Source organism: Thiomicrorhabdus heinhorstiae, from assembly GCF_013391765.2.
Taxonomy (GTDB): Bacteria; Pseudomonadota; Gammaproteobacteria; order Thiomicrospirales; family Thiomicrospiraceae; genus Thiomicrorhabdus; species Thiomicrorhabdus heinhorstiae.
The window spans coordinates 1-57,671 of the sequence record NZ_JACBGI020000003.1; the positions used below are offsets into that span (position 1 = coordinate 1).

Below are 57,671 nucleotides of genomic sequence, written 5' to 3' on the forward strand. Positions count from 1 at the left end.
GCGTTTTTTATTACTACTGACTTTTATGTCAAAGCCTTTTTACAGCTTTATCGCTTACAGATAATGCCGTCGAACGTGTTCCAATAACCCTTTGGAAGCGGATTCGACCAAATCAAACACATGATCGAAACCTTGCGGCCCGCCGTAATAAGGGTCCGGCACTTCCTTCTCATCAAATTCCCGACTATAGTCCAAAAACAGCTGCACCTTTTCTCTATACTCGTCCGGTGCCATTTCCAACAGATTATGATAATTAGAAACATCCATCGCCAAAATGTAGTCGTATTGATAGAAATCGCCAAAATCCACCTGGCGAGCCCGTAAATCGCTCATATGAATCCCACGGGTAAAAGCAACCTGGGTCGAGCGTTTATCCGGTGGGTTACCGACATGATATGCTGCCGTACCGGCTGAATCGATTTCAATCAATTTATCCAGCCCTTCGTCTTTGACCATTTTACGGAACACGCCGTGCGCTGTCGGTGAGCGGCAAATATTGCCTAAACAGACAAACAAGACCGAGACTTTTTTTGCCATGGGAGTCGCTTCCTTCGTTTAAAATAAGCTCCATAGTTTACCTGCCCCGACAATAGAATGCATCCTCAAAACCAACCGATTCAACTACGCCATTTTGACTTCGACCCGCAATGGGTTCTCTACGCCGACGAACATTTACTGGTGGTCAATAAACCGAGCGGTCTGCTATCGGTGCCGGGCCGCGGTGCGGATAAACAGCTTTGCCTGCAATCTCTGCTCGATGAACACTATCCGCAAGTGCGAATCGTCCACCGTCTTGATATGGATACTTCCGGCCTGATGGTGCTGGCCATGAATGCAGAAGCTCACCGTCAGCTTAGTCGCCAATTTCAGGATAGACAGATCTCAAAAACTTATCTGGCTGTATGCAGCGGCAAACCGTCGCAATTACAAGGCCGGATAGGCTTGCCTATGCGCTGCGACTGGGAAAGACGCCCTCTGCAAATGATCGACTTCCGGTTCGGAAAATCCGCCCTAACCTACTGGCAAGTATTACACATGCATAGAGACCGCTTTTTGATTCTGCTGACTCCGATTACCGGACGCTCTCATCAGTTGCGTCTGCATATGAAAATGCTCGGCCACCCGATTCTCGGAGACAACCTCTATGCCGACCGGCACAGTTTGCAACAAACCGAACGTTTGATGCTGCATGCCCACAGTCTGAGCTTTCGCCACCCCGTCAGCGGAAGTTTAATGCACTTCCAATGTCCACCCGACTGGGAACATTAACTGGCACAAAGAATGCTAAGCATAATGCTGAAAGCGCGTTGATAAAGATCTCTACTGACTTAAAGATATCTTTACAGGAACCGATATAAATTAAGTGACCGCTGACAGAATCGAAGGAGCCTCTTGTGAATAGTGTTGACGAACAAGCTACCGAAGCCATGCTAAAAATGATGGACGCTGAAGCCATGGAACCAAACGACGAACTACTGTCGGATATGGCAGAGGCGGAAAACCCCGAAAATTCTGAAGCAGACATTATTGACGAATTACTTGACGATGCCTCGATAGACGATCTTATTGAAAACCCTGAGCCAACCTCGACGGACGCAATTGCCCGGATCGAAGAGACAGCGCCGGAAAGTGACGTTCCGGTAAACGAAAATATCACTAACTCCCCATCCTCCTCCGCACAGAAGGCGATTGAGCAGATGGAAGAAGCGCTGCAAATCGAACAGGAAGTCAAAGAAATCTCCGAACAGGTCAACCAGGCAACTCAGGAAGCGACGCAAATCGCCCTTGCGGCTTCCGAACGCGCACAGAGTGCCGCGGAAGCTTTGCAAAAAACACTGGAAGCGACCCTGGACGCTGCGGAAAAAACCATTCAGGCGGCACAAAATGCCGGTATTCAACTGGATGAACTGCAAGCGACCCCGTTGGATGAAACCGCCATGAGTGCTCGCCTACAGGAAATTCAGAACAAAAACAACGAACTGAAAGCGGTCAACCTGGCTTTAATCGCCAAAATCAGCAGTTTTAAAACTCAGTAATCGAGAGATTCGGCAATGAGCACGCAAAACGACGATCTGCTGGAACAGTTGCAACAACTCGAACCGGTTGAAACCGAAAAAAGTATCGAATCTTCGCCTCAGGAGAAACTCGAAGAACTTGGGGAAAACCTGCAACAACAGCAATCAAACATTCAAAACCTGCACGAAATTCAACAAGGTGCACTTTTGGAAGCCGCCTTGCAGAGTGCACAAATCGCTCAGGAAACTGCCCGACATGGTCAAGATGCCGCTGAAAGTGTCATAAAATTGGCGGAAAAGCTTAATAGCGAAATCTACGAGCTGCAGGAAGCCAACCGCTTCTGGAAACAGTCAACGCACAAAACTCAGGACGAACTCAAAGCGGTGCACAAGCGCAGTGCATGGATGCTGACTTCCGGCATTCTTTTCAGCCTGATGAGTTTAGGTGTTATGGGTTACCTTCTTTATGACAGCCATCACAGTAATGCGCAGCTCAAGGGTGAGGTGCTGGATATAGTGCAAACCGAGCAACGACTGTTGCAAAATAAAGTCACTATGAAGATGGATGAACTGGCATCGACCATCGAATTGTTGAGTTATCAAATTCAGCAGAAACCGCTGCCGATTAAGAATGAAGTTACCGCCAGCGAAGCCGAGAATACGGCAGCCCACACACCGGAGCCGATAGCAGAACCTGAAAGCGCATCGCCGGTAGCCGCAGCGGCAGGGACACTTCCTCAAGATCAAGCATCCCAAGAACAGATAATGCTTGCCTGGCAAACCCGATTGCAAGCCGAACTGAAGCCTTTGCAGCAGAAAATCGACACCGTCATCGGTGATTTGAAAACGCTTGCCAAGCGTCAGGGAGAAAGCAAAGCAGTCCTAACAGCGCAAAGCATTAAAATAGATGACAAACAATGGCGGGAAATCGATGCTATCGAAAAACGCCTGCGTTTGCAGAGCAGTGCAATTCAAAGCCTGCGCAACCGCATCGATTCAATTTCGTTCAAACCGCTGGAAAACCAGCAGCAACGTCTGCAAGCACAACAAAAAACACTCCAGCAACAGCTTGAAGTGATCGCATTGCAACAACGAGCTTTAAAGCGTCAGATCGAAAAAGTCGATCAAAATCTGGAAGAAATCCTGCGCAAAAACGCTGCGGTAGCACCGTATAGCTATAAAGCCCCTCAATAAAAAGCGCAGTTAAAATCATAACTGCGCCAGCATTTGTTGCTTAAGGTCAAAAATCGATCGGTCAGGAATGAATAGGCGTGAACTCTACGATTCGCGATTGACCGCAACTAAAATCGTCGCACAACCACTGCCAAACCTCATCCAGGCTTAAACGACCGTCTTCCAGATAACGCGGCGTACTGATACAGGTACCAATCTTCAAATCGCCACTGCGATTAAGATGATGGTAGCGCATATCAAGGCGCTGATCCGGCAAGACTTTGGCAATCAAATGCCCGCTAAGAATTTCTCCTCCCTTGTAAGTCGCGGTCACCAAATTGTCTTGCTGGTGATAATCGAACAGAGTCTCTTCACCGACTTCACCGTTTCCACTGTTAGACCAGGTATGAAAACGCCGCTTATCGTAATCGATTTTAGCCACACGCAATCCTTCGCCTGCTTGATCGATCAACGGCGAGACCCCGTTTTTCAAAGCATGCAGCCGCTTCCTCATTTCAAGTTGATCATCCGATAGACGAAAACGGTTATGCTCACCCTTAAGCAAAAAACTCTCAACAAGCGTTTTTGCTTCCAACTGATAGGCCGAATCATCACTCAAGCCTTCAACCGCTTCGATGGTTTCAACCATCTTGCCGATTGAAGGCAATAACTTGGGCCATTGCAAATGCAAACGCCCCTGTTCACCTACTTCAAACGCCAGATCACGCTTTAACCATTCATACAGGAAGCAGCCGGTTGCCGCATCGAAATTGCGTTCCGCATCCGCTTGAAACGGATAACGAAACAGGCGTTCGAACAGAATCATCTCCATGACCAAAGTCGCATAAGGCAAAACCTCTCTCTGCTGGTCACAAAGCAATAATGTCTGAGCATCGACCTTAATCTCTTCCAGAACCCCGCAATGCCAATTGAGCTTTAAATACAGATTATCCTGCAATGGGCGAACCCCCTGATGATGGAAATAATCGTGCAAATAGCCCCACAAGCTGCGAGCGGTGTAAAAGTCTTCACTATCGTAATTGACCGCCGAATCATAATCACTCAAGATTCGCGTATTCGGCACCGTCAGTGCCCGATAGAAGGTTTCAAACTTATCGAAGAAGAACAAAGCACACCCCTGCGATTCAACTTTTTGTTGTGCCTGAATATTTTCCGGAAAAAAGACCAGGCAATTTCCTTTGGCAACCCCTTCCGATGCCTGTAACAGCCGGCTTGGCTGACACGGCTGAGCACTGTAATTCCGCCAAGGTCGCAACACTTCCATATCCGTCAAAGGATCGTCTCTTAACGACACGAAATACTGCCATTCAAAACGGTTCCCCAAATCGGAGTTCGGGCAACGCATCGGGCCGATAAAAAAGTCGACCTTACCTTCACCGGAGGAACTGAAGCAGCGGGCATAATTCGAGAAGTCTGCATCCTGTCCCAAACCTTCCTCGATCCAACGATCGAAATCGGCGCGGAAAACTCGATACAAATCTTCGCGTTCGATGGTTTTGTACAGCTTCTCAACATGAAACAACAAGCGTTCGACAAAACGATGATCGACTCCCCAGGTCATACCCTGAGTGGCTGATCGATAAGCCATCCATTGGTTGAATACCTCGTCAAAGCGCTGTAACTGAGATTTAAGAGACTGAATTGTCTGCTGCATCACTTGTCCTCCTGAAGCGTTTTTTTATGTACGCTGAAGCCCATCCGCACCGCACCGAACCTCTGAACGACGGTAAGACCGTTTTCCAGCGCCGAAGGCAGAGTGGTAATGCAGAAATCCGCCTGATGGAGCGCACAGAGTTTGGCTGCTTCGGCATTACTGGTCGCAAGCTCAATGTGCTTGGCGCCCTTCGGTAACAGACTTTTCGGTGCCGGATGGCAGATAAAACGATCTTCTATCGACACTTTGGTCTTATGCCCGGCCAGCACCATTTCCAATGTCGGAACCACAAAACACTCCATCAACTCGAACTCTTGAAGATGCTGAAAAACGATATTGTGCAGATCCGGATAGACTACGCATCCCAATAACACGGCATTCTCCTGATCTTCCAAAGTAGCGGCTTGCGCTTCTTCCAGAGTCTTGTGCAGCACAACACGTCCACTGGAATGGTTCTCCTTCATCCAGTGTTGCGCTGCCATTTCACAATTGGTCCCACTTGGCCCCAGCGTGTGAATCACCCATTCTTTACCTGATTTCATAAGGTTTCTCCTTGTTCATATTTTCATTCGATACGACAAAGACGAACCCTTAGGGATCCCCACCCCCGGCCAAACCGTGCGGCTTCATGAGTCAGATTCGTTTGTTGCAGTTTTAGTTTAGAAAACTCCTATATGGGAAAAAACACCAAAAGGCTTAACTCTTCATTACCGAAAAACAACAAAAGAATATCCGTTACAAAACCAGTAACAATTTGAAAAATAAATTATTTTTATCAACCTCTGCGGGTTGAAGTTATAAAGAGACGTCGAGTAATCGGTAAAAAAGCCGAAACTTTTCCAGGCTGTAAAATTTACTCGATAAAAACAGACAAATAAAAACCAAAAAGCCCGGAAATCCTTGTTACGGGAAGACCAGGCTTGAATAAGTAAAAAAGAAGTAAAATAAGTATTTTACATAACTTTAAAAATCAATCGCAAGATTTTTAGACGGAAAACTCCTCTAACTGATGTGACCCTTGTTGCACGCGATAACGAGCAGCCAGTGTCTGCTGATTATTGTCAAAATCGAGTACATCCTCCAAGTGATACCACTCTGCAGTCGTCTCGGATTCCGTTAAAGTCAGCAACAGATAACCGTGTTTAGACAAGTCGGTATATTTAATATGCGGATTATAAAGCTTCAACGTTTCTTCAAGTACACCTTGCGTATCAGCCAGTCCAGGAGAGGTAATGGATGTGGTAACGAATTCTACGCCATAGGTTTCAGTGGTAAGAATCGGATCGTCAACCATTTCCATCGCCCATGAAGTATGGATATCCCCGGTCAAAACCACCACATTATCAATTTGATGCTGGCTGATATGATCCCAAATTCTTTGGCGATTTGCATTATAACCATCCCATTGATCTGTGTTGGCGACATTCAACCATTGGGAATTCTCGGAAACCGTCAATAATTGCTGGTAATCCTGCAAATCGTTACTGATAAAATCACTGTTCTGAAAGTCTTGCAGATAATCCTGAAACGCTTCAGGAAGCGCCTGTAGATCAGCCCCTCCCATAGCAATAGACCCCATCGGAATTCTCAGCTGCCCCATCATTACCTGCTGACCAATCAACTTCCAGATGCGACCGGCCTGATTACTTTTACTCAGGCGTTCTTTTAACCAAGCTTCCTGAGCTTCGGAAATCAAACGTCGTTCGGCATCGTTATAATCATCAGTCAAAACATTCGCTTGCTGATGACGACCTTGAATCCGCGTATCCAGTAACATCAGTTCGGCAAGCGATCCGAAGGAAAAAGAGCGATAGATTTGCGGATCGGCAAAATCCTGAATGGTCATTATCGGCATCCACTCGTTATATGCCTGCACGGCAGCGAACTTGCGACTCTCCCAATCACCTTCAGTACTTGGAGAATGATTGACAGCACCACCCAGCTCGCCGGCTCCATCCGGGTCCCAACTATTGTCTGCGGTTTCATGGTCGTCCCAAGTAGTAATAAATGCATAGCGGCTGTGCAACAGCTGTAGATCGACATCCTCTTTATAATGCTGATGGCGGCGGCGGTAGTCTTGCAGACTCACAATTTCCTTGCGATTGTCTTCATCATAAGTACGACCGTCTTCAATTGCCCGAGCATCGGCATAATCATTATCCGCACTTGCATCGGCTCCCGGATACTCGTAGATGTAATCCCCTAGATGCAGCACGTAATCCAGATCATTGTGCTTGGCAACCTGGCGATAACCGTTAAAGTAGCCATGCGGATAACTGGCACAGGAAACGACTGCCAAACGCAGCTGTTGAAGAGAGAAATCTGCAGATGGTAGAGTTTGGCATCGGCCAGTCAAAGAATACAGAACGCGATTATGTTCATCAGTCATTTCTGCAGTTTCAAAACGATAATAGTAACGTTTACCGGACTGAAGACCGTTTACCAGTACTTTCGTGCAAAAATCATTTTCAGCTAAAGCCGTCACAGTTCCACTCTGAACCAGCCCCTCGAAAAAAGGGTCATCGGCAACGGTCCAATTAATTTGCACCTCTTCCCGCTGAGAAAAACGACTCCATAACACCACACTGTCACTTTGCGGATCACCGCTAGCTACACCCTGCAGAAAAGGCATTTTTGCTAATCTATTGAGCCCGCAAAAACCGTCACCTTCCGTTGATTCACCACTATATTGCAGAATCGCCTTGCCGCTCTCTTCGAGCGTTAAAAGATAGCCGTACGAGTTCCGCCATACACCAGTCATCGCTGCACTTTGCGCTTCATCTGATCTAATCCATTGCAATAAATAATAGTTATTATCTGCATTCTCCAACCAATACATCATATCCGTATACAGAGCAGTAACAGGCAAGACATAATATTCCCTCGGCATAGATTCTTGACTGAAATTGGACTGCTCAAAACTCAATTCCAAATTAGTTGAATCTGGATCGTAAACCCAGGCTCCGACCGCTTCAAAAGGCCCTAAGGTATCTTCTGTCGTCTGATCTTGCTGGTCATTATCCTGATTCCCGTCATTGTTTTGCTGATCGTTATCGGTTTCATCAGTTTGATCTGCGGTTTCCGACTGTAAGCTACCGGAAAAACTCTCACTGGAACCGCCGCAAGCGCTCAATAACGGCAAGCCGGCACTTCCGAAAAAGACGCTTTTACCCAAAAAAGCCCTGCGTCCATACTCTCTTCTTTGCACAAGTTCAAACTCTTTAAAATCTTTTTTATCAGTCATACATTCCCCCTAAATTGCCACGACCGTTGACGTCACAATAGAAATTCTTCTAAGAGCCAAAAATAGGCAAGCCGTCATCACGGTAAATCTCGTAGGTGATGCCGCCACCATTTCCCGGCATTTGGCTTAATAGGTATTCATCCATCTGGTCTTGAACATCCTGAGGAATATATTCCACTAAAGCACCCAACACAGGACCACTACTCCCCCCGCGTTGCGAATTAAAGTAGAAGCGTGTTCTTTGAGGGTTGAAAGCTAAACCAGTAATCTCTGATCCGGCATGTCCCAAAGGATCCAAACGTACCAACGGCATCAATTCGTTTTCCGGTGTAATAACCACAGCTTCCAAGTTACCGCCATCTTCAGCTACCACGATATGATCGTGATGCGATTCGACAATCAAATTATCTACTCCGGTCAACACCGGATCTAAATAGAAGTCGTCGTCATATAGTACACTTAGCCCCTGAGTATCGACGTCATACTCCCAAACCCTGTTATCGCCTTTGGTCGTAAAATACACTTTACCCTGGTGATACCAACAACCCTCGCCACCATGAAAAATAGTCGCATCAGCAACTTGATAGCGAGTTGGGTTATTTGGTTCGTAATCATAATCATCGCCGGCAAACACGCCCAAGCTTCCAATACCACCGATTAAATCGGCAATCGCACTTGGCGCATAACCGGCCAAATAGTCAGGGATATTTACCCATTCAATCGATAGAGTCGGAGGATTATTAATGGATAGCAGATCGGTATCTGCCAGTAAATTTCCATTCGCACTGACAACCGCAACCTGTAACTTCCCTTTACTCAAATCGCCCTTGACCGAGCCATCCCAAGGCTGGAAATCCTCCGCTACAAAACGATAAAAACAGCCATCCGGCTGATCTTCGGTCAAATAAATGGTTTTATTCAATGAATCAACTACTGCGGCTTCATGTTTAAAAATACCGAATTGATCATGGCGAATCGGATACTTCACTCCATCAAACGTCCCTTCTCCTAAAGGATGGGTTTCCCAACTGGTGCCCGAACCGACTTCTTCACAAGATAACCAAGTACCCCATGGGGTAAAACCGCCAGCGCAGTTAGTGTTGGTGTTGTGTAAAATTTGATAGGCGTCGATGATATTGGCATCCTTGTCAAAACGAATCGCAATTGCGCCACCAACGACCGGAACCTCCTTGTTCACCACATGAATCCAGCCATCTTCATTTTCAGGATCGACAAAGCTATAAGAACCATCGGGAAACATCGGCAAAGGAGCTAAGAAGCCGGTATCACCGATCGGCAAACCTGACTCGGCAATGACTCGTGACGAAAACCCTTGCGGTAAATAAAGCCCGTTTTCATCCGGAGTATCTCGGAGGGTTAAATCTAATTGCGGTGTATCTTGAGAAACATCATTGGTACTGTCCTGGCTGTCCGTCATTTTATCTGTATCTTCGTTCGATACGCTTTCAGATAAAGTACTGCTTTGACTACTATTACAAGCGCTTAGCACCACAATAGGCATTGCCGTACCGGCAACCTGAAGACTGCGGCCCAAGAAAGCACGGCGGCTGAATTCTTCTTTCGAAAAAGGTTTTTTAGACATAGATATTTCCGGTTTTTTAACTAAAAATTAAAAAAAGTCTATAAAACTAAAATGACAGGTAGATGAAGGCTGAGTGACAGCGAAATGAAATAAAAAAAGCGCCGATTGGCGCCTTTAAAAAGATGATCGATTAACTTTCCCCCTTAGCTCTTTTTCAGGAAAGCCGTGAGGTTATAACGATAAATGAACCCCGGGAATGCGAAGATCACGAACATGAAGAAAGTCACGGTATAAAATTCCCAATCCTGCGGAGAAACATGTCCCATGCTTTTCTTTTCCAGCATGTACGCTAATAAACCCGTTAGAGCAAAATAGGTCAGCCATTCGATCAAATTGATCACAATCGACTTAGTCTCCACTTTGATTACCAGGAACAGGCGGTTGGCTAAAATGAAAGGAACATTTGCCAACACGATCGCTGTTACCAATAACAACCAAACAGCCTGATTCAAATCCATAATTTGCTTTCCTTTGAATATTTATTATGTAGTGAGAGGATTTTAACCGATCTTAAGCAACAAAAAAGCCCGTCGATTTCTCAACGGGCTTCATCTTCAAACTAACTCAATTATATGCTTAGGTAAGCCAGATCGATGATTGTGCTTGGAAGCAAACCTAGCAACAACAAAACAATTGCCGTCAAACTCACCCCCCAATTCAGTGCCGGAGTGATCGCTTCAATCGGAGCCGAATCTTCCGGCTTATCGAAATACATCGACTTCACCACTCTCAAATAGTAGAAAGCACTGATAACCGCGGTGATAACCGCATATACAGCCAACCAGGTAAAGCCGGCTTTAACAACTTCCTCGATTACTAGAATCTTCGCCCAGAAGCCGATAAACGGAGGGATACCCGCCATCGAAAATAGCGTAATCAACATCATCAGGGCCAACCAAGGATTACGTGCATTCAATCCTTTGAAATCGACAATACGATCAAATTCGTTTCCTGCCTTTGACAGAGCGACGATCATACCAAATCCGGCAACACCGGTAATGGCGTAGATGATCACATAGAACATGGCAGCAGAGAAACCGTCGGCAGTTGCTGCAAGAACCCCCATCAGCATGAAACCGACATGTCCGATACCGGAGTAGGCCAACATGCGCTTCAAGTTATCTTGAGCGATAGCGGCGATCGCACCAACACCCATTGACAAGATCGAAATCGCAATAAGTAATGATTGCCAATCCTCAACCAGACCAGGCATCGCTTCGTACAGCAAACGGTAAACCATTGCAAAACCGGCCAGCTTCGGAGCCGTACCCAGGTATAGGGTGACTGCCGTTGGAGAGCCGTGATAAACGTCCGGCATCCACATGTGGAAAGGTACTGCACCCAATTTGAATGCCAGACCGATTACCACAAATACCACACCGAAAGCCAAGACAATTCCATCGGCTTTACCGGAATTAATCACTTGCGCCATTTCAGGGAAGGTAATGGTTCCGGTCGCGCCGTAAATCATCGAGAAACCGTACAACAGCATACCGGTAGCCAAAGCGCCCAGCACAAAGTACTTCATCCCTGCTTCGACAGCAGTACCGCTATTACGGCGCAGGGCGATCATCGCATACATTGCCAGAGACATAATCTCCAGGCCCATGTACAGGACAATGAAGTTGTTCGCGGAAATCATCACGAACATACCGAGAATACCGAACAGTCCCAGGACAAAGAATTCACCGCTGTAGAACTTGTGCTGCAACAGATATTCGCGCGAGAACAAGAAGATCCCTAAAGAAACAATCAAAGTAAACAGTTTCAAAATATCCGCGAAACTGTCGCGTACGAAACTATCGTTGAAGGTGAATACCTGTTCGGTAGTGAAACTGGCTAAAATCAGGAAACCAACCACAACCAAGCTGATTTGAGTCGCATAATAGGTAGCAAATTGATAGCGTTTTGACCAAAAAGTATCCGCAACCAAAATAAACGACGCCAGTGCCAATAGCACCATTTCTGGCATTGCCGGTGCGAAAGATGGAATGACAAAATTCATATTGTTAACTCACCTATATCCGAATTAAAGTTTCGATGTGGTCGCTTGGACCAATAAGTTTTCAACAGAAGTATGCATCACTTCCATTAACGGATTCGGGTAAATACCCAGCGCTACCACTGCTACCGCAAGGGTAGCCATAATCGCAAACTCGCGCTTGTTCAAATCCTGCAGACCTTCGACATTTTCGTTGGTTACCGGACCGAAGAAGACGCGCTTAACCATCCACAAGGTATAGGCTGCACCGATAATCAACGTCAGAGCTGCCAGAGTACCGAACCAGATATTCGCTTTAAACGAGCTCATAATAACCATGAATTCCCCGACGAAACCGGAAGTACCAGGCAAACCGACGTTTGCCATCGCAAACAGCACCGCAAACATTACGAACCACGGCATTTTATTGACCACACCACTATAGGCGGAAATTTCACGTGTATGCATACGATCGTACAGAACACCGATTGCCAAGAACATTGCGCCGGAAATGAAACCATGCGAAATCATCTGCACCATGGCCCCTTCCATACCCAACTGCGCACCTTGGATCGAACCGGTCTTCTCAAGGATGTCATACAAGACGAACATACCCAGAGTCACGAACCCCATGTGCGAGATAGACGAATAAGCCACCAGTTTTTTCATATCGCTTTGTACCAGAGCAACCACACCGATATAAACGATCGCGATCAGAGACAGAAGAATCACCAGCCAATCCAAGCTCATGGAAGCATCCGGCGTAATCGGCAGGCTGAAACGAACGAAACCGTATCCACCCATCTTCAGCATGATCGCCGCCAGTACCACCGAACCGGCCGTCGGCGCTTCAACGTGCGCATCTGGAAGCCATGTGTGTACCGGGAACATCGGAATCTTAACCGCAAAGGCGATCAGGAATGCCAAGAAGATCAGAATCTGAGCGATCATACCCAACGGCATGGTTTGGAAATCCAGAATCGAGAAGCTACCTGATTGATAGAACATATACAGGAAAGCAACCAGCATGAATACCGAACCGAAGAAGGTATATAGGAAGAACTTGATGGTTGCGTAAACGCGACGAGGCCCCCCCCATTTACCGATAACGATATACATCGGAATCAGTAGTGTTTCCCAGAACACATAGAACAAGATCGAATCCAAAGCGGCGAAAACACCGACCATGATCCCGCCCATAATCAAGAAAGCACCCATGTATTGTTCGACGCGGTCTTTAATGACTTCCCACGCAGACGCGACCACCAGAACCTGAGTAAAGGTTGTCAACAAAACCAGCGGCATGGACAAACCGTCGACCCCCAGGTAGTACTGAACACCAAAAGTAGGAATCCAAGGCACCTGCTCGACAAACTGCATTGACGCCGTGGTGGTGTCAAATCCGGTCCAAAGTGGAATCGAAAGAATAAAAGTCGCAAGAGCAGTGCCCAGCGATAACCACTTGGCAACCGTGTCGTTATTACGACCGGCAAAGAGTACCAGCAAACCACCGATAATCGGCAGCCAGATCAAGGTACTTAAAATAGGAAAGCTTGTAAGCATGAATTCTATTTCCTTCTAATTTTTATTCTTTTAATTTACCAAAGGACCCATACCAGCATTGCTAGCAAACCGAAGATCATTACGAAGGCATAATGATAGAGGTAACCGGTTTGCGCCTGACGCAATGCCTGTGCCGAGTGAGCAACGGCCATAAAGGTATTCGTAACCATACCCGTATCGATCATCTTGATGTCGATGACGCGGGTAAAGAATTCACCTAGACGACGTGTACCGTTTACGAAAACAATCTCGTTCAGACGGTCGAAACCGTAAGCGTTATCCAACACATAGTAGCCGCGTGGGCACATCGACTTGATTTTCGCTGGGATATTCGGCTGCTTAATGTACATCAACCACGCCAGGAAAACACCTGACAGCGCCAACAACACCGGCAATGTCATAAACGAGTGCAGAATCATATCCAGCACACCGTGGTAATAGTTGTTGTAAACCGCCATCATTGTATCGTTCTGTTCCAGAACCTGAATCGCATCACCGAAGTATTGACCGGTCAACATCGGTTCGATCATCGGCAAGCCCATCAATACTGCTGGAATCGACAATAGAATCAACGGTACGGTAACCACAGCAGGCGACTCTTTAATCTTATGCGTCTTCACATACTCGGACTCTTCCCCGTGGAAAACGAGGAAGAACATACGGAAGTTATAGAAAGCGGTAACGAATACGCCCATGATTAACAAGACATACGCGAAGGTAGCACCGAAGCGCTCTGATTCGCCCAAAGCCAACAGGATACTGTCTTTCGAGAAGAAACCTGAGAAACCAGGGAAACCGATCAACGCCAGAGAACCGATCAGCATCGTCCAATAGGTAATCGGCATGTATTTCTTCAAACCACCCATCTGGCGAATGTCTTGAATGTGGTGCATGGCGATAATCACGGAACCTGCCGCCAGGAACAACAAGGCTTTAAAGAAGGCGTGAGTCAGTACGTGGAACATACCGGCCGCATATGCCGATGCACCCAAGGCTGCGGTCATATAACCCAGCTGCGAAAGCGTCGAATAGGCAACCACACGCTTGATATCGTTCTGGATCAAGCCCAGCATCCCCATCAGGAACGCAGTCAATGCACCCGTGATTAATACCACTGTCAAGGCAACTTCCGACAGCTCATAGGCTGGAGACAGACGCGCTACCATAAAGATACCGGCGGTAACCATGGTTGCCGCGTGGATCAAGGCCGAAATCGGTGTCGGACCTTCCATCGATTCCGGAAGCCAGACGTGCAATGGCATCTGAGCCGATTTACCCATCGCACCGACGAACAGCAAAATCAGCATCAAAGTCATCATCGACCACTCAACACCCGGCATGATTTCAATCATCACGTCACGCTGCGAGGTCAATTGCGCGAAGAATTCGTTGTAATCCATGGTGTTGAAATAGACAAACACCATCGCAATACCCAGAATGAAACCGAAGTCACCGACACGGTTTACCAGAAACGCTTTCAGGTTCGCTTGAATTGCCGATTCACGCTTCATATAGAAACCGATCAACAAATAAGAAACCAGACCGACCGCTTCCCAACCGAAGAACAGTTGCAGGAAGTTATTGGCCATAACCAGCGACAACATCGAGAAGGTAAACAGCGAAATATACGAGAAGAAACGCTGATAGTAAGGATTGTGATGATCGTAGTCGTCATCGTGGTCCATGTAACCGATGGTATAAATGTGTACCATCAGGGAAACAAACGTCACCACCAGCATCATCGTAGCGGACAACTTGTCGATCATGAAACCGATTTCGAAGCGGATTCCGTCCGAGACCATCCAGGTGTACAAGGAAGCATTGTATTCCGCAGCCCCGTTAAAGACGTACAACCAGAAAACATAAAACGACAGTACAGTCGAAATTGCCACACCGGCAATCGTCGCATAATGCGCGCCGGCACGTCCGACCTGACGTCCGAATAGACCGGCAATCATCGAGCCGATCAGAGGCGCAACCAAAATAATCGTTAAAATCGTATGCAACATTTAACCAACTACCCCTTCAGTGATCCAAGATCATCAACATTGATGCTCTTACGATTACGGAACACAAGCACAATAATCGCCAAACCGATTGCCGCTTCAGCCGCAGCGACCGTCATAATAAAGAACACGAAAATCTGTCCTGTCACATCATTCAAATAGTGTGAAAACGCTACCAAGTTAGTATTGACCGCCAACAACAACAATTCGATTGCCATCAACAATACGATCACGTTCTTACGGTTCAGGAAAATACCGGCCATACTGATCATGAACAATACGGCACCGAAAATTAGATAATCCGATAGTGCAATCATTTCTTATCCTCCTCTCCGGCTTCAACAATTGGCTGTTCTTTCACCGCATCCATTTTCACCATGCGGAAACGATCCGCAGCCAGGGTTTTCACTTGCTTATCAATATTCTGGTATAGAACTTCTGTTGTCGGACGACGACGCAATGTCAAGGCAATCGCAGCGACGATACCAACTAAAAGTAGTACCGCAGCCAGAACAAATGCATAGACGTGAACCGTATACAGAGGAACAGCGATCGCTTCGGTGTTGCTGAAGTCAGCCGCTTTCACATCTGGGGTACCGGTCACATCCAGCCCGAAATGCTCAGGCCCCAAAACCATATACATCAAAGCAAAGATAGCCAACGCAGCCATGGCCCCTAGCGGGAGATATTTAGTAAAACCTTCCTTCAGAACGGCCATATTGATGTCCAGCATCATAACCACAAACAGGAACAGCACCATAACGGCACCGACATAGACCAGAATCAGAACCAGTCCAAGGAATTCCGCCTGAGCGGTAATCCAAACACCGGCGGTAGAGATAAATGCCAAAACCAGCCAAAGCGCAGCTTTAACCGGGTTTTTGACGGTAATCATCATTAATCCGGACACAGCCGCGATCGCAGCCAGCAGATAAAAAATGAATTGTTCGAATGTCATAAAACTGTCTCTTCTCGATTATCGATACTTCGCATCGGCAGCACGATCGGCAGCAATCTGCTCTTCATACTTGTCGCCGAAAGCCAATAGATCTTCTTTCGTGCGGATATGTGGTCCACGCTCTTGAAACTCATATTCAAAGACGCGAGTCTCAACGATTGCGTCTACAGGACACGCTTCTTCACAGAAACCACAATAAATACACTTGAACATATCGATATCGTATTGGGTGGTACGACGGGTTCCGTCTTCACGCTCTTCCGATTCAATAGTAATCGCATTTGCCGGACAGACCGCTTCACACAATTTACAAGCGATACAACGCTCTTCACCATTTTCATAACGACGCAAGGCATGATGCCCGCGGAAACGTGGTGAAAGAGGTGTTTTTTCTTCCGGATAACGAACCGTAATCTTCTTTTTAAAGAGGTATTTTCCGGTAACGGACAAGCCTTTAAACAGCTCCGTTAACCCCCAAGTTTTAATTTGGTGTTTGATGGATCGAATCATGAAAACCTCTCATTAATTAAACCAGGGACCGAAGCTGAAATATTTCATGGCTCCAACCACGAAAACCCAGACAATCGTTAGTGGAATCAATACTTTCCATCCCAAACGCATCAGTTGGTCATAACGGTAACGTGGGAAGGTCGCACGTAACCATAAGAACACAAACAGTAGGAACGCAACCTTAATAGACAACCATGCTAATTGCGGAACCCAGGCAAACAGGCTTTCCAAAACAGGAATGCCTTCGAACGGCGATAACCATCCACCCAGGAACATAATCGACGTCATAAATGAAATCAGAATCATCATGGCGTATTCCGCCAGCATGAAGACCCCGAATGTCATCCCTGAATAGTCAACGTGGAAACCGGCAACAATTTCCGCTTCACCTTCAATAACGTCGAAAGGTGTACGGTTAGTTTCCGCCAGACCCGAAATGAAGTAGACGAAGAACATCGGCAGCAACGGCAGCAAGTACCAATTCCAGACACCACCCTGTTGGCCGTTAACGATTTCGGTCAAGTTCATCGAACCGGCAATCATCAGTACGGTTACCAAAGCAAAGCCCATAGCAATCTCATAAGAGATCTTTTGCGCCGAACCACGCAATGCACCGAGGAAGGCGTATTTGGAGTTGGAAGCCCAACCGGCAACTACCGTTCCGTAAACCAAAATCGATGATACCGCTAGGACGTACAAGATACCGGCATTCAGATCGGTCACCACGACACCTTCGGAAAACGGAATCACCGCCCACACCGCAACCGCCGGAGCAATTGCCAGAATCGGCGCTAAAATAAACAGGTAACGGTTTGATTGCGCAGGGAAAATAACTTCTTTGGTCATCAATTTCAATGCATCGGCAATCGGCTGCAACAGACCAATCGGACCAACACGGTTCGGTCCCATACGAACCTGCATGTAACCGATAACCTTACGCTCGGCATAAGTTAACCAGGCGACGACCAGCATAATCGGCAGAATGACCGCCACGGCTTGCAAAACCAGGGTAATGAGAATCGCTAACCAATCATAAAGAAAGCTTGATAAAAAAGCTTGCAAGGAATCAAACATCAATCTTATCCTCTACCCATAGTTTCAACGTTAGCATCAGGTGTCGCCTGAAGAGATGGTGCACGGCGCACCACTGCATCCATTTGATATGGTGAAACCAGTTTCACTTTCGCGTCGTTATTCGTGGTCGGCAAAGCGATCGCAATTTCAGAGAATTTCACAGCAGAAGTATCCGCATCGAAAACTTCCTGCAACACTTCGTTACTGTGAACATAATCGAAACCATTCAGATTAAACAAGTTGCCCAGTACGCGCAAAATCTTCCATGCCGCCTTCGCTTCACCCTTAGGTTCAACCGCCATTTTGAAAGATTGTTTCAAACCGTTAGCATTAACGAAAGTACCGGCGGTTTCTGCAAAGGTTGCAACCGGTAATAAAACATCAGCATACTCACGCTGAATTTCGCTGTCGAAAGCGGTCATATTGACAACAAACTTGGCTGCTTTCATCGCCGCCAAGGCATTGTCACCATCGGCAAAATCCGCTTCAGGTTCGATATTCAAGTTAATGAAGGCGTCCATTCCCTGTGCCATCTGCGCAGAATTTTTACCGTTTTTAGGCAGAAAACCGGCCAAATGAGCGCCAACTTCGTTAGCAGCGATTGGCAAAATGCTCAATTTCGCATCGCTTAGCTCGGCAATCAAATCAGCAAGGCGCTTGATAACCGCATAATCAGGGTGAAGCTGACTGATTTGACCTACAAACACGCTGGCCGCCTTGGCATCAATCAAAGCCTGAGCAATCACTTTCTGCGCATCGTTAGCGGTGATATCCGCCACTAATTCATGCTTAGCGCCTTTAATGTCTGCAACTGCTTTGGCGACTCCCGCTAACTCAAATACCATACCGGCATCGGATTGCGCATTGGAAACTTTGTAGTTGAAGTCGAAAGATTCCGTATTAACGGTAAAGACTTTCGCGCCGGCCATCGCCGCTTTGCGTACACGCAAATTCAAAATAGGTAACTCTTTACGCAGGTAACTACCTACTAATAAAACAGCGTTTAATTTTTCAACCACTTCAATCGAGTCCTGAAGCAGCGGTGTATGGAAACCGTGCTGATCCATTCCGAAATCGATCTGACGATGACGGTAGTCGATGTTTTCCACACCCAGACCACGCGCCATTTTTTGCAATAGATACAACTCTTCTACCGTCGAGTTAGCCGAAGCCAATACTCCGACATCAGTAGAATCAGCCAAAACGTTTTTGAGACCTTCAACCGAAAATTGCAATGCCGTTTCCCAATCAACCGTTTTCCATTGGCCGTTTTTCTTGATCATTGGTTGAGTCAAACGCTCTTCGGAATTGATTCCTTCGTAAGAGAAACGATCACGGTCGGACAACCACACTTCGTTGATCGCTTCGTTTTCATTGGGAACGACGCGTTTAACTTCATTGTTTTTGCTGTGCAGGATGATATTGGAACCAATACTGTCGTGTGCAGCGATACCCTTGTGAGACTTCAATTCCCAAGCACGTACGCTGTAACGGAAAGGTTTAGAGGTCAAAGCCCCAACCGGACACAAATCGATCATATTTCCGGACATTTCCGAATCGATCGATTTCTCAATATAGGTACCGATTTCCATCCATTCGCTACGGCCGGTCGCACCCAATTCCATCATTCCGGCAATTTCCTGACCGAAACGCACACAACGGGTACAGTGAATGCAACGCGTCATATCCGTTTGAATCAACGGACCGGCGTACTTATCCCCAACCACACGCTTGGACTCGGAGTAGCGTGATACATCATCACCGTAATCCATCGCAACGTCTTGCAATTCACACTCACCACCCTGATCGCAGATCGGACAATCCAACGGGTGGTTAATCAACAGAAATTCCATAACGGATTTCTGGGCAGCAATCGCTTTCGGTGAATTGGTATGAACTTTCATACCGTCAGTGACCGGAGTGGCACAAGCCGGTAACGGCTTCCACGCGCCTTCGACGTCAACCAGACACATACGGCAATTAGCGGCAATCGATAGTTTTTTGTGGTAACAAAAACGGGGAATGGATATTTGAGCGCTGTCGGCGACGTCGATCAACATGTCGCCTTCTTTCGCTTCAATAACTTGTCCGTTTATTTCAACTTTTACCATAGTTCTTTAACCTAAATTTAATTTGGCATTTATTTCACAGGTCAGTGCAGATCGTTCTTAAGTGCGATCGTAAATGCTGCAACCGTGTTCAATATAATGGACGAACTCATGCTCGAAGTGTTCGACGGCACTGGTTAAAGCGATTGTTGCCGCATCACCCAGACCGCAAATAACATTACCCATAATCTTGCCCGATACGTCTTTTAGAGCTGCAATGTCTTCCGGACGGCCTTTACCGTCGACGATACGAGTCAACATACGGTACAGCCAGCCGGTTCCTTCACGACACGGCGTACATTGACCGCAAGACTCATCCCAGTAGAAATGGCTCAAGTTCTTCATTGCCTTAACCATATCGGTCTGATCATCCATAATGATGACCGATCCGGCGCCCAAGAAAGAACCGGCCTTAGCGATGGAATCGTAATCCATATTCATTTCCAACGCTTTTTCTGCAGGAAGTACCGCAGTAGAAGCACCACCTGGGATAACCGCTTTCAATTGACGACCTTTCCAGATCCCGCCGGCAAGTTCAAGCAGATCTTTAAAAGGCGTACCCATACGTACTTCAAAGTTACCCGGGTTATTAACATGACCCGATACGGAGTAAAGCTTTGTCCCACCGGCGTTTTTGACGCCCAGGTCATTGAACCATTTGCCGCCTTTTGCCAAGATCATTGGAATAGACGCAAGTGTTTCGGTATTGTTAATAGTTGTCGGTTTGCCATACAAACCGTAACTAGCAGGGAAAGGCGGTTTAAAACGCGGCTGACCTTTTTTACCTTCGATCGATTCGATCAAAGCGGTCTCTTCACCACAGATATAAGCCCCTGCTCCCAAATGAACATGCAGATCAAAATCCCAACCGCTACCCAGAATATCCTTTCCAAGGAAGCCGGCTTCACGGGCCTGATTGATCGCATTTTTAAAAACTTGATAAGGTTCCCAGAACTCACCGCGGATATAGTTATAACCTTGAGAAGCGCCAATGACATAACCGGCAATCGCCATTCCCTCAACCAGAGCATGCGGGTTATAACGGTGAATATCACGATCTTTGAAAGTACCCGGTTCACCTTCGTCGGAGTTACAGACGATGTATTTCTGTCCCGGCGCTTCACGGTTCATAAAGCTCCATTTCAAACCGGTCGGGAAACCGGCACCACCGCGTCCACGAATATTCGATTCTTTGACTTCTTCGATAATATCCGCCGGTTCCAATTCTCCGGAAACCACTTTTTTCCAAACTTCGTAGCCACCGTTGGCAACGTAAGTCTCGATATCCCAAGAGTTCTCTAAATGGTTGAGACGAAAACAGTTTTCATTTTGATAAACCATGTACTTACTCCAACTCATCCAGTAATTTAAACAACGACTCTTCGGTCAAATTCTCGTGGTAATCCTTACCGATCTTGCAAATCGGCGCTCCGCCGCAAGCGCCAAGACACTCAACCTTCTTGATCGAGAACTTACCATCAGCACTCACTTCACCAGTCTTAACGCCCAATTTTTCTTCGAGTTTTTCACGCAACTCTTCACCGCCGCGCAAATAGCAAGAAATCGAGTTACACCAGTTAATCTGGTATTTACCGACTGGCTGATGATTATAGTTTCCGTAGAAAGTTGCCACTTCATATACTGCAATCGGCGCCATTCCCAAATATTCAGCAACCTGATCCATCAAATCAGTGGTCAGGTAACCATCGTGGCATTCCTGCACGATTCGCAATGCAGGCATACAGGCAGATTGACGCTGATCTTCAGGATATTCCGCAATCCAACGGTCAATGCGTTCTTTGACTTCACCTTGGATAAAGTTTTCTGTTGATGAACTCATCGGTCAATCTCTCCAAATACAATGTCTTGTGTACCGATAATAGATACTACGTCAGCAATCATGTGTCCTTTCACCATTTCGTCCAAAGAGGCCAAATGTGGGAAACCTGGCGCACGAACTCTCATTCGGTAAGGCTTATTGGCACCATCGGAAACCATATAGATCCCGAACTCGCCTTTTGGATGTTCAACCGCAGCGTAAGCTTCGCTTTCGGGAACCGTATAACCTTCGGTAAACAGTTTAAAGTGGTGAATCAGGGCTTCCATATTGGATTTGGCGTCTTCACGCGAAGGTGGAGCAACCTTGTTATCCGAAGACATAACCGGTCCATCATTTTCTTTTAACCACTTCACACATTGCTTGATGATTTTGTTGGATTCGCGCATTTCGGCAACCCGTACCAAATAACGGTCGTAACAATCACCTGTTACGCCAACCGGAATATCAAAATCCATCTTATCGTAGACTTCATACGGCTGTTTTTTACGCAAATCCCAAGCGATACCGGAGCCACGCAGCATCGGCCCGGTAAAACCAAGCTGCAATGCACGTTCAGGGGGAACGATACCGATATCGACGGTACGCTGCTTCCAGATACGGTTATCGGTCAACAGAGTCTCATATTCATCAACATAGCCAGGAAAACGCTCGGTGAAAGCTTCGATGAAGTCCAGAAGCGTGCCTTCACGGGTTTCGTTCAACTTATCCAGTTTCTTACCTGAGTTCCATTTTGATTCTTCATATTTCGCCATGCTTTCAGGCAGATCACGATAAACCCCGCCCGGACGGTAGTAAGTCGCATGCATACGCGCACCGGAAACCGCTTCATAGCAGTCCATCAAATCTTCACGCTCACGGAATGCATATAGGAAAACCGTCATAGCACCGATATCCAGTGCGTGTGCGCCCAACCACATCAAGTGATTCAAAATACGCGTGATTTCGTCAAACATGACACGGATATACTGGGCACGCTCAGGAACCTCGACACCCAGCATCTTTTCGATCGCCATAACATAGGCGTGTTCGTTGGACATCATAGAAACATAGTCCAGACGATCCATATAACCGATTGACTGGTTATAAGGTTTGAATTCGGCTAATTTTTCCGTCCCGCGGTGTAAAAGACCGATATGCGGATCAGAGCGCACAACCGTCTCACCGTCCAATTCCAGGACTAGACGCAATACACCGTGAGCAGATGGATGTTGCGGACCGAAATTAAGAGTATAGTTTCGAATTTCAGGCATTTCAGCTTCCTAATTACACGGTTTGCGGAGAGGACTTCTTACGAATCACTCTCGGAACATTTACACGGTTTTCAATCGAAACCGGTTCGTAAACGACGCGACCTTTTTCGGCGTCGTAACGCATTTCAACGTGACCGGTCAACGGGAAGTCCTTACGCAACGGATGACCGACAAAACCGTAATCGGTCAAAATACGGCGCAAATCCGGATGTCCCTTGAAAATAATACCGAACATATCAAAGGCTTCGCGTTCGAACCAGTTAGCGCAATTCCAGATCGAGATAACGCTATCAACGATCGGCATGGCCGCTTCGCTTGGGAATACTTTCACACGGACACGGCGGTTATGTTCGATCGATAACAGGTGGTATACCACCGCAAAACGGCGCTCCATCTGTTGCTCGTCATCGGATTCATCTTCCGCAAAATCAAATACACCGCGACTGAAACCGCTGTTAACGGCTTTCATGGTCTCCCAGTTGGCTTGGCCGTAATCCAGATAATCGACACCACAAAGGTCAATCAGCTGTTCGAAACCCAGCTCGTCACGCAATTTTGTAAAAGCCTCAAGCGCTTTTTCTACTGAGACTTCGATTGTTAACTCATCCAGGGCGATTTCTGAACTTAGCAGATCCGCTCCAAGTGTTTGGTTAACTTCCTGTTGTAAATCTAATACCGACTGTTTCATAGTTTTGACTACTTTCCCATCTCGATCTTAACGAGCGATCGTATTGGTTCGCTTGATCTTATTCTGTAATTGAACGATGCCGTACAACAAAGCTTCTGCGGTTGGGGGACAACCAGGTACATAAACATCAACCGGAACAATACGGTCACAACCGCGCACAACCGAATAGGAATAGTGGTAATAACCGCCGCCGTTAGCACAAGATCCCATGGAAATTACCCAACGAGGCTCTGCCATCTGGTCGTAAACCTTACGCAACGCAGGCGCCATTTTGTTTACCAGAGTTCCGGCAACAACCATCACGTCGGATTGGCGAGGACTTGGACGGAAAATAATCCCGAAACGGTCCAAATCATAACGTGAAGCTCCTGCGTGCATCATTTCTACCGCACAGCATGCCAAACCAAATGTCATCGGCCACAAAGAACCGGTACGAGCCCAGTTAATTAGCTTATCTGCAGAAGTGGTAATCACCCCTTCCTTCAAAACGCCTTCTACTCCCACTCCAGCGCTCCTTTTTTCCATTCATAAATAAAGCCGATTACCAGAAGCGACAAGAACACACCCATTGCCAAAAGACCGAAAGTCCCGACTTCCTCAAGTACGATTGCCCATGGGAATAAGAAAGCGATCTCCAAATCGAAGATAATGAATAGAATCGCTACCAGATAGAAACGCACGTCGAATTTCATACGCGCATCCTCGAACGCTTCAAATCCACACTCGTAAGGAGAGTTTTTTTCCGCGTCGGGCTTTTGCGGCCCAAGAAGATAACCGATCAGAATCGGCCCTGCACCAAACAGTACACCCAGCACAATAAACACTAGGACAGGAAGGTAATTTTCTAGCATTGGTTTTTGACCTCGTCTAGCACAAAAATAACCATTGCAACCTGAGTTGCAACAGCCTTATAAAATTGGTGCCGATGGCCGGACTCGAACCGGCATGACTTACGTCACCACCCCCTCAAGATGGCGTGTCTACCAATTTCACCACATCGGCTTATATTTTAATTAATTCGGAACCACCGGTTCGTCATTATTTTCTTTCACCTGTTCGCTCTGCGCAGGTTGTTTGGTTACACTTTGATAACCTTTTGCCTGCTGACTGGCGATATACGCCAACGCCAAACTGGTAATAAAGAATACGGTTGCCAAAATTGCGGTCATACGCGACAAAAACGTCGCTGAACCACGGCTCCCGAAAACCGATTGTGACGAACCGCCACCGCCGAAGTTAGCTCCGGCATCCGCGCCTTTACCGTGTTGTAAAAGGACCAACACAATCAATAAAAACGCAACAACCAGATGGATACTTAGTACGATCCCAAACATTACTTACTCGCTGCTTTGCAAATTGCCATAAAATCATCAGCGTTTAGAGATGCGCCACCGATCAGACCACCATCGATATCAGGCTGTCCGAACAGTTCGACTGCATTATCAGGCTTAACGCTGCCACCATATTGAATAATTACTTTTTCTGCGACTGCCGCATCCGCTTGCGCCAATTTACCGCGAATAAAAGCGTGCACTTCCTGGGCTTGTTCAGGTGTAGCTGTCACACCGGTACCGATCGCCCATACAGGTTCGTAAGCAATAACGATTCGCTCAAACGCCGCAATACCGGATTTTTCCAGAACAGCGTCCAGTTGAGTTGCAATAACCGATTCCATTACACCCGACTCGCGCTCCGCAAGAGTTTCACCTACACATAAAATAGGTGTAACACCAGCATCCAACGCAACCTGAACTTTCGTTGCAACCTGAGCATCAGTCTCACCGTAAAGCGATCGACGTTCCGAGTGTCCCAGAATTACGTAGCTACAGTTCATATCCTTTAGCATTTCAACCGAAACCTCTCCGGTAAATGCCCCTTGAACTGGCTCTTCAGCCATATTCTGCGCACCAACGGAGATTACGCTACCCTGCAACTGAGACTGAACAAAATCGATATAAAGTGCTGGCGGACATACCGCGATATCCACACCCTTTACAGCGTCAACTTGAGCACTTAATCCGTTCAGCAAATTCGAGATAGACTCTCGAGATCCGTGCATTTTCCAGTTCCCGGCAACAAAAGGTTTTCTCATTACTAATCTCCAACACAAAAGTTTTACAATGTTAGCGTTTTCTTAAGTTAAAAACAATCTTGCATTTTCATGAAAATTCTGAACGAACCACCGATACCAAGCTATCTGCAACGGCCTCAACACTGGTTCTTTCTTCACCCTCTACCATTACCCTAATCAAAGGTTCGGTACCGGACGCTCGAATCAAAATACGCAACGCATCACCATATTCGGATTCAAGCTGACGCACTTTTTCTTGCAGTGGCGCATTATCTGCTAACTGGCTCGCATCTTCAACCGAAACGTTACGCAATATTTGAGGAAAAAGTGCGACATCTTCACACAACTCATCCAATCCTTTCTGCTGGTAGCGCATTGCAGCCAGTACCTGCAGAGCAGCAACAATACCGTCACCTGTTGTCGTTTTGTGCAGGCACAACACGTGTCCCGACGGTTCCGCTCCAAAATTCCAACCGTTTTCAACCAGAGTTTCCATCACAAAGCGATCGCCAACCTTAGCCCGTAAAAAATCGATTCCCTGACGTTTAAAGGCTTTTTCGACACCGAGATTACTCATTACCGTTCCAACAACCCCGGCTACTTTTTTCTTTTGTTGGGTCGCGATAATGTACAGAATCAAGTCTCCATCAATGACTTTACCTTCCTTGTCGACCATCATTACACGGTCACCATCACCATCGAATGCAATACCCAGATCCGCATTACTTGCGACCACTGCTTCTTGCAAGGCGTCAAGATGGGTTGCACCGCATCCCTGGTTGATATTCATGCCGTCCGGGTGAATGCCGATACTGGCTACTTCAGCGCCAAGTTCTCTAAAGACGTGCGGAGCTATGTGGTAGGTTGCTCCTTGCGAACAGTCAACCACTATATTCAGACCATCCAACTTCAACGGTGCCTTATAAGTACTCTTGCAAAATTCGATATAACGCCCGGCGGCATCGTCGATTCGCTTTGCTTTACCCAGCTTTTCCGAAGAGACAACATCCATCTCTTCTTCCAAAGCAGCTTCAATCGCCATCTCCATTTCATCGCTGATTTTTTTCCCTTCCGCCGAGAAAAACTTGATACCGTTATCATAGTGCGGATTATGCGAAGCACTGATCACAATGCCCATGTCGGCATGCAGCGTCTGCGTCAAATAAGCAACTGCCGGTGTCGGCATGGGGCCAAGCAGATAAACATCGATACCGGCAGCGATAAAACCGGCCTCAAGTGCCGATTCGAACATATAACCTGAAATACGGGTATCCTTACCGATCATCACCCGTCTCGCCCCTTGTCGCTTCATAACACGACCGGTCGCCCAACCCAGCTTTAGAATCTCATCCGGTCTCAGCATTCCCTGACCTACTCGATTACGAATTCCATCGGTTCCGAAATATTTTCTCTGTTGACTCATCTGTTTCTTCTTATTTATTTAGTGTCGACGATTCATTGCAACGCATGCGACACTTTCAAAGCATCGACCGTCTCTTTAACATCATGCACCCTGAGTATCGCGGCACCTTTATTTGCCGCAACAAGCGCCGCAGACACACTACCTGCGACACGATCTTCAACCCGGTCATTTCCGGTTAAGTCGCCAATCATGCGCTTACGAGAAACACCGACCAGCAATGGATAATCCAAGCCGGTAAAAACTTCCATATCTTTAAACAAAGTACAGTTATGTTCGAGTGTTTTACCGAAACCAAACCCTTGGTCAAGAACAATCTGCTGCGGGGCAATACCGGCAGCCAGGCAAACATCCACCCTGTCCAACAGAAAATCCCGCACTTCCACAACCACATCCAAATAATTCGGGGCTTCCTGCATGGTTTTCGGAGCCCCAAGCATATGCATCAGACAAACGGCCGCTCCAGTCTCGGCCGCCACCTGCACAGCCCCCTCATCGCGCAATGCATTGATATCATTGATCAGATCGGCACCTTGCGCAACAGATTGACGCATCACTTCAGCTTTATAAGTATCGATTGAAATCGCCGTATCAAATGCATCGCGAATCCATTCGATCGCCGGCAACACTCGTGATAATTCCTTTTCCAGAGAAACCTCATCAGCTCCCGGTCGAGTGGACTCTCCACCGACATCAATTATATCGGCACCACTCTGCAACATCGCTTCGACCTGTCTTAAAACGGCATCTCGGCCAGTGTAGCAACCACCATCAGAAAACGAATCCGGAGTAACGTTCAAAATTCCCATTATCAAAGGCAAACCGCTTTGGCGGTATTTCTCATCAATTGCCTGCCTGATTTGAAACATAATCTCTCCGTCACAAAAAACCCCGCTTAAGCGGGGTTGTTATTTTAGCCGATTCCGATCATCAGTGCATTTTCGGTTCACCCGAATTTTCATCGACACCACTCTTCGAATCATCCAGTGTCGCTTCATGCGGTTCGAAAGGTTTTGCCTTCTTTTCATCCTGCGAAGCATCTTCGTTTTTAGACGGCGGATTCACTTCATCATCCGGCTCAACCCAATCTTTAGGTGCACCGGGATCTTCGCCACGCATAATACGATCCACCTGATCCTTATCAATGGTCTCGTACTTCATCAGACACTCGGTCATGATCTCCAATTTATCATTGTTATCAATCAGAATCTGGCGAGCACGTTCGTAGTTACGATCGATAATCGTACGAATCTCTTCGTCGATTTTTTTGGAAACCTCACCGGATACATTGGCATTACGCGAAGAACCCATAAAACCACTGCGATCTTCCTCTTCATAAAGAAGCGGTCCAAGATTATCCGACAGCCCCCACTTGGTTACCATATTGCGCGCAATCGCCGTCGCACGTTCAATATCGTTACTGGCGCCTGTTGTAACGGCATCTTCTCCATAAATCAGTTCTTCGGCCAAACGTCCACCATACAAGCTGGAAAGCTGTGATTCAAGTTTTCGCTTCGAATAGCTGTAGCTATCTTCTTCCGGCAAATACATGGTCACACCCAGCGCCCGGCCGCGCGGCATAATAGACACCTTATAAACCGGATCGTGCTCAGGAACCAGATAACCAACGATCGCGTGTCCTGCTTCGTGATAAGCGGTCATACGACGCTCTTCTTCCTTCATAACCATCGACTTGCGCTCGACGCCCATCAGGATTTTATCTTTGGCTTTCTCAAAGTGCTTCTGAGTGACCAGCTTAGAATTTTCGCGTGCCGCAAACAGTGCCGCTTCATTCACCAGGTTCGCCAAGTCCGCTCCGGAGAACCCTGGGGTTCCGCGAGCAATATAAGATGGTTTAACATCATCGGACAAAGGCACCTTGCGCATATGTACTTTTAGAATCTGCTCACGCCCGCGAATATCCGGCAAACCGACCGTGACCTGACGGTCAAAACGGCCAGGACGCAACAACGCAGGGTCAAGAACGTCGGCACGGTTGGTTGCGGCAATGACGATAATGCCTTCATTCCCTTCGAAACCGTCCATCTCGACCAGCATCTGGTTCAGCGTCTGCTCACGCTCGTCGTTACCGCCGCCCATGCCGCTACCACGGCTACGACCGACTGCATCGATCTCATCGATAAAGATAATACATGGAGCATGCGCCTTGGCCTGCTCGAACATATCACGCACACGCGACGCACCGACACCGACGAACATTTCCACGAAGTCGGAACCGGAAATAGTGAAAAACGGAACCTTGGCTTCACCGGCAATCGCCTTGGCCAACAAGGTTTTACCGGTACCTGGAGGTCCAACCATTAATACGCCGCGCGGAATGCTTCCGCCCAGATTTTGATATTTGCTAGGGTCTTTCAAGAAATCAACGATTTCCCCGACTTCTTGCTTAGCCTCATCTGCACCGGCAACATCATCCAATGTCACTTTATTCTGATCATCGGTCAGCATTCTTGCCTTGGATTTACCGAACGACATAGGTCCACCTTTGCCGCCCATGCCTCCACCGACAGAGCGCATAAAGAAAATCCACACCCCAATCAGCAGCAACATCGGGAACCATGAGATGAAAATCTGCATCAGCAAGCTTTGCTGTTCCGGCGGTTGCGCCTGAATCTTAACGTGGTAATCCAACAGGTCACCCATCAACCCCGGATCGCCGGGATTATAAGTCGTGAAACTTTCGCCGTTGCTGTAAACACCGCGAATAGTCGATCCTTCAATAAAGACTTTACTGACCTGGCCCTGATGCACCTGTTCAATAAAATCAGAATAATCCAAACGCCCTGAACTCGCCTGTTTCTGACTGCTAAAATGGTTAAAGACCGTGGTAAGAATCATAATTACCACTGCCCAGACCAATACATTTTTCAACATATCATTTTTCATGGGTTAGCCTATCTCTTCATAACCGCTATCATTGGATTGTACTCTTAAGTTGCACGCGCATAAACCCATCACAACCAAAATCCAAACTTCGTTAAACCTATACAAGGTGTATTAGAGCTAATCTCGTTCACTGAAAACCGTGCATAATTTGCACACACTGTAACATAAAATTAACTTATAAGTGATTTAAAACATTAATAAGATTGATTACTTTTTGCTTCTAGCCAAAAGGTAAATTTCCTTGCTGCGCGCACGAGATGCCTGCGGCTTGCGGGTAATCACTTTCTGATATTTGCTGCGCAGATCGTTCATCAATTCATTATAACCTTCACCTTGAAAAACCTTCATCAAAAGATCCCCGCCCGGACGGAGAACTTGATCGGCCAGCTCGACACAAAGTTCAACCAGATACATGGCTCTAGGGATATCCACCCCTTTATTTCCGCTCATATTCGGTGCCATATCCGACATCACCACATCGACGGAACGCCCGGCCAACGCATCAAGCAAACTCTGATAAACCTCATCTTCACGAAAATCCCCCTGAATGAAAGTGACACCTGCAAAAGGTTCAACCGGAAGAATATCCAGAGCAAAAACTTCTCCACCCGAACCAAGTTTCTGCGTCGTCCATTGCGACCAGCCTCCCGGCGCAGCGCCCAGGTCGACCACACACATTCCAGGTTTGAATAATTTATCTTTTTCGTCAATTTCCTGCAGTTTATAAACCGCTCGTGAGCGCCAGCCTTCCTGCTTGGCTTTTAACACATAGTGATCGTCAAAGTGTTCTTTCAACCAGCCTGCACTGGATTTGCTTCTCGCCATAACCGATTTCTACTACAATATTGCCAAACATTTAAATAATAACTCAAACTGGAAAATTCAATGAGTCAACCCGAAAAACTTTCCGCCAACCAGAAAAAATATTTGCGCAGCATCGCTCACAATATTAATCCAATGATTATTATCGGTGCTAACGGCGTTACGGATAGCTTAATGGCAGAATTAGAGAGCACTCTAGCCCATCACGAGCTTCTAAAGATCAAAATGAATGCCGCTGACCGCGATGATAGACAGACCATTACCGATTACATTATTAAACAGACCGGTGCTTTACTGGTCCAATCAGTCGGAAAAACCTGCGTTATCTACCGTCAAAAAGAGAAGACCGAACTTCCGCTGCCGCGTAATTAAGTCGCAAACTTTGCTGGCCTCGGCCAGCAAAAAACCGCCTTTACAACTTATCTAAACCAATCATCAAATCGTTCTTGATATCGTCAATCGATTCCAAACCGACAGAAATTCTAATCAAATTATCGGTAATTCCGGCCTTTAAGCGCTGCTCAGGCTCAACTCGGCTGTGCGTCGTGGTTGCCGGATGAGTAATAAGGGTTTTCACATCTCCAAGGTTAGCAGTAATCGACATCATGCGGGTGTGATCAATCACCGTCCACGCCTGCTCTTTTCCACCCTTGACCTTGAAACTGACCAAGCCTCCACCCGCGGATTGCTGCTTTTGTGCCAAATCATATTGAGGGTGCGATTCCAACCCGGGATAAAACACCTGCTCGACATTAGGATGCTTACTCAACCAGCGAGCCAATTCGATTGCATTTTCGCAATGCGCCTTCATACGAATTGGCAAAGTCTCCAACCCTTTCAAAAATATCCAGGCGTTAAAAGGACTCATAGACGGTCCGCAGGTTCTCAGAAAACCACGCACTTCTTCACCGACAAGCTCGGAAGAACCCAGAACCGCACCACCAACCGCGCGTCCTTGACCGTCGAGGAATTTGGTTGCCGAATGAATGACGATATCCGCGCCTTGCTCCAGAGGGCGCTGCAACATCGGCGTGCAGAAACAGTTATCCACTACCAGCAGACAATCGTTATCTTTAGCTAGCGCACTAATCGCTTGCAGATCAGCCACTTCGGTCAAAGGATTGGAGGGCGTCTCCAGAAACAGCGCTCTGGTATTCGGACGAATCGCCGCTTGCCATTCCGAAAAATCGGTTTGCGAAACAAAAGAGATCTCGACACCGAATTTCGCCAGATATTTGCTAAACAGAACCTTGGTCGTACCGAAAATGCTCTGTGAAGAGATGACGTGATCACCGGCCTGGCAGAGAGCCATAAACGTCGAGAGAATCGCCGACATGCCCGATGCCGTAGCCACACAGGCCTCGGCGCCTTCTAAAGCTGCCAAACGGTTCTCGAATGCACGAACAGTCGGATTGGTAAAACGTGAGTAGACATTGCCTTTCTCGGCTCCGCTAAAACGTGCTGCTGCTTGAGCAGCAGATTCATAACGGAAACTCGAAGTCGGGAAAATCGCTTCGCTATTTTCCTGCTCGGGAGTCTGATCGTATCCGGCTCTTATCGCTAGAGTTTGAATATCAAAGTCGTCAAAAGCATCCATCCTCGGATCGTTTCTCCTAAATATTAATTACCGGACTGATTATGAATTCCAACCGTTTCCTGGCCGGCTGCCTGACGAGTTGCTTGAGCGTCATCGTTACGCTCGGTATCCAACGATGCCAAGTACTCAGGAGTAATATCACCAGTTGCGTATACACCGCTAAAACAAGAAGTGTCAAACTGATTGACCGCTTCACTGCCGGCACTGACTGCATCGATCAAATCATCCAGATCCTGATAAATCAATCTATCGGCACCGATCACCTCGGCAACTTCTTCGACAGTTCGACCACTTGCCACCAATTCAGTCGGCGACGGCATATCGATACCGTAAACATACGGATACTTGACCGGCGGCGCCGCTGAAGCAAAATAGACTTTTCGCGCACCCGCTTCACGTGCCATCTGCACGATCTGTCCGGAGGTTGTTCCGCGGACGATCGAATCGTCAACCAGCAAAACGTTCTTGCCTTCAAATTCCAGATCGATCGGGTTCAGCTTTTGACGAACCGACTTTTTACGCAACTGCTGTCCGGGCATAATAAAGGTGCGACCGATATAACGGTTTTTGATAAAACCTTCACGGTAAGGCTTGCCTAAACGAGTCGCCAGTTCCAGAGCCGAAGTACGACTGGTATCCGGAATCGGCATAACCACGTCAATATCGTGGTCCGACCATTCACGCAGAATTTTGTCGGCCAGTTTTTCTCCCATACGCAGACGGGACTTATAAACCGAAATATCATCGATCATCGAATCCGGACGTGCAAAATAAACAAACTCAAAAATACAAGGCGAATACTGCGGATTCTCGGCACACTGCTGATAGAAAATTTCACCCGATTCAGTAATCACAACCGCTTCACCCGGAGCCAAATCCTTAATCAGACTGAAGCCGAGGCCATCCAGCGCAACCGATTCGGACGCCACCATATAATCGGTTCCGAAAGCGGTTTCTCGTTTACCGACAACCGCCGGACGCAAACCGAACGGATCACGGAAAGCGATTACGCCCAGGCTGGAAATCAAGCCGACCGCAGCATAACCGCCACGCACGCGCTTATGCACATGACGGATCGCGTTGAAAACGTCCTCATGATTAATCATCAGTTTCTTCTGCTGCATCAACTCATGCGCGAAAATATTCAATAGAACTTCTGAATCGGAATTGGTATTCAAGTGACGCAAATCCTGGCGATAAAGCTCTTGCGCCAGCGTTTCCGCATTGGTCAGGTTCCCGTTATGCCCCATGGCAATACCGTATGGAGAGTTGACGTAAAATGGCTGCGCTTCAGCACTCGAAGAAGAACCGGCAGTCGGATAGCGGACATGACCAATCCCCATGGTTCCATGCAGATCACGCATATGGCGGGTACGGAATACATCTTTAACCAATCCGTTGTCTTTACGTTGGTAAAAACGTCCGTTTTCACAAGTTACGATCCCGGCCGCATCCTGACCTCGATGCTGCAAAATCGTCAATGCATCATAAATTTCTTGGTTTACTAGGTTTTCGCCAACCGAGACAATCCCAACAATACCGCACATGTCTTGTACACTCTCTTAGTTCATTTAGTTTTAAACGCCACTTACTACAAAGTTCACGCTCTATTTTCGCTGCACGACCACAGATTTGATATGCAACATTTTATCCAATTTACGCTTGTCCTGTTCGGCTTTCAGCTTACTGGAATAAGGCCCGCTTCTCAGAGAATAGACCTTGGATTTTTGGAAAAATTTAATCGAGGCACTATGGCCTTGTTTTTGCAATCTTTCTAATGCCGACTGGGCATTTTTCTTCTCTTTGTAAGACGCCAATAGCAGTAACCAATCACCTTCTGCTGCCTTAACTTCCGGCTTAGCAGAAACGGCTTTCTGCGGAGAAATCGCCCCCTTCGAGGCCGTCTCGATTTTCTTAAGCGGCGGAAGCGCTAATTGACTTCGATCGTTTCCTTTCTGAGCAAGCTCTTCCTCTTCGGTCATAACCGGATACAACTCCTGATCCGTTGCTACCGGTTTTTGAGGAGTCACAGTGTGCGGATCACCAGGCTGAGCAATCTCTCCGGAAAGCAAAAACGGATGCTCTACCAAGGGTCGAGTCGCTTGATTCTCTTCCTGAGGAACGCCTTTCGGATGAAAATTGACCGGATGGCTATACCAGTCCGGAACGATCCAGATCAATAAAATCAACCAGATTGCCGCTCCGGTCAGACGATGTTTACTTATCGGATCCATAAAACTTACTCGGCGTTATCCAAGGCCTCTTTTACTTGCGAAACGGTAAAAAACGATCCCCATACCAAAACAGGATCAGGAGCCTGTTGCTTTGCCCAGAAAACCGCATCATCCATAGAATCAAAAGCGAATTGCTTGTCTTCGGAAACTCCGGACTGCTGCAACAAACTTTGCAACTTTTGCAACGGAAGCGCTCTTGGCCCATGCAGCTCAGCGATAGCCCAACGGTCAATATAGGGAGCCAAAGCGCAAACCATCGGCAAAGAATCTTTATCGTTCAAAACCGAAAAAATCGCCACGCGTTTGCTTCCACCTTCAACGCCCGCCGACTCATGCTGCAAATACTCGGCCAAAACCTGCGCAGACTGCGGATTATGCGCTACATCGAACAGCCAGTTTTGCCCGTCAACGCCAACAACTTGCAAACGCCCTTCATGCTCAACACTCAGCAAGCCATTTATGATTGCCTGCTTATCAATCGGCAAATTCAGCTGCCGTAATATCGCCAAAACGCCGGCCGCATTCTGCAACTGGAATACCCCCTTTAAAGCCGGCAAAGGCAATTCCAATACGGAATCTTCGGCAAACAAAAAAGACCAGTTCTCACCCTTTTGTCGATAATTAAAGTCGTCTCCGATTTGTGCAAAAGGGATCTGGTGTTGACGCATATAATTGACTAGCGTATCGGGCGGACAAGGATCGGAACAGACCGCCGGATGACCCGTACGGGCAATACCGGCTTTTTCCAGAGCGATCAACGACCGATCATCACCAAGCCAATCGATGTGATCGACATCTATTGCCGTTATCAAAGCCGCATCGGCATCCACGATATTGACGGCATCCAGACGCCCGCCCAAACCGACTTCCAAAACCGCGACATCCACCTGTTGATCTTTGAAAACTTTCAAAGCGGCTAAAGTCGAAAATTCGAAATAGGTCAATTTGGTCTGCTTTCGTGCCTGTTCAATAGCGTCAAACACATCAACAATGACCTGATCTTCAACCATCTCACCATTAATGCGAATGCGTTCATTAAAGCGGCGAATATGCGGAGAGGTGTAACTCCCGACTCGATAACCGGCTGCTTTCAGAATCGCCGATAGCATGGCAACACTGGACCCCTTACCATTCGTTCCGGCAACACTGATGACTTTTTTAGCCGGGCGCAAAAGTTCCATGTCCGCGGCAACTTTAGCCACTCGATCCAGCCCGAGATCAATCTCTTGAGCATGCAGGTGCAACAACCAATCCACCCACTCATTCAGAGACGATTGTCGGCTAGGAGATGTCATTCTTAATTATCCGACCGACCCTTAACTGGCTTTGTTCAACAGCATGCTGCACATAGACGAAATTTCATCGCGCAACTGATGACGGTGAACAATTCGATCGATCGCACCGTGTTCCAAAAGGAACTCACTGCGCTGAAAACCTTCCGGCAATTTCTCACGAACCGTCTGTTCGATAACCCGCGGGCCGGCAAAACCGATCAACGCCTTAGGTTCGGCAATATTCAAATCACCCAGCATTGCGAAACTCGCTGAAACCCCCCCCATAGTCGGATCGGTTAAGACAGAGACAAACGGTAATTTTTGCGCACGCAAACGCCCAAGGGCCGCACTGGTTTTCGCCATCTGCATCAGAGAGAAAAGCGCTTCCTGCATACGCGCCCCGCCACTGGCTGAGAAACAGATAAACGGTACTTGGCGCTCGATGGCTTCATTCACGGCACGCACGAATTTTTCGCCCACAACCGATCCCATGGAACCGCCCATAAACTTGAATTCAAAAGCGGCAACCACCACCGGCAATTGGTTGATTGTCCCAGTTCCGGTAATCAAGGCATCCTTCTCACCGGTTGCTTTCTGAGCAGCGGTTATACGATCTTTATACTTCTTAAGATCCCGAAACTTCAGCGCATCCACCGGAGCAACGTTTGCTGAAATTTCATTGAAACTGCCTTCATCCAAAAATGTCGTCAAGCGTTGACGGCCGCCCAGACGCATATGATGATCGCACTTCGGGCAGACTTCTTGATTGCGGGTAACTTCAGCGCGGTAAAGAGTGCTTTCGCATTTCGGGCATTTGGTCCATAGCCCTTCCGGAACGGATTTTTTACGCTCGGCTACTTGTTTAATACTTGGTAAAATCTTTTCAAACCAGTTCATAATTACTCCTGAGCGGTTAGCGCATCGGCGCGATCAATCGCCGAACGGAATTCTGTCATCTTCTCGCCGATAGCGAGGTAAATATCGTAAAGTCCTTTAGACTCGTTGGCTTCGATCAAACTGACCAACGCGGAACCGATAATTACGGCGTCGCCCAATTTAGCCATCTCAAATGCCGACTCGCCGTCACGAATACCGAAACCGATTCCGATCGGCATCTGCATAGTCTTCTGCAAGGCGCCCATATGTTCAGTGACGGAAGCAACATCCAACTGTTTGGAACCCGTCACCCCTTTCAAGGAAACGTAATACACAAAACCGCTGCCTTTTGCATTGACCGCCTGCAAGCGCTGTGCCGGAGTGGTCGGCGATACCAAAAAGATTCGATCCAAACCGCACGCATCCAACGCCGGCAAATAACCTTGCGACTCTTCCGGAGGCATATCCACCGTCAAAACACCGTCGACACCGACCGACGAAGCGGCATTGGCGAAGGCTTCGAAGCCCATGGCTTCAATCGGATTCAAATATCCCATCAAAATAATCGGCGTGGTTACATCCTTTTCGCGGAATACGCGGACGAATTCCAAAACATCATCCAGACTAATATGATGTTCTAAAGCACGTTCCACCGCTTTTTGAATGACAGGGCCGTCAGCCATCGGATCGGAAAAAGGGACACCCAATTCAATCATGTCTGCACCTTTCTCTACCATCAGATGCATTAGCTCGACGGTCGCATTCGGCATAGGATCGCCGGCAGTGACATAAGGCACCAAAGCCGTCTTGCCGGCCGCTTTCAATTCAGAGAATTTGGTTTGTATTCTGCTCATAATTTCTAAATTCTTTTTTATTCGAATTTTTAAAGTGTTAAGAAACCAATCCTTAACAATCAAAAACCCTGTTTCAAGGGTTACGAGAGATTCGAAGTCACTACAAAAATCTGCTGGGAAAAGCTCTGCTTGCTCGTGCAGATAAACAAGACCGCAAACTTCTAATCCAACTATTTTGAAAAAGGAATTTTAAGCTTAGCGAGATTTGTAATCACAGCAGCTTAAAAACCCTTCTAAAATTCGATACCCTCGATCTGGCATATTGTATTCATATCCTTATCCCCACGCCCGGACAGATTAACGATAATCACCTGATCTTTAGACATGGTTGGTGCCAGTTTGGTCGCGTAGGCGATCGCGTGGCTGGATTCCAACGCCGGAATAATTCCTTCGAAACGAGTCAAGTCACGGAATCCCTGCAACGCTTCTTCATCGTCGATGGCAACATAATTAACACGCCCGATATCTTTTAGCCAAGAGTGTTCAGGACCGACGCCCGGATAATCCAATCCGGCGGAAATAGAATGGGTTCCTAAAATCTGTCCATGCTCATCCTGCATCAAATAGGTACGGTTACCATGCAATACCCCCGGCTTACCTTTGCACAAAGGCGCTGCATGTTCACCGGTTTCCAGACCATGTCCTGCAGGTTCGACACCATAGATTTGCACACTTTCATCCGGCAGGAACTTATGGAACAGACCAATGGCGTTCGAACCACCACCAACACAGGCAATCAATGCATCCGGCAGTTTGCCCTCTTTCTCCAAAATCTGCTCACGTGCTTCACGGCCGATCACGGCTTGAAAATCGCGAACCATTGCCGGATACGGATGCGGGCCTGCAACCGTGCCGATAATGTAAAAAGTATCATCCACATTGGTTACCCAGTCACGCATCGCTTCATTCAAAGCATCTTTAAGCGTTCGTGAACCGGATTCAACCGACACCACCGTCGCACCCAGCATTTTCATGCGCGCAACGTTCGGGGCCTGGCGCACTACATCGTCCGCACCCATATAAACGACACACTCCAAGCCAAGGCGTGCAGCGACCGTCGCACTGGCGACACCGTGCTGTCCGGCACCGGTTTCGGCAATAATACGGGTTTTACCAAGACGCTTCGCCAGCAAAGCTTGCCCAATCGTGTTATTAACCTTGTGCGCCCCGGTATGATTCAGATCTTCACGCTTTAAGTAGATTTTTGCGCCACCAAGCTCTTCCGACCAACGCTTGGCCAAATACAAAGGTGTCGGACGACCGACATAGTCTCGTAAATCCTGCGCCAACTCATCCAGAAACTCCGGACTGTTCTTAACACTTTCGTACTCCTGATTCAGCTGTTCCAAAGCCGCCATCAGGGTCTCAGGCGCAAAAATTCCGCCGTATGGCCCGAAATGGCCGTGTTCATCCGGGAACTTAGAAAAATCTACTGTCATTCGACTCTACTCATTACATTTTTAATAAATTTCTGCACCTTTTCCGGCGACTTTTTACCTTTGCACTCTTCGACACCACCACTGACATCGACCGCCCAAGGCTGGACCTCTTCAATTGCCGAAACGACATTCTCCGCCGTTAGCCCACCTGCCAGAATCACCGGCATCGGATGCGGTGGCCTGGCCCATTGCCAGTTAAAACTCTCTCCAGTCCCACCGGGCACTCCTGGCTTATAGGTATCCAGAAGCAGTCCGATTGCGCGAGTATAATCTCGCGCCAACCCGTGCAAATCAGTACCTTCCTGCATCGCCACTGCTTTCATATAAGGGCGGCCGAAAGATTCACAAAACTTGGCACTTTCATTACCGTGGAACTGCAAAAGATCAATATTCACCTGCTGCAATACCTGGCGAACGAAATCCGCATCCGGATCGACAAAAAGCGCTGTTTTGGTTACGAAAGCCGGCACTGCAGCAGCAATTTCCGCCGCCGTTTCCAGCGAAACGTTACGCGGGCTCGGCGGATAAAATACCAGCCCGATTGCATCCGCGCCCGAATAACATGCTGTCAAAGCATCAGCAACGTTCGTCAAACCGCAGATTTTAACACGGGTACGCATCATTGGAGGAGGTGTTATTGCCATAAGATCTCATTTAGAGGTTGTTGCGGGATCGCGAATTCCGATGGATAGAAGGCATTTACGAAATAAAGCCCATCAGCCGGAGCAGTCGGCGCTGCCAGAGTCCGATCTTTTGATGCCAATAATTCCGTAACCCAATTAACATCTTCATGTCCCTTGCCGATTTTGATCAAGGTCCCGCTGATATTACGCACCATATGATGCAGGAACGCATTGGCTTGAATGTCGATAAACACCATATCGCCACGACGACTGACAGCAACCTTCTGCACTTCACGACGCGCATGGCTTGCCTGGCAGGCTGCGGCGCGGAAAGCACTGAAATCCTGTTCTCCGATCAACGCCTGCGCAGCTGCATGCATCCTAGCCTCGTCAAGAAGATACGGTTCCCAAGTCACTCTGTTCGCCAAAACCGCACTATGCACAGAACGATTGAAGATGACATAGCGATACTGGCGAGCAACCGCCGAAAAACGTGCATGAAACTCGCTGTCCATCTCTTTGGCCCAAACTACCCGAATATCTCCCGGTAACTGGGTATTGGTTCCTTCAACCCAGGCTTTGGCCGGTCTTTGCGATTCCGTTTCGAAATGCACCACCTGTCCGATAGCATGCACTCCAGTATCGGTTCTGCCGGCGCAAAACAGCGAAATTTCATGCGCAGCAATACAACTCAGAGCCATCTCGAGATTCCCTTGAACCGAATCGCAATGACCTTGCCGCTGCCATCCGCAATAGCGAGTGCCCTGGTATTCGATGCCTAAGGCGATGCGCATTACTTACAGATAGTCTTTGATCAACAACTCGGCAATCTGTACCGTATTCGTCGCGGCACCTTTACGAACGTTATCGGCAACAACCCACAGGTTCAAACCGTTCTCGCAAGTGATATCTTCACGAATACGCCCGACATAAACCGGATTGGTATCCGCCGCATCGGTTACCGCTGTCGGATAGCCGCCATCGACATGCTCATCAATCAAAACAACACCATCTGCTTTTTCGAAAAGCGCTTTGGCTTCAGCCGCTGTGATTTTCTTGTCGGTCTCGATATGCACCGCTTCACTGTGGCCATAAAAAACTGGAACACGCACTGCTGTCGGGTTAACCAGAATCGAATCGTCGCCCATGATCTTTTTGGTTTCCCACACCATTTTCATCTCTTCTTTGGTGTAACCGTTGTCCATGAAAACATCGATTTGCGGAATACAGTTGAAGGCGATCTGTTTAGGATAAACCTTACTTTCAACCGGCTTCATATTCAACAGGTTAGCGGTTTGAGTGGCCAGCTCTTCAATCGCTTCTTTCCCTGTTCCCGATACCGCCTGATAGGTCGCTACGTTAATGCGCTTGATGCCTGCCGCATCATAGATCGGCTTCAAGGCTACCAGCATCTGAATGGTCGAGCAGTTCGGATTGGCGATAATACCGCGGGTTTTATAGCCGGCAATCGCCTGCGGATTCACTTCCGGCACAACCAGAGGGATATCGTCGTCGTATCGGAACTGTGATGTGTTATCGACCACAACGCAGCCAGCCGCCGCAGCTTTCGGCGCGTAGACGGCAGAAACGCTGGCGCCCGGAGAAAACAGACCGATTTGCGCCTTAGAAAAATCAAACGTCTCCAAGTCTTGAACTTCAACCCACTTTCCGTTGAATTCGATCTTTTTCCCTGCCGAACGGCTGGAAGCAAGAGGGTAAAGATTTCCTACCGGAAAATTACGCTCTTCCAAAACTTTTAAGATTGTTTCCCCTACCGCTCCGGTAGCACCGACAACTGCGATATCGTATAACTTCGACATTCGACTCTATTCCTTGTTTAAACTTTTGTCGTAAATAATTAATCAAACCACCCGCCAAAAACGGGAAGCCCTATATTTCGTGTTGAACGTTCTCAATGCTTCTCAAAGTCTTTTGCAGGCCGTCATCAGCCAATTGACCGTGTATCAACTTTTGGAACGTTTCCGGCAATCCAAGCACCACGCCATCCTCAGTCACCTCATGATTATGCCCGATAAACTTGCCGCCGCTTTCAATCGCCAGATCACCGCAAACCAGCTCACCGACAAACTTGCCGCCTTTCAGAATTTCCAGCTTCTCGCAAGCGACCTTGCCTTCAAGCACCCCGCTAACCACCAGGTTGCGTGCTTTGACCAACCCGGAGACACGGCCTTCATGCCCGATCGACACATCGTGATCACTATCCAAAACCCCTTCGACTGTGCCATCCACATGCAAAGGCCCATCCTGATGAACTAGTTCACCTTTGATGGTGCATTTTTTGGCGAGAATTGTTTTTCCACCAACCGAATCTGATGGTCGACTGCTTGACTTAAAGAGCCCCATGGTACTTTTTTCACCTGTTCGAAAATGCTGTCATAATTCGCCAGATCCCAGTCCTGAAACGGTTCCGGATCCAAACGCCGCTGTAAAAACCAAACTTCGTAATGCAAATGCGGTCCGGTGGATCGTCCGGACGAACCGACTGTTCCGATCACCTGCCCTTTGCTGACATAATCACCGACCTTAACATCCATCGATTTCAAATGGCCGTAACGGGAACGAAAGCCGTTGGAATGTGCAATCGAAATCAAATTTCCGTAGCCGCTGCTTTTGTTATAACCGGCAAATTGCACCACACCATCTGCGGTAGCCAGCACCGGCTCGCCCATTTCCGCTTTGTAATCGATACCGCCATGCATTTGACGCAAACCGGTAATCGGATGTTTGCGGTAGCCATACGGACTGGTTAAACCCTTATAGTTCTTGACCGCCGAACCGCTCGGAATCAATTCAAGCATCAAACGTTTACCAAGCGAATCCAGCTGAACCCGTTTCATACGGTCCTGATAATCGACCGAATCGACCCCATTGCCTTTTAAACCGATTAAATCTTCAACACCTTGCAGAGTCTGATCCAGAAAGGTCAATTGATCGCTTTTCTGCGTCAACTCGCGTTCGGTAAGGATTTTTTCCTTTAACAGCTCTTCGTAATCCGCCTGGGTTTTTGCAACGCTGTCTTTCAGTGTTTTCAAAGCCAACTCATGGTCGGCTTCGATCTGTCTGGCTTCAAACAGCATCCAATACAGTGAAATCCCGCCAATAACCCAAAAAATCAACAGAACCGAAATCCACAGCCAGGCGAATTTTCGCACTGCCTGCTTAAACGAGTAATGCTTAGCACCGTAAACATCGCTTATCGTGATGGTAAAGTAATTTTTCATGGTCGAATCGAGACTCGGGCTTCAGCACTTACAGTGCTGCAACGACCGCATCACCCATTTCCGAACAGGTCACTTGAGTGCAACCTTCCGACCAGATATCACCGGTACGCAAACCTTGATCCAATACTTTGGAAATCGCTTCTTCAATCTTCACTGCCAAATCTTCGCGGCCCAGAGAGTAACGCAACATCATTGCAGCAGACAGAATCGTCGCCAAAGGATTAGCCTTGTTTTGACCCGCGATGTCCGGCGCTGAACCGTGCGAAGGCTCGTACATACCTTTATTGTTTTCATCCAGAGATGCTGATGCCAGCATACCGATCGAACCGGTCAGCATGGAAGCTTCGTCAGATAGAATGTCACCGAACATATTACCGGTTACCATAACGTCGAATTGCTTCGGATTCAGAACCAGCTGCATGGCTGCATTGTCGACATACATGTGCTTGACTTCAACTTCCGGATATTCTTTAGCCACTTCTTCAACCACTTCACGCCACATTTCGGTTACTTCCAAAACATTCGCCTTATCCACCGAAGTCAATTTCTTGTTACGCTTCATCGCAGCCTGGAAAGCCACATGCGCAATACGCTTAACTTCAGACTCAGAGTAAACGTAAGTGTTATAACCTTGACGCTCACCGTTATCCAGAACACGAATCCCACGAGGCTGACCGAAGTAGATACCACCGGTCAATTCACGCACAATCAAAATATCCAGACCGGCAACGATTTCCGGTTTAAGCGTTGAAGCCGAAGCCAATTGCGGATACAAAACCGCCGGACGCAGGTTGGCGAAAAGCCCCATCTCTTTACGCAGACGCAGCAAGCCTTTTTCAGGACGTACGGAGATATCCAGAGATTCCCACTTATAACCACCTACAGCCCCAAGAAGAACCGCATCCGCCTGATGTGCCTTTTCCATAGTTGCATCAGCCAACGGCACGCCGTGTACATCATAGGCCGCACCACCGACCAAATCTTCTTCCATGGAAATATCCAAACCGTCGGTTTCCACCAACTTATTCAATATTTTTACCGCTTCAGCGGTAATTTCAGGACCGATACCGTCACCAGGAAGAATCAATACACTTTTTGTCATCTGTTATTTCTCTTTTTGAACCACATCGTTTTTAAACAAACGTGCGGAGGTTTAATCATAATTCTCGATAAAATAAAGCATGCGAATTCAAACCAATGAAAGCGCATGCTTCATGATGTAATTTTTACGCGTACAACCAGGGTTTGGTCGCTTTACGATTATCTTCATAAGCCTTGATATCGTCCTGATACTGCAAAGTCAGACCGATATCATCCAAACCGTTCAGCAAGCAATGGCGACGGAAGCTATCCACTTCGAAAGCGATCATATCGCCATTCGGCTTAATAATCTGCTGCGCATCCAAATCGACCGTCAACTCGTAACCTTCGGCGGCAAACACTTCATTAAACAGGTCGTCCACCGTCTTTTCGTCCAGAATGATCGGCAAAATACCGTTTTTAAAACTGTTGTTAAAAAAGATATCCGCAAAACTCGGCGAAATAATGACGTCAAAGCCGTAATCTTTCAACGCCCAAGGTGCGTGCTCGCGACTGGAACCACAACCGAAGTTCTCGCGGGTCAACAGAATCTTGGCACCTTGATAACGCGGCTGGTTAAGCACAAATTCTTTGCGCAGAGGGCGGCCCGAATTATCCGAATCCGGCTGTCCGACATCTTCATAACGCCACTCATCAAACAGATTAGGACCGAAACCGGTGCGTTTGATCGACTTCAAAAACTGTTTTGGAATGATCGCATCGGTATCGACATTAGCACGATCCAATGGAGCCACAATCGCCGTCAACTTCTTAAACTTATCCATTCTTATCTCCTATCCAAGTCGTTCAGGCAAAATCACGCACATCAACAAAATGTCCAGCCACCGCTGCTGCTGCTGCCATTTGCGGGCTGACCAGATGGGTACGCCCGCCGGCACCTTGGCGACCTTCGAAGTTACGGTTCGAAGTAGAAGCGCAGTGTTTACCGGAAGGCAAGCGATCGGAGTTCATTGCCAGACACATTGAACAACCCGGGTTACGCCATTCGAAACCGGCCTCGACAAATACTTTATCCAGCCCCTCTTCTTCCGCCTGCTGCTTAACCAGCCCGGAACCAGGAACTGCAATCGCCAGTTCGACCTTATCGGAAACTTTCTTGCCTTTCAACACTTCAGCAGCGGCACGCAAATCCTCGATGCGCGAGTTGGTACAGGAACCGATAAATACATATTCGACCGGAATATCCTTAATCGCCATACCGGCCTGCAAACCCATATATCTCAAAGCGTTGCGAATCGAAGTTGCCTTAACCGGATCCGCTTCTTTTTCCGGATCAGGCACGATACCGTTGACGTCCAGCACCATTTCCGGAGACGTTCCCCAGCTGACCTGCGGTTCGATACTGTCGCCGTCGAGCTCAACAACACGATCGAAGACCGCATCATCATCGGAATGCAATTCTTTCCAGGCTTCAACCGCCTGATCCCACTTCTCGCCTTTCGGCGCAAAAGGGCGGCCTTTAACATATTCAACGGTTTTTTCGTCAACACCGACCAGACCGACACGCGCACCGCCTTCAATGGCCATATTGCAGACAGTCATACGCCCTTCAACCGACATATCCTTAAAGACCTGCCCACCGAATTCGATTGCATACCCTGTTCCGCCAGCAGTACCGATTTTACCGATAATGGCCAGGACAACGTCCTTCGGAGTAACCCCCGGCTTCAACTGTCCGTCGACCTTGACCAACATGTTCTTCATTTTCTTCTGCAACAAACACTGCGTCGCCAAAACATGCTCGACTTCCGAGGTTCCGATACCGTGAGCCAAAGCGCCCAAAGCTCCGTGAGTCGCGGTATGCGAATCACCGCAAACCACGGTCGTACCCGGCAAAGTCATACCCTCTTCCGGACCGACAACATGCACGATACCCTGACGAGGATCCCCCATGCCGAACTCGGTAATACCGAATTCACGGGTATTCATGCCCAAAGTCTGTACCTGGATTCGGGAAACCGGATCATCGATCGTCTCAGCACCACCTTTCAGAGCAGTGGTCGGCACATTGTGGTCACAGGTGGCTAGGTTCGCATCTACGCGCCACGGTTTGCGATGGGCAAGTCGCAGTCCTTCAAACGCCTGTGGTGAAGTTACTTCGTGAAGCAGCTGGCGGTCGATATAAATCAACGCCGTACCATCTTCTTCTTGACGAACTACATGATCGTCCCACAATTTGTCGTATAAAGTTTTCCCTGCCATTGCTTACAACCTGCTGAAATACATTTTTGAAAAATAGTCATAAATTATATCATCTAAGAAACACTTCTAAATAGTAAAATACAATCACCAACATAGATAAAACATTAAAGGACAGCTACATGAGCTATTCCGTCAAGGAAGTGTTCTATTCTCTGCAAGGCGAAGGCTTTCACAGCGGGCGGCCTGCCATCTTTTGCCGATTGACGCAATGCAACCTGTGGACCGGACGCGAACAGGATCGAGCCAAAGCGATCTGCCAATTTTGCGACACCGACTTCATCGGCACCGACGGACAAAACGGCGGTAAATTTGCCGACGCCGCAGCACTAAGCAAGCACCTGCTTAATTTCTGGCCGGATAAAAACGTTGTTCCCTTTGTTGTTTTAACCGGTGGCGAACCGCTGCTGCAGGTCGATCAAGCATTAATCGACACTCTGCATGAGTTCGGTTTTGAAATCGCCATTGAAACCAACGGTACCAAACAGGCGCCGCAGCAGATCGACTGGATCTGCGTCAGCCCGAAAGCCAACGCCCCGCTTTTGCTCGACCACGGAAATGAACTGAAGCTGGTTTATCCGCAAGCCGAACTCCTGCCGGAGAAGGTTGCCGATCTGCCTTTCGAGCATTTCTATCTGCAACCGATGGACGATGCCGATCCGCAAATCCAAACCGCCAATATTCGCGCCGCAGTCGAATACTGCCTGGCCCACCCACAATGGCAGCTTAGCCTGCAAACCCATAAGCTACTCGGCATCGACTAAACCCTCTCTAAAACCTTTAGCAGTAAAATTAGCAATGACATCTGATCCATTTGAATTAAATATTGAAAACCTGAGTCACGACGGTCGCGGAGTCGGTCGCCACCAAGGTAAAACCTGTTTTGTCGAAGGAGCGGTTCCCGGTGATCGGGTAAGCGTTGCCGTTACGCAGGACAACGACCATTTTGCCGATTGTAAACTTCTGGAAATCCTGGATGCCTCGCCCGACAGGCAAACACCTTTCTGCGAATACTACGGCCTTTGCGGAGGTTGCCAACTGCAACACCTGAATGTCGAAGCGCAGCGTAAATGGAAATTTGCCAATATTCTCACCAGCCTGAAGCAGGCGTTAAAACAGGATGATTTTGAAGTCTGCCCACCCCTAACCGGAACGGATATCGGCTATAGACGCAGAGCGCGGTTTTTTCTCAGCATCGACAAAAAAGAGAAGCAGCCTCGCTTGGGCTTTAAGGAAAATTCCAGCAACCGTTTGGTGGACATCGAACAATGCCCGGTTCTGGATCCGGAACTCAACCAAGCATTACAAACCCATCGCAACCCTTTGCTGAACAGCGCATCGCGGGCCGAAAAACAACTAACCATCGTCAAAGCAGACAATGGCGTGTTCGGTTTTGAAGAACGTGAAGAAACTCCCTACTACAGCATAGAACCACAGCTAAAAATGCATTTCGACCAGGAAGGCTTTATCCAGGTTAACGGTGAAATCAATCGTAAAATGATCACCCAGGCACTTGACTGGCTAGAATTGCAAACACAGCATAAAGTACTGGATCTGTTTTGCGGTCAGGGGAACTTTACCCTGCCGATTGCCAAACAAGCCAAAGAGGTCATTGGTATCGAAGGCGACGACAATGCCGTCGCCATGGGAAACTTTAATGCCGAGAGTAACGGGATTGCCAACTGCCGCTTTGAGAAATTCGATCTTTTTCAAGACCCTTCCGGCTACGCCTGGTTTCGCAAACAACGCTATGATCGAATCCTTCTCGATCCGGGACGGCTAGGCGCTGCCGAGCTATGCAAACATCTTGGCAAGCTGGATGCGCAACTGATCGTTTATGTCTCCTGCAACGCTTCAACCCTGATTCGCGACTTGCAAACCCTGCAGTCTCAGGGCTACCAGTTACAAAAAATCGGTTTCATGGACATGTTCCCACACACTACTCACACAGAAGTAATGGTGCAGCTGCGCAAAAATGCCAAAACCGGTAAAAGCCGTGAAAAACGTACGCAAGCAAAAAAACAATTCCGTTTTTAACCCTTTTCTATTTAGCCGGATTTTTCGGGAATTCGGCCTTACTTTCCTACCGCACTCATACAATCGACGCGCCTGATTAAAAATATTACAAGTCTTGATAGATTTTCCTTACTGTTCAATGGGTATTGTTCATGTTATAGTTTGTCTAATTATTTTTTTAGCCATGGCTAATTTATTAAAATTAACAAACCTCTTAATACCGTTCGGTAAAAATTAACTATGAAAAAATTCCTGCAAATCGCCAAACGCATCGGCTTGTTGCTGAGTCTGAGCGCCGTATCTTTTTCAGCCCAGGCTCAACTTCAAGTTGTTGTCACCACCGGTATGATCGCCGACCTGGCCCGCAACATCGGTGGCGACAATCTAAAAGTAACCGCCTTAATGGGCAGCGGAGTTGATCCGCATTTGTATAAAGCCACTCAAGGCGATTTAAGACGATTAAGCCGCGCCGATCTGATTCTCTATAACGGGTTGCATCTCGAAGGCAAGATGCAGGACATCTTTGAAAAAATGGCGCGTAAAAAAGCAGTGTTTGCCGTCAGCGATAAAATTCCGGAAGAAAATTTAATTCAACACGGCAAGGTTCACGATCCACACATCTGGTTTAACGTCCAGCTGTGGATTGAAGCCGGAAAACGCATTACGGAGATTCTTTCCCAACAAGACCCAAAACACGCGCAAATTTATCAGCAGCGCTCGCAAGCCTACCTGAAACAGCTTCAAGAGCTGAATAGTTGGGTGCATCAGCAGATCGAACTGATTCCGCAGCAAAAACGCATTCTCATCACCGCGCACGACGCCTTCAACTATTTCGGCCACGCTTACGGCATTAAAGTCATGGGGTTGCAAGGGATCAGTACTGCAGCGGAATTCGGATTGCAGGACGTCAAATATCTTAAAGACGTAATTGTCGCCAATAAAATCTCGGCGGTGTTTGTCGAGTCCAGCGTTTCCCCTAAATTTATTCAATCGCTGGTTGCCGGCGTCAAAGCCGAAGGGCATGAATTAAAAATCGGCGGCGAACTGTTTTCGGATGCCATGGGTATCAAAGGAACACCGGAAGGTACCTATATCGGCATGGTTAAGCACAATGTCCATACCATTGTGGAGGCTTTGAAATAATGAGCCCGACACAAACCATTTTCCCAAGTCACCCGCCGCTCAGTGTCAAGCAGCTGAGCATGCGTTATCACCACAAACCGGTACTGACCGATGTCAGCTTCAGTATCCCCGAAGGCAAAACCATTGCCATCGTCGGCCCAAATGGTGCCGGTAAGTCATCCTTGCTGAAAGGCATTATGGGACTGGAGAGCATTATCGAGGGCGAGGTGAAATTCTTCGGTGAGGATTTAAACCGAAAACGTCTGGCGACCGCTTATGTACCGCAACGAGAAGAGATTGACTGGGACTTTCCAATCAACGTAATGGACGTGGTTTTAATGGGCCGTCACGGCCATCTTTCCTTGTGGAAACGACCAAGCCGCATCGATCGAGATATTGCCGAACAGGCTCTTAAAGACCTCAACATGTGGGAGTTCCGAGACCGCCAGATCAGTCAACTATCCGGCGGCCAGCAGCAACGGGTCTTTTTGGCACGAGCTCTGGCGCAGCAGGCGAATTTATATCTGATGGACGAGCCCTTTGCCGGAGTCGACGTCGCTACCGAAAAAGCGATTATCGAACTGTTTTCGCAACTTAAACAACGCGGTAAAACTATTGTCTGCGTCCATCACGACTTAAACACCGTCGGCGAATACTTCGACTGGATCGTATTTATCAATGCTCGCCTGGTGGCCGCCGGCCCGGTTGAAGAAGTCCTCACTCCGGAAAATCTTGCTAAAACCTACGGCGGACGCCTGTCTCTGCTAAACGACCTGACCGAACAGCTTTACCGCTCCAAAGTCAATAAAATCCACGATGAGGGCGCCTGATAGTGGAAGCCTGGAATCTAACCCACTCGGTCAGCATGTGGGACAATCTGGCAGCCTTTTGGCGTTTCGAAGACATTAACGCTCTATGGGTTCTGAGCGGCAGTATCCTGTTAGGCATGAGCGCTTCGGTTATCGGCGCTTTCGCCTTTTTAAGAAAGCGTTCTCTGATCGGTGACGCTCTGGCACATGCCGCACTGCCCGGCGTTATGATGGCCTTTTTACTGTTTCAATCACGCGACCCGGTCGTGATTTTTTTCGGCGCTCTGCTGAGCAGTTTCGTCGGTTTTTTCATTATCGACTGGCTGCCGAAAAACACCAAAATCAAACCGGATGCCGCTTTGGCGATCACGCTGTCGTTCTTCTTTGCACTCGGCCTGATGCTGCTGTCGTATATTCAAGGCGCAGAACTGGAAAATAAAAGCGGGCTGGACAAAATCCTCTTCGGTCAGGCGGCTGCTATGACCGAAAGCGATATTCACCTGCTCGCCTATGTCTCCTTGTTTATTCTGATAACGGTCGCCCTCTTCTTCCAGAAATTCCGCCTGATTGCTTTCAACCGTATCTATGCCCAGAGTCTGGGAATTTCAGTCAAGAGCTATGAACTCCTGCTGGCGCTGCTGATCGTGATGTCGGTTGTCGTCGGCTTACAACTGGTCGGAGTGGTCCTGATGGCTGCCGTCCTCCTGACACCGATCGCCGCTACCCGCTACTGGAGTAATCAGCTAACGCCGATGCTACTTCTGGCGAGTACTATCGGCGCCTTAAGCGCTCTGATCAGCACTCAGGTATCCTATCTGGCACCGGCAATGCCGACCGGGCCCTGGATGGTGGTTTCGCTTTCACTGCTGTTTATGATTTCGTTGTTTTTCGGCACCAATAAAGGCCTGCTTAAACGCTGGCTGGAAACCCGCGCTCTTCGCAAACGCGTTGCCGAAGAAAATATTCTGCGTACCTTCTATAAACTCAGCGAACGCCAGCAGGAACGCGAGAGCTTCAGCATGGCCGACGTTCAGGGAATGCGCAATATGCAGGCTTCGCAATTACACGCCACGCTGGATCAAATGCTGCGTAAAGGTCTGATCCTGTCACAATCGGGCGGCTACCGTTTAAGCGAAAGCGGCATGCAACAGGCCAGCCAACTGACTCGCCGCCACCGTTTATGGGAAAACTACCTGATGCAACAGGCGGAATTGAGTCCGGATATGGTCCACCAGCAGGCGGAACGCATGGAGCATATTCTGACTGCTGACGAAGAGACAAAACTGCAAGCCGAACTGAATTCCAGCCACGCCGACCCGCACGGTCAACCGATTCCGCAAGGCAAAGGAGAGCGCCATGATTAACGATCTTTGGATTCTCGCCACAGCGTCACTGGTCGCCGCCGCCTGCTCGATGGTCGGGGTCTTTCTGATTCTGAGACGTCAGGCTCTGCTCGGCGACGCCATCAGTCATTCGGTTCTGCTCGGTATCGTTCTGGCCTATCTGCTTTCCGGTTCGCGCGATCTGTTTGTCATGCTATTCGGCGCGGTCGCCATCGGTCTGGTAACGGCCTGGTTGAGCGATACGCTGCATCGCTTCGGACGTATCCAGGCGGATGCCAGTATCGGCATTATCTTCACCCTGTTTTTTGCTCTCGGGGTAATACTGGTTTCATTGTTTGCAGGACAGATCGACCTGGATCAGGAGTGCGTACTCTACGGCGAGATCGCATTCGTGCCTTTCGACACCATCTATTTAGGAGGCATGGAAAATGGCGTTGAAATCGGCCCGCGCGCTTTCTGGACAATTCTGGTTGTTTTTGCAATCGTGTTGATCAGCATCCTACTGGCCTTCCAACGTCTGCAAACGGTTTCTTTTCATCCAAGTCTAGCGGCTTCCTTAGGAATCAACATCCTGTTTTGGCACTACTTTCTGATGACGCTGGTTTCGATGACGACTGTCGCTTCGTTTGACGCCGTCGGCGCCATACTGGTAGTCGCTCTTCTGGTTATACCGGCCAGTAGCGCCTACCTGCTTGCCAAATCTTTGAAAGGCATGCTGTGGATCGCTTTTGCCTATTCGCAAGTCGCCGTTGTGGTCGGTTATGCCGTATCTTATCAACTCGACAGTTCGATTTCGGCATCGATTGCGGTTGCCGCCGGCATTTTGCTTGCTCTAACCATAGCCATACAGCTGCTTAACAAGCGCTACCGTCAAAAACAGCCCGCAAAACAGTTCGCGCCGGAACAGGCGTCGTCGAACGCTTAAGGTTGCTGAAAAATGCCCGGTTTCAACCGGTAGCATTCGGTGATACCCTGTAATTTACTCAAGCAACCGCCGCATCCGGTCGATGCGCCGGTTGCCAATTGCAAGGTTTCCACCCCTACCTGCTGCGGGTTTTGCGGAAGCGATTTCAATAACTGATCAAGATAGACATGATGACAGGTACAGATCAACGGGTTTTCCTCGATCAACATCTGCACATAAGTTTCCTGACATAGATGTAAATTCATGCAACCTGTTTATTTCTTTAGGGCCAGCAGACAGGGCGTCACGATCAGCGTCAACAAAGTGGAGAAAGTCAGGCCTCCGACAATCGCACTGGAAAGCTGAACCCACCATTGCGAGGAAGGCGCGCCGAAAGTAATACTCTGACCGATAATATCGATGTTCATTGCCAGCACCATCGGCATCAAACCGAGAATCGTGGTGGTGGTGGTCAAAAGCACCGGACGCATACGCTGTGCCAAAGTCAGCTGTATCGCTTCAATCTTCTCCAACCCTTCATTGCGATATTGATTATAAGTATCGATCAGCACGATATTGTTATTGACCACGATACCGGCGAGAGCGATGATCCCGATCCCGACCATAACTACACCAAAAGGATTTTGCGTTACCAGCAGACCGAGCAGCACACCGGCTGTGGAAAAAACAACCGCGGTCAGAATCACTCCGGCTTGATAGAAACTGTTGAATTGCGTTACCAGAATAACCACAATCAGGAAAATCGCGCCGATAAAAGCTTTGATCAAAAAGTCGGCGGCTTCCTGCTGATCTTCGTCCTGTCCTTTAAAACGAATTTTCACCGCCGCATGCAACGGTTTGGCTGCCAACGACTGCTTCAACAGATTCAGCTGCTGATCGACCTGCAGGTTTGGCAAGACATCCGCCTGAACGCTCATCACTCTTTCTCCGTTCACCCTCTCGATCAAAGAGGTTTTCTGACGAGGATGAAATTCGGCAAAATTCGATAACGGAACCGGGCCATAAGCGGTCGGCACTTTCAAATTCATCATCTGTTCCAGATTGCGTTCCGGTTCGGGAAAACGCAAACGAATATCCAACTCTTCTTCGGCATCGTCCGGCTGATAGGAAGCAATCTTAATTCCCGATGTCAGCATCTGTACCGTGTTACCGAGAGTGGCGATATCGACCTGATAGCGTGCCGCCTGTTCGCGGTCAACCTGCAGATGCCACTCTATGCCTGGTATCGGACGTGAATCTTCAATATCGATAAAACCGTCGATCTCGGCCATTCTCTGTCGCACTTCCTGCACTCCTTCTTTCAGGACGGAAAAATCCGCTGCCGACAGCTCAATCTGAATGGGTTTACCGCTTGAAGGGCCGTTATCCTGTTTGCGCACCTGAATTTGCAACCCGGGCATCATGGCAAGTTTTTGCCGGATATTTTGAATAACCTGATCGGCCGGCGGACGCATCTGCCAGTCACGCAGCTCCAGCTGGATAATCCCGATCAAATCCACCGGGACATTTTGCAATTGACTGGTGTCGTTATAGGTTTTGGCATACAGCGTCTTATACACCGGCATATCGAGAATTGCCGCCTCCACTCTTTTAACCAGCGCATCCTTCTCGTAAACCGACAAGTCTCCCCTCGCCTGAACCTGCACCTGAATAAAGTCCGGCTCCACTTCCGGGAAAAACTCGACGCCCTTACCGAATTGAGCATAAGCGACATAAGCGGCCGCCATCAACAAACCGCTGACCAGCAAAACTCTTCGCGGATAAAACAACAAAGGAGTAATCAGCTTGATATAACGCTGAGTCCAGCGGCCGTTGCCCCCAGGATTCTCACCTTTCGGCTCAATCGGATCGGGAGATTTTTCGGTTTTGCCTGATACGACCGAACCGAGAACAGGAATAAAGATCAGCGCCATAAACAGCGACGCCAAAAGTGTCAGGATGACGGTAATCGGTAAAAACTTCATAAATTCTCCAACCACGCCTGGCCAGAAAATCAACGGAAAGAAAACGCTCAGCGTCGTCGCTGTCGAAGCAATAATCGGCCATGCCATGCGCTTTGATCCGAACAGATATGCGGCTTTAGGCTCCATCCCTTCCGCCATTTTGCGCTGCGCCAGTTCGACCGTGACAATCGCCCCGTCCACCAGCATTCCCACCGATAAAATCAGACTGAACAAAACGATAATGTTCAGGGTATAGCCCATGGTCTGTAACGCTAAAATCCCGGTTAAAAAGGCCCCCGGGATGGCCAGACCGACCAAGATAGCCGGTTTTACTCCCAGAGCGGCGATCACGACCAGCATGACCAAGAAAATAGCGGTGATCACGTTATTTTCCAAGTCACCCAACAGGCTTTTGATACTCTCCGACTGATCCTGCATAAAGTGCACGCTAAGTGCCGTCGGCCAATCTTTTTGCTGCTCGGCAACCACCTGCTTGACCTCATCGATGGTCGCAATGATATTGGCCCCGACGCGTTTAGTCACTTCCAATACCAGAGCCGGTTCGCCGCCGACTCGGGCAAACCCGTCCGGATCTTTGTAAGTGCGACGTACCTGCGCCAGATCCTTAAAAGTAACCACCGTTCCCTGATGGGTTTTGATCGGCAATTCCATGACATCCTGGATGTCTTCGATCACTCCCGGAACCTTGAAAACCATACGTCCCGAACCGGTATCCATGGCACCCGCCGGCACCAGTTGGTTATTTCGGCTTAGGAACGATACGACTTCGTCGAAAGACAAGCGATAGGTTTCCAGCGTCTCAGGCTGGATAATCACTTCCATCATCTCTTCACGGTCTCCGCCGATTTCCACTTCCAGCACGCCGCTTAAAGATTCGATTTCATCTTTCAAATCCTGTGCCTGTCGAACCAATTCACGCTCCGGAATCGGACCCGAAAGTGAAATAGAGATCACCGGAAAGAGTGCGACATTGATTTCATTAACGGTTGGTTCAAGCGTTTCAGGAGGAAGATTCGCCTTCCCCAGGTCGACTTTTTCGCGAACATCAAGCAACGCCTGATCGATATCGGCTCCGGCGGAAAACTCCAGCAGAATCGAGGCATAATTCTCCGCTGCCACCGACTTCATTTCCTTTAAACCGTCCAGAGACTGCAGCTCTTTTTCCATCGGTTTGATTAATAAGCGTTCGGCATCTTCCGGAGAGATTCCTTCGTGAATCATGGAAACATAGAACATCGGAATCGGTACATCCGGAGAGGACTCTTTCGGAATCGACAGATAAGCGGAAATACCCGCCAGAATCAGCATGACAAAGGTGAGCAGAACCACTCGACTGCGATTAAATGCCGCATCAATCCAATTCATCCGTTCAATTCCCCGGTGCCTTGACAATATTGACCTTTTGTCCGGCCTGAACAAATCCCTGACCGGTCACAATCAACTGCACCTGTTCCGGCAAGCCGGTAACGAAAATTCCATCCTTTACTGCCTGAATCACATCTACCGGATAAAATTCGACCTGATTCATCTGATTGACGGTCTTAACCCCCATCACGCCTTTGTCATTAAGCGTTAACAACGCCGAAGAAATAAAATGCGCCTTAGCCTGCATTTTCGGGATTTCCGCAGTTACGCTGATACCGCTGGGAATGTCTTGCGTCCCTTGCAATAGAATCTCAACCCTGAAGGTTTTGGTGTTTTCATCCGCTTTAGGCGAAATAAAGCGGATTTTGCCCGACAAGGTCTGGCCTGTCGCAAGACTGACCTTGGCTGGTGAATCCAGTTTCAGATAAGGAAATTCGGTTTGCGATACCGATACCGAAGCGACCATCGAGTGGGTATCGATCAATTCATACAGCGCATTGCCCTTAAAAATGTAATCGCCGAGTTCCACTTTCTGCTCGGAAATGACCCCGCCGAAAGGCGCTCGAACCTCAAGTTGACCGATTTCCTGACGAAGAATGTTCTCTTCCGCTTTGGCGGCTTCGTAAGTGGCTAACAAGGCATCCAGACTCGTCTGGGCACTGAAACCTTTCTTTTTCAGATCGCGGGTAGCCTGGTATTTATTTTTTGTCTCCAGCGTTTTAGCCTCGGCCCGTTTCAATTTAACCGCTCGATCTTCGATACTCAGTTTTAAAAGCAGCTGCCCCTGCTCGACATGATCGCCTTCGATTTTATAAATCTTCAGCACCTTTCCATAGGTTTCCGCCAGCACCTGCGTTTCGCGAAAAGGCAAAAGATCGCCGTGCGCCTTGATATAACCGGTCACCGTCTGCGCTTTTGACAGCTGAGTTTCCACGGTGATTTCCAGAATCCTCTCAGGTTCCAAACTTTCGTTTCCATGGTTGTTCTGGTATCCCAATGCCATCCAGACGATCAACAGTAATAATAAGCCGACCGCTAAAGAAAAAGAGTGTTTCATAATCCAAGTCCGTTTATATAAACGCTGCTATCAGAATAAGGAGTTCACAGGCTGTTCGCAAATCAAAAAGGCATAAAAAAACCCTCGTAGCGACACTACGAAGGTTTTTTTGTTTTGCATCAACTTTTAGTGCTTATCAGTCGGCGTCAACCGGCGTAGATTTCCGTCCGCTGATTGAAACATGATAGTGCGGATCTTCCGAAACGTTCACCTCAACCAGAGCTTTAGCATCCTGCAATAACGTCTGGCACTCCGGACTCAAATGCTTCAATACCAGCTTTTTACCCAAGGCTTTATATTTCTTGGTCAGACTATCAATCGCTTCAATACCGGTATGGTCGTAAACTCGCGAATACATAAAATCAATCTGCACGCAGTTCGGATCGTTCTTCGCATCGAAATTGTCCAGGAAATTTTTGGCAGAAGCGAAGAACAAGGGGCCTTGAACCCGGTAGGTTTTCACCGTACGACCGTCAATCTCTTCGAGTGTCGAATCGAGCATAATGCGTTGCGCATGCTGCCAGGCAAAAACCAGCGCCGCTACGACGATACCGGCAATGACCGCTACCGCCAGATCGAAAATCACCGTCAAGGCGGTCACCAAAATCATGACGAAAGCATCCGCTTTGGTCATCCCGCGCATAATGTTCCAGCTCGACCAGTTGAAGGTTGCAATAACCACAAAGAACATCAAGCCGACTAAAGCGCCGATCGGCACCATTT

General features: G+C 48.1%; 55 protein-coding genes and 1 tRNA gene (1 of these 56 running past the window's edge). 10 read left to right on the top strand and 46 right to left on the bottom strand.

The features are described 5' to 3' along the window. Positions 1–54 precede the first annotated feature (54 nt). Positions 55–537, bottom strand: coding sequence for a low molecular weight protein-tyrosine-phosphatase (locus H8792_RS02845; RefSeq protein WP_185977423.1), 483 nt, complete (start codon positions 535–537; stop codon positions 55–57). A 57-nt stretch (positions 538–594) separates the two neighbouring features. On the opposite strand from H8792_RS02845, the gene H8792_RS02850 reads away from it, so the two are divergent. From H8792_RS02850 to H8792_RS02860, 3 genes are all read left to right on the top strand, one after another. After that, a complete protein-coding gene (locus H8792_RS02850; protein ID WP_185977424.1) occupies positions 595–1,269 on the top strand; it encodes an RluA family pseudouridine synthase in 675 nt (224 codons plus the stop codon). A 125-nt stretch (positions 1,270–1,394) separates the two neighbouring features. Next, on the top strand, positions 1,395–2,036 hold the full coding sequence (locus tag H8792_RS02855) for a hypothetical protein (RefSeq protein WP_185977425.1): 642 nt from the start codon (positions 1,395–1,397) through the stop codon (positions 2,034–2,036). Positions 2,037–2,051: 15 nt separating this feature from the next. After that, positions 2,052–3,209, top strand: a complete 1,158-nt coding sequence (locus H8792_RS02860) for a hypothetical protein (RefSeq protein ID WP_185977426.1) — start codon at positions 2,052–2,054, stop codon at positions 3,207–3,209. 61 nt (positions 3,210–3,270) lie between these two features. Here H8792_RS02860 and H8792_RS12530 read toward each other — a convergent pair whose 3' ends face one another. From H8792_RS12530 to rlmE, 26 genes are all read right to left on the bottom strand, one after another. Continuing rightward, a complete protein-coding gene (locus tag H8792_RS12530) occupies positions 3,271–4,863 on the bottom strand; it encodes a DUF6421 family protein (protein WP_228766908.1) in 1,593 nt (530 codons plus the stop codon). Further along, the gene (locus H8792_RS02870; protein WP_185977427.1) at positions 4,863–5,405 is read right to left on the bottom strand and encodes a type 2 periplasmic-binding domain-containing protein; all 543 of its coding nucleotides are present in this window, start codon (positions 5,403–5,405) and stop codon (positions 4,863–4,865) included. Before H8792_RS02870 ends, H8792_RS12530 begins: the two co-directional genes overlap by 1 nt. A gap of 443 nt (positions 5,406–5,848) precedes the next feature. Beyond that, positions 5,849–8,107: an alkaline phosphatase D family protein gene (locus tag H8792_RS02875; RefSeq protein ID WP_185977428.1), complete on the bottom strand. Its 2,259-nt coding sequence runs from the start codon at positions 8,105–8,107 to the stop codon at positions 5,849–5,851. Positions 8,108–8,156: 49 nt separating this feature from the next. Beyond that, positions 8,157–9,710, bottom strand: a complete 1,554-nt coding sequence (locus H8792_RS02880; RefSeq protein ID WP_185977429.1) for an alkaline phosphatase PhoX — start codon at positions 9,708–9,710, stop codon at positions 8,157–8,159. Positions 9,711–9,853: 143 nt separating this feature from the next. Beyond that, positions 9,854–10,168, bottom strand: a complete 315-nt coding sequence (locus H8792_RS02885) for a DUF2818 family protein (protein ID WP_185977430.1) — start codon at positions 10,166–10,168, stop codon at positions 9,854–9,856. 110 nt (positions 10,169–10,278) lie between these two features. Continuing rightward, complete coding sequence (nuoN, locus tag H8792_RS02890) at positions 10,279–11,715, bottom strand: NADH-quinone oxidoreductase subunit NuoN (protein WP_185977431.1); 1,437 nt, start codon at positions 11,713–11,715, stop codon at positions 10,279–10,281. Positions 11,716–11,739: 24 nt separating this feature from the next. Continuing rightward, positions 11,740–13,254, bottom strand: coding sequence for an NADH-quinone oxidoreductase subunit M (locus H8792_RS02895; protein ID WP_185977432.1), 1,515 nt, complete (start codon positions 13,252–13,254; stop codon positions 11,740–11,742). 35 nt (positions 13,255–13,289) lie between these two features. Beyond that, positions 13,290–15,263 (bottom strand): NADH-quinone oxidoreductase subunit L, encoded by a 1,974-nt coding sequence (gene nuoL / locus H8792_RS02900; RefSeq protein WP_185977433.1) that lies wholly within the window; start codon positions 15,261–15,263, stop codon positions 13,290–13,292. 8 nt (positions 15,264–15,271) lie between these two features. Further along, positions 15,272–15,577, bottom strand: a complete 306-nt coding sequence (nuoK, locus tag H8792_RS02905; protein WP_185977434.1) for an NADH-quinone oxidoreductase subunit NuoK — start codon at positions 15,575–15,577, stop codon at positions 15,272–15,274. Continuing rightward, on the bottom strand, positions 15,574–16,218 hold the full coding sequence (locus H8792_RS02910; protein ID WP_185977435.1) for an NADH-quinone oxidoreductase subunit J: 645 nt from the start codon (positions 16,216–16,218) through the stop codon (positions 15,574–15,576). The genes nuoK and H8792_RS02910 overlap by 4 nt, the downstream gene beginning before the upstream one ends. An 18-nt stretch (positions 16,219–16,236) precedes the next feature. Beyond that, a complete protein-coding gene (nuoI, locus tag H8792_RS02915; RefSeq protein WP_185977436.1) occupies positions 16,237–16,728 on the bottom strand; it encodes an NADH-quinone oxidoreductase subunit NuoI in 492 nt (163 codons plus the stop codon). 12 nt (positions 16,729–16,740) lie between these two features. After that, positions 16,741–17,802 carry an NADH-quinone oxidoreductase subunit NuoH gene (gene nuoH / locus H8792_RS02920; RefSeq protein ID WP_185977437.1) on the bottom strand — a complete coding sequence of 354 codons (1,062 nt, stop codon included), beginning with the start codon at positions 17,800–17,802 and terminating at the stop codon, positions 16,741–16,743. Between the two features lie 5 nt (positions 17,803–17,807). Next, positions 17,808–19,913: an NADH-quinone oxidoreductase subunit NuoG gene (gene nuoG / locus H8792_RS02925; protein WP_185977438.1), complete on the bottom strand. Its 2,106-nt coding sequence runs from the start codon at positions 19,911–19,913 to the stop codon at positions 17,808–17,810. Between the two features lie 57 nt (positions 19,914–19,970). Continuing rightward, complete coding sequence (gene nuoF, locus H8792_RS02930) at positions 19,971–21,251, bottom strand: NADH-quinone oxidoreductase subunit NuoF (protein WP_185977439.1); 1,281 nt, start codon at positions 21,249–21,251, stop codon at positions 19,971–19,973. A 4-nt stretch (positions 21,252–21,255) separates the two neighbouring features. After that, positions 21,256–21,750 (bottom strand): NADH-quinone oxidoreductase subunit NuoE family protein, encoded by a 495-nt coding sequence (locus H8792_RS02935; protein ID WP_185977440.1) that lies wholly within the window; start codon positions 21,748–21,750, stop codon positions 21,256–21,258. Then, entirely contained in the window at positions 21,747–23,000 is a 1,254-nt protein-coding gene (locus tag H8792_RS02940; RefSeq protein ID WP_185977441.1) for an NADH-quinone oxidoreductase subunit D, read from the bottom strand. Before H8792_RS02940 ends, H8792_RS02935 begins: the two co-directional genes overlap by 4 nt. A gap of 13 nt (positions 23,001–23,013) precedes the next feature. Further along, complete coding sequence (locus H8792_RS02945; protein WP_185977442.1) at positions 23,014–23,688, bottom strand: NADH-quinone oxidoreductase subunit C; 675 nt, start codon at positions 23,686–23,688, stop codon at positions 23,014–23,016. 27 nt (positions 23,689–23,715) lie between these two features. Continuing rightward, positions 23,716–24,192: a NuoB/complex I 20 kDa subunit family protein gene (locus tag H8792_RS02950; RefSeq protein WP_185977443.1), complete on the bottom strand. Its 477-nt coding sequence runs from the start codon at positions 24,190–24,192 to the stop codon at positions 23,716–23,718. Continuing rightward, complete coding sequence (locus tag H8792_RS02955; RefSeq protein WP_185977444.1) at positions 24,183–24,539, bottom strand: NADH-quinone oxidoreductase subunit A; 357 nt, start codon at positions 24,537–24,539, stop codon at positions 24,183–24,185. Before H8792_RS02955 ends, H8792_RS02950 begins: the two co-directional genes overlap by 10 nt. Positions 24,540–24,605: 66 nt before the next feature. Next, positions 24,606–24,690: transfer RNA gene (locus H8792_RS02960), tRNA-Leu, on the bottom strand. Positions 24,691–24,701: 11 nt separating this feature from the next. Then, a complete protein-coding gene (secG, locus tag H8792_RS02965; RefSeq protein WP_185977445.1) occupies positions 24,702–25,022 on the bottom strand; it encodes a preprotein translocase subunit SecG in 321 nt (106 codons plus the stop codon). After that, positions 25,022–25,780, bottom strand: coding sequence for a triose-phosphate isomerase (tpiA, locus tag H8792_RS02970; protein ID WP_185977446.1), 759 nt, complete (start codon positions 25,778–25,780; stop codon positions 25,022–25,024). Before tpiA ends, secG begins: the two co-directional genes overlap by 1 nt. Before the next feature lie 67 nt (positions 25,781–25,847). Next, positions 25,848–27,182 carry a phosphoglucosamine mutase gene (gene glmM / locus H8792_RS02975; RefSeq protein WP_185977447.1) on the bottom strand — a complete coding sequence of 445 codons (1,335 nt, stop codon included), beginning with the start codon at positions 27,180–27,182 and terminating at the stop codon, positions 25,848–25,850. Positions 27,183–27,214: 32 nt separating this feature from the next. Further along, entirely contained in the window at positions 27,215–28,048 is an 834-nt protein-coding gene (gene folP / locus H8792_RS02980; protein WP_185977448.1) for a dihydropteroate synthase, read from the bottom strand. A 61-nt stretch (positions 28,049–28,109) separates the two neighbouring features. Continuing rightward, positions 28,110–30,086 carry an ATP-dependent zinc metalloprotease FtsH gene (gene ftsH, locus H8792_RS02985; RefSeq protein WP_185977449.1) on the bottom strand — a complete coding sequence of 659 codons (1,977 nt, stop codon included), beginning with the start codon at positions 30,084–30,086 and terminating at the stop codon, positions 28,110–28,112. A gap of 207 nt (positions 30,087–30,293) precedes the next feature. Continuing rightward, entirely contained in the window at positions 30,294–30,911 is a 618-nt protein-coding gene (gene rlmE / locus H8792_RS02990; protein WP_185977450.1) for a 23S rRNA (uridine(2552)-2'-O)-methyltransferase RlmE, read from the bottom strand. Positions 30,912–30,971: 60 nt separating this feature from the next. Between rlmE and yhbY the strand changes: the two genes are divergently transcribed. After that, positions 30,972–31,280 carry a ribosome assembly RNA-binding protein YhbY gene (yhbY, locus tag H8792_RS02995; protein WP_185977451.1) on the top strand — a complete coding sequence of 103 codons (309 nt, stop codon included), beginning with the start codon at positions 30,972–30,974 and terminating at the stop codon, positions 31,278–31,280. Positions 31,281–31,320: 40 nt separating this feature from the next. Here the strand turns inward: yhbY and H8792_RS03000 are convergent, their stop codons facing one another. The 15 genes from H8792_RS03000 to leuC form a co-directional block, all read right to left on the bottom strand. After that, complete coding sequence (locus H8792_RS03000) at positions 31,321–32,505, bottom strand: O-succinylhomoserine sulfhydrylase (protein WP_185977452.1); 1,185 nt, start codon at positions 32,503–32,505, stop codon at positions 31,321–31,323. Between the two features lie 23 nt (positions 32,506–32,528). Next, positions 32,529–34,052 (bottom strand): amidophosphoribosyltransferase, encoded by a 1,524-nt coding sequence (purF, locus tag H8792_RS03005; protein ID WP_185977453.1) that lies wholly within the window; start codon positions 34,050–34,052, stop codon positions 32,529–32,531. Positions 34,053–34,112: 60 nt separating this feature from the next. Continuing rightward, positions 34,113–34,739 carry an SPOR domain-containing protein gene (locus tag H8792_RS03010; protein WP_185977454.1) on the bottom strand — a complete coding sequence of 209 codons (627 nt, stop codon included), beginning with the start codon at positions 34,737–34,739 and terminating at the stop codon, positions 34,113–34,115. Between the two features lie 5 nt (positions 34,740–34,744). Further along, on the bottom strand, positions 34,745–36,034 hold the full coding sequence (gene folC / locus H8792_RS03015; RefSeq protein ID WP_185977455.1) for a bifunctional tetrahydrofolate synthase/dihydrofolate synthase: 1,290 nt from the start codon (positions 36,032–36,034) through the stop codon (positions 34,745–34,747). A gap of 21 nt (positions 36,035–36,055) precedes the next feature. Beyond that, positions 36,056–36,910 carry an acetyl-CoA carboxylase, carboxyltransferase subunit beta gene (gene accD / locus H8792_RS03020; protein WP_185977456.1) on the bottom strand — a complete coding sequence of 285 codons (855 nt, stop codon included), beginning with the start codon at positions 36,908–36,910 and terminating at the stop codon, positions 36,056–36,058. Between the two features lie 2 nt (positions 36,911–36,912). After that, positions 36,913–37,743: a tryptophan synthase subunit alpha gene (gene trpA, locus H8792_RS03025; RefSeq protein ID WP_185977457.1), complete on the bottom strand. Its 831-nt coding sequence runs from the start codon at positions 37,741–37,743 to the stop codon at positions 36,913–36,915. A gap of 233 nt (positions 37,744–37,976) precedes the next feature. Beyond that, on the bottom strand, positions 37,977–39,182 hold the full coding sequence (gene trpB, locus H8792_RS03030) for a tryptophan synthase subunit beta (protein WP_185977458.1): 1,206 nt from the start codon (positions 39,180–39,182) through the stop codon (positions 37,977–37,979). After that, the gene (locus H8792_RS03035) at positions 39,179–39,826 is read right to left on the bottom strand and encodes a phosphoribosylanthranilate isomerase (protein ID WP_228766910.1); all 648 of its coding nucleotides are present in this window, start codon (positions 39,824–39,826) and stop codon (positions 39,179–39,181) included. Before H8792_RS03035 ends, trpB begins: the two co-directional genes overlap by 4 nt. Beyond that, complete coding sequence (gene truA / locus H8792_RS03040) at positions 39,817–40,599, bottom strand: tRNA pseudouridine(38-40) synthase TruA (RefSeq protein ID WP_185977459.1); 783 nt, start codon at positions 40,597–40,599, stop codon at positions 39,817–39,819. The genes H8792_RS03035 and truA overlap by 10 nt, the downstream gene beginning before the upstream one ends. A 3-nt stretch (positions 40,600–40,602) precedes the next feature. Continuing rightward, positions 40,603–41,625, bottom strand: coding sequence for an aspartate-semialdehyde dehydrogenase (locus H8792_RS03045; RefSeq protein ID WP_185977460.1), 1,023 nt, complete (start codon positions 41,623–41,625; stop codon positions 40,603–40,605). Between the two features lie 70 nt (positions 41,626–41,695). Beyond that, positions 41,696–42,115 carry a bactofilin family protein gene (locus H8792_RS03050; RefSeq protein ID WP_324187590.1) on the bottom strand — a complete coding sequence of 140 codons (420 nt, stop codon included), beginning with the start codon at positions 42,113–42,115 and terminating at the stop codon, positions 41,696–41,698. Next, the gene (locus H8792_RS03055) at positions 42,079–43,047 is read right to left on the bottom strand and encodes a M23 family metallopeptidase (RefSeq protein ID WP_185977462.1); all 969 of its coding nucleotides are present in this window, start codon (positions 43,045–43,047) and stop codon (positions 42,079–42,081) included. Before H8792_RS03055 ends, H8792_RS03050 begins: the two co-directional genes overlap by 37 nt. Before the next feature lie 28 nt (positions 43,048–43,075). Then, the gene (gene leuB, locus H8792_RS03060) at positions 43,076–44,149 is read right to left on the bottom strand and encodes a 3-isopropylmalate dehydrogenase (protein WP_185977463.1); all 1,074 of its coding nucleotides are present in this window, start codon (positions 44,147–44,149) and stop codon (positions 43,076–43,078) included. 124 nt (positions 44,150–44,273) lie between these two features. After that, the gene (gene leuD / locus H8792_RS03065; RefSeq protein WP_185977464.1) at positions 44,274–44,912 is read right to left on the bottom strand and encodes a 3-isopropylmalate dehydratase small subunit; all 639 of its coding nucleotides are present in this window, start codon (positions 44,910–44,912) and stop codon (positions 44,274–44,276) included. A 22-nt stretch (positions 44,913–44,934) separates the two neighbouring features. Next, entirely contained in the window at positions 44,935–46,350 is a 1,416-nt protein-coding gene (leuC, locus tag H8792_RS03070; RefSeq protein ID WP_185977465.1) for a 3-isopropylmalate dehydratase large subunit, read from the bottom strand. A 119-nt stretch (positions 46,351–46,469) separates the two neighbouring features. Here leuC and queE point away from each other — a divergent pair, with 119 nt between their 5' ends. From queE to H8792_RS03100, 6 genes are all read left to right on the top strand, one after another. Further along, entirely contained in the window at positions 46,470–47,111 is a 642-nt protein-coding gene (queE, locus tag H8792_RS03075; RefSeq protein WP_185977466.1) for a 7-carboxy-7-deazaguanine synthase, read from the top strand. Between the two features lie 34 nt (positions 47,112–47,145). Then, entirely contained in the window at positions 47,146–48,384 is a 1,239-nt protein-coding gene (gene rlmD, locus H8792_RS03080; protein ID WP_185977467.1) for a 23S rRNA (uracil(1939)-C(5))-methyltransferase RlmD, read from the top strand. Between the two features lie 219 nt (positions 48,385–48,603). Next, positions 48,604–49,506: a metal ABC transporter solute-binding protein, Zn/Mn family gene (locus H8792_RS03085; protein WP_185977468.1), complete on the top strand. Its 903-nt coding sequence runs from the start codon at positions 48,604–48,606 to the stop codon at positions 49,504–49,506. Further along, positions 49,506–50,315, top strand: a complete 810-nt coding sequence (locus tag H8792_RS03090; protein WP_185977469.1) for a metal ABC transporter ATP-binding protein — start codon at positions 49,506–49,508, stop codon at positions 50,313–50,315. Before H8792_RS03085 ends, H8792_RS03090 begins: the two co-directional genes overlap by 1 nt. Before the next feature lie 2 nt (positions 50,316–50,317). Continuing rightward, positions 50,318–51,658: a metal ABC transporter permease gene (locus H8792_RS03095; RefSeq protein ID WP_185977470.1), complete on the top strand. Its 1,341-nt coding sequence runs from the start codon at positions 50,318–50,320 to the stop codon at positions 51,656–51,658. Further along, entirely contained in the window at positions 51,651–52,562 is a 912-nt protein-coding gene (locus H8792_RS03100) for a metal ABC transporter permease (RefSeq protein ID WP_185977471.1), read from the top strand. Before H8792_RS03095 ends, H8792_RS03100 begins: the two co-directional genes overlap by 8 nt. Here H8792_RS03100 and H8792_RS03105 read toward each other — a convergent pair. The 4 genes from H8792_RS03105 to H8792_RS03120 all read right to left on the bottom strand — a co-directional run. Further along, a complete protein-coding gene (locus tag H8792_RS03105; RefSeq protein WP_185977472.1) occupies positions 52,559–52,807 on the bottom strand; it encodes a (2Fe-2S)-binding protein in 249 nt (82 codons plus the stop codon). The genes H8792_RS03100 and H8792_RS03105 overlap by 4 nt on opposite strands. A gap of 9 nt (positions 52,808–52,816) precedes the next feature. Beyond that, positions 52,817–55,891 carry an efflux RND transporter permease subunit gene (locus tag H8792_RS03110; RefSeq protein WP_185977473.1) on the bottom strand — a complete coding sequence of 1,025 codons (3,075 nt, stop codon included), beginning with the start codon at positions 55,889–55,891 and terminating at the stop codon, positions 52,817–52,819. Between the two features lie 4 nt (positions 55,892–55,895). Beyond that, on the bottom strand, positions 55,896–56,948 hold the full coding sequence (locus H8792_RS03115) for an efflux RND transporter periplasmic adaptor subunit (RefSeq protein WP_185977474.1): 1,053 nt from the start codon (positions 56,946–56,948) through the stop codon (positions 55,896–55,898). 136 nt (positions 56,949–57,084) lie between these two features. Next, positions 57,085–57,671: the 3' end of a SulP family inorganic anion transporter gene (locus tag H8792_RS03120; RefSeq protein ID WP_185977475.1), read on the bottom strand. The gene runs 1,015 nt beyond the window's last position; the window shows 587 of its 1,602 coding nt (coding positions 1,016–1,602); the start codon falls outside the window, past its right edge; the stop codon is at positions 57,085–57,087.

Coding starts and splice junctions, on each gene's coding strand:
- nuoG (WP_185977438.1), bottom strand. CDS start 19,913: ATGGTAAAAGTTGAAATAAACGGACAAGTTATTGAAGCGAAAGAAGGC.
- folC (WP_185977455.1), bottom strand. CDS start 36,034: ATGACATCTCCTAGCCGACAATCGTCTCTGAATGAGTGGGTGGATTGG.
- H8792_RS03045 (WP_185977460.1), bottom strand. CDS start 41,625: ATGTCGAAGTTATACGATATCGCAGTTGTCGGTGCTACCGGAGCGGTA.
- H8792_RS03010 (WP_185977454.1), bottom strand. CDS start 34,739: ATGGATCCGATAAGTAAACATCGTCTGACCGGAGCGGCAATCTGGTTG.
- rlmD (WP_185977467.1), top strand. CDS start 47,146: ATGACATCTGATCCATTTGAATTAAATATTGAAAACCTGAGTCACGAC.
- H8792_RS02885 (WP_185977430.1), bottom strand. CDS start 10,168: ATGGATTTGAATCAGGCTGTTTGGTTGTTATTGGTAACAGCGATCGTG.
- H8792_RS03100 (WP_185977471.1), top strand. CDS start 51,651: ATGATTAACGATCTTTGGATTCTCGCCACAGCGTCACTGGTCGCCGCC.
- leuB (WP_185977463.1), bottom strand. CDS start 44,149: ATGACAAAAAGTGTATTGATTCTTCCTGGTGACGGTATCGGTCCTGAA.
- glmM (WP_185977447.1), bottom strand. CDS start 27,182: ATGAGTCAACAGAGAAAATATTTCGGAACCGATGGAATTCGTAATCGA.
- nuoI (WP_185977436.1), bottom strand. CDS start 16,728: ATGATTCGATCCATCAAACACCAAATTAAAACTTGGGGGTTAACGGAG.
- H8792_RS03055 (WP_185977462.1), bottom strand. CDS start 43,047: ATGAAAAATTACTTTACCATCACGATAAGCGATGTTTACGGTGCTAAG.
- secG (WP_185977445.1), bottom strand. CDS start 25,022: ATGTTTGGGATCGTACTAAGTATCCATCTGGTTGTTGCGTTTTTATTG.
- purF (WP_185977453.1), bottom strand. CDS start 34,052: ATGTGCGGTATTGTTGGGATTGTCTCGGTTGGCGAAAACCTAGTAAAC.
- nuoH (WP_185977437.1), bottom strand. CDS start 17,802: ATGTTTGATTCCTTGCAAGCTTTTTTATCAAGCTTTCTTTATGATTGG.
- H8792_RS03000 (WP_185977452.1), bottom strand. CDS start 32,505: ATGGATGCTTTTGACGACTTTGATATTCAAACTCTAGCGATAAGAGCC.
- nuoL (WP_185977433.1), bottom strand. CDS start 15,263: ATGTTGCATACGATTTTAACGATTATTTTGGTTGCGCCTCTGATCGGC.
- leuC (WP_185977465.1), bottom strand. CDS start 46,350: ATGGCAGGGAAAACTTTATACGACAAATTGTGGGACGATCATGTAGTT.
- H8792_RS02860 (WP_185977426.1), top strand. CDS start 2,052: ATGAGCACGCAAAACGACGATCTGCTGGAACAGTTGCAACAACTCGAA.
- ftsH (WP_185977449.1), bottom strand. CDS start 30,086: ATGAAAAATGATATGTTGAAAAATGTATTGGTCTGGGCAGTGGTAATT.
- queE (WP_185977466.1), top strand. CDS start 46,470: ATGAGCTATTCCGTCAAGGAAGTGTTCTATTCTCTGCAAGGCGAAGGC.
- yhbY (WP_185977451.1), top strand. CDS start 30,972: ATGAGTCAACCCGAAAAACTTTCCGCCAACCAGAAAAAATATTTGCGC.
- H8792_RS03105 (WP_185977472.1), bottom strand. CDS start 52,807: ATGAATTTACATCTATGTCAGGAAACTTATGTGCAGATGTTGATCGAG.
- H8792_RS02895 (WP_185977432.1), bottom strand. CDS start 13,254: ATGCTTACAAGCTTTCCTATTTTAAGTACCTTGATCTGGCTGCCGATT.
- H8792_RS03090 (WP_185977469.1), top strand. CDS start 49,506: ATGAGCCCGACACAAACCATTTTCCCAAGTCACCCGCCGCTCAGTGTC.
- H8792_RS03035 (WP_228766910.1), bottom strand. CDS start 39,826: ATGGCAATAACACCTCCTCCAATGATGCGTACCCGTGTTAAAATCTGC.
- nuoK (WP_185977434.1), bottom strand. CDS start 15,577: ATGATTGCACTATCGGATTATCTAATTTTCGGTGCCGTATTGTTCATG.
- H8792_RS02845 (WP_185977423.1), bottom strand. CDS start 537: ATGGCAAAAAAAGTCTCGGTCTTGTTTGTCTGTTTAGGCAATATTTGC.
- H8792_RS02935 (WP_185977440.1), bottom strand. CDS start 21,750: ATGAGTTCATCAACAGAAAACTTTATCCAAGGTGAAGTCAAAGAACGC.
- H8792_RS02875 (WP_185977428.1), bottom strand. CDS start 8,107: ATGACTGATAAAAAAGATTTTAAAGAGTTTGAACTTGTGCAAAGAAGA.
- H8792_RS03115 (WP_185977474.1), bottom strand. CDS start 56,948: ATGAAACACTCTTTTTCTTTAGCGGTCGGCTTATTATTACTGTTGATC.
- H8792_RS02870 (WP_185977427.1), bottom strand. CDS start 5,405: ATGAAATCAGGTAAAGAATGGGTGATTCACACGCTGGGGCCAAGTGGG.
- leuD (WP_185977464.1), bottom strand. CDS start 44,912: ATGGATAAGTTTAAGAAGTTGACGGCGATTGTGGCTCCATTGGATCGT.
- H8792_RS02910 (WP_185977435.1), bottom strand. CDS start 16,218: ATGACATTCGAACAATTCATTTTTTATCTGCTGGCTGCGATCGCGGCT.
- H8792_RS03085 (WP_185977468.1), top strand. CDS start 48,604: ATGAAAAAATTCCTGCAAATCGCCAAACGCATCGGCTTGTTGCTGAGT.
- trpB (WP_185977458.1), bottom strand. CDS start 39,182: ATGACAGTAGATTTTTCTAAGTTCCCGGATGAACACGGCCATTTCGGG.
- H8792_RS02850 (WP_185977424.1), top strand. CDS start 595: ATGCATCCTCAAAACCAACCGATTCAACTACGCCATTTTGACTTCGAC.
- H8792_RS03110 (WP_185977473.1), bottom strand. CDS start 55,891: ATGAATTGGATTGATGCGGCATTTAATCGCAGTCGAGTGGTTCTGCTC.
- trpA (WP_185977457.1), bottom strand. CDS start 37,743: ATGAGCAGAATACAAACCAAATTCTCTGAATTGAAAGCGGCCGGCAAG.
- H8792_RS02880 (WP_185977429.1), bottom strand. CDS start 9,710: ATGTCTAAAAAACCTTTTTCGAAAGAAGAATTCAGCCGCCGTGCTTTC.
- nuoN (WP_185977431.1), bottom strand. CDS start 11,715: ATGAATTTTGTCATTCCATCTTTCGCACCGGCAATGCCAGAAATGGTG.
- accD (WP_185977456.1), bottom strand. CDS start 36,910: ATGAACTGGTTTGAAAAGATTTTACCAAGTATTAAACAAGTAGCCGAG.
- H8792_RS02955 (WP_185977444.1), bottom strand. CDS start 24,539: ATGCTAGAAAATTACCTTCCTGTCCTAGTGTTTATTGTGCTGGGTGTA.
- folP (WP_185977448.1), bottom strand. CDS start 28,048: ATGTTTCAAATCAGGCAGGCAATTGATGAGAAATACCGCCAAAGCGGT.
- H8792_RS02940 (WP_185977441.1), bottom strand. CDS start 23,000: ATGCCTGAAATTCGAAACTATACTCTTAATTTCGGTCCGCAACATCCA.
- truA (WP_185977459.1), bottom strand. CDS start 40,599: ATGCGCATCGCCTTAGGCATCGAATACCAGGGCACTCGCTATTGCGGA.
- H8792_RS02945 (WP_185977442.1), bottom strand. CDS start 23,688: ATGAAACAGTCGGTATTAGATTTACAACAGGAAGTTAACCAAACACTT.
- H8792_RS12530 (WP_228766908.1), bottom strand. CDS start 4,863: ATGCAGCAGACAATTCAGTCTCTTAAATCTCAGTTACAGCGCTTTGAC.
- tpiA (WP_185977446.1), bottom strand. CDS start 25,780: ATGAGAAAACCTTTTGTTGCCGGGAACTGGAAAATGCACGGATCTCGA.
- nuoF (WP_185977439.1), bottom strand. CDS start 21,251: ATGGTTTATCAAAATGAAAACTGTTTTCGTCTCAACCATTTAGAGAAC.
- rlmE (WP_185977450.1), bottom strand. CDS start 30,911: ATGGCGAGAAGCAAATCCAGTGCAGGCTGGTTGAAAGAACACTTTGAC.